The sequence below is a fragment of the Microbacterium sp. NPDC078814 genome (genome assembly GCF_040702645.1).
In the GTDB taxonomy this organism is placed as follows: domain Bacteria; phylum Actinomycetota; class Actinomycetes; order Actinomycetales; family Microbacteriaceae; genus Microbacterium.
Genome location: NZ_JBFBLT010000011.1, coordinates 1 through 57,671, shown reverse-complemented (window position 1 = coordinate 57,671; position 57,671 = coordinate 1). Strand labels below are relative to the sequence as shown.

The 57,671-nt window shown below is 66.7% G+C and carries 48 protein-coding genes (1 of these 48 running past the window's edge); 10 read left to right on the top strand and 38 right to left on the bottom strand.

Annotation, left to right across the window (positions count from 1 at the left end):
• Nucleotides 1-380, top strand: partial view of an FAD:protein FMN transferase gene (locus AB0300_RS16830; RefSeq protein WP_105950110.1) — the 3' end only. Its footprint begins 418 nt before the window's first position; the window shows 380 of its 798 coding nt (coding positions 419-798); the start codon falls outside the window, past its left edge; the stop codon is at nt 378-380.
• Here the strand turns inward: AB0300_RS16830 and AB0300_RS16825 are convergent.
• From AB0300_RS16825 to AB0300_RS16815, 3 genes are all read right to left on the bottom strand, one after another.
• Complete coding sequence (locus AB0300_RS16825) at nt 352-1,335, bottom strand: HAMP domain-containing sensor histidine kinase (RefSeq protein ID WP_105950111.1); 984 nt, start codon at nt 1,333-1,335, stop codon at nt 352-354. The two genes, AB0300_RS16830 and AB0300_RS16825, sit on opposite strands and share 29 nt — an antisense overlap.
• A complete protein-coding gene (locus tag AB0300_RS16820; protein WP_105950112.1) occupies nt 1,332-2,006 on the bottom strand; it encodes a response regulator transcription factor in 675 nt (224 codons plus the stop codon). The genes AB0300_RS16825 and AB0300_RS16820 overlap by 4 nt, the downstream gene beginning before the upstream one ends.
• Before the next feature lie 100 nt (nt 2,007-2,106).
• Nucleotides 2,107-3,357, bottom strand: a complete 1,251-nt coding sequence (locus AB0300_RS16815; protein ID WP_199787652.1) for a sodium:proton exchanger — start codon at nt 3,355-3,357, stop codon at nt 2,107-2,109.
• 1,300 nt (nt 3,358-4,657) lie between these two features.
• On the opposite strand from AB0300_RS16815, the gene AB0300_RS16810 reads away from it, so the two are divergent.
• From AB0300_RS16810 to AB0300_RS16795, 4 genes are all read left to right on the top strand, one after another.
• Nucleotides 4,658-4,975 (top strand): hypothetical protein, encoded by a 318-nt coding sequence (locus AB0300_RS16810; RefSeq protein WP_105950114.1) that lies wholly within the window; start codon nt 4,658-4,660, stop codon nt 4,973-4,975.
• Nucleotides 4,976-4,988: 13 nt separating this feature from the next.
• Nucleotides 4,989-5,909 carry a hypothetical protein gene (locus AB0300_RS16805; RefSeq protein ID WP_105950115.1) on the top strand — a complete coding sequence of 307 codons (921 nt, stop codon included), beginning with the start codon at nt 4,989-4,991 and terminating at the stop codon, nt 5,907-5,909.
• Nucleotides 5,910-5,983: 74 nt separating this feature from the next.
• The gene (locus AB0300_RS16800) at nt 5,984-6,976 is read left to right on the top strand and encodes a tyrosine-type recombinase/integrase (protein ID WP_105950116.1); all 993 of its coding nucleotides are present in this window, start codon (nt 5,984-5,986) and stop codon (nt 6,974-6,976) included.
• On the top strand, nt 6,973-8,919 hold the full coding sequence (locus AB0300_RS16795) for a hypothetical protein (RefSeq protein WP_105950117.1): 1,947 nt from the start codon (nt 6,973-6,975) through the stop codon (nt 8,917-8,919). Before AB0300_RS16800 ends, AB0300_RS16795 begins: the two co-directional genes overlap by 4 nt.
• Before the next feature lie 554 nt (nt 8,920-9,473).
• Here the strand turns inward: AB0300_RS16795 and AB0300_RS16790 are convergent.
• From AB0300_RS16790 to AB0300_RS16690, 21 genes are all read right to left on the bottom strand, one after another.
• The gene (locus AB0300_RS16790) at nt 9,474-13,436 is read right to left on the bottom strand and encodes a hypothetical protein (RefSeq protein ID WP_366216527.1); all 3,963 of its coding nucleotides are present in this window, start codon (nt 13,434-13,436) and stop codon (nt 9,474-9,476) included.
• 19 nt (nt 13,437-13,455) lie between these two features.
• A complete protein-coding gene (locus AB0300_RS16785; protein WP_366216526.1) occupies nt 13,456-14,547 on the bottom strand; it encodes a BsuBI/PstI family type II restriction endonuclease in 1,092 nt (363 codons plus the stop codon).
• Complete coding sequence (locus AB0300_RS16780) at nt 14,544-16,295, bottom strand: Eco57I restriction-modification methylase domain-containing protein (RefSeq protein WP_366216525.1); 1,752 nt, start codon at nt 16,293-16,295, stop codon at nt 14,544-14,546. Before AB0300_RS16780 ends, AB0300_RS16785 begins: the two co-directional genes overlap by 4 nt.
• Before the next feature lie 117 nt (nt 16,296-16,412).
• On the bottom strand, nt 16,413-17,699 hold the full coding sequence (locus AB0300_RS16775; RefSeq protein ID WP_366216524.1) for an ATP-binding protein: 1,287 nt from the start codon (nt 17,697-17,699) through the stop codon (nt 16,413-16,415).
• Nucleotides 17,700-17,922: 223 nt separating this feature from the next.
• Nucleotides 17,923-18,201, bottom strand: a complete 279-nt coding sequence (locus AB0300_RS16770) for a site-specific integrase (RefSeq protein WP_366216523.1) — start codon at nt 18,199-18,201, stop codon at nt 17,923-17,925.
• On the bottom strand, nt 18,140-18,583 hold the full coding sequence (locus tag AB0300_RS16765; RefSeq protein WP_366216534.1) for a hypothetical protein: 444 nt from the start codon (nt 18,581-18,583) through the stop codon (nt 18,140-18,142). The genes AB0300_RS16770 and AB0300_RS16765 overlap by 62 nt, the downstream gene beginning before the upstream one ends.
• A 272-nt stretch (nt 18,584-18,855) precedes the next feature.
• Nucleotides 18,856-20,121, bottom strand: coding sequence for an RES domain-containing protein (locus AB0300_RS16760; RefSeq protein ID WP_366216522.1), 1,266 nt, complete (start codon nt 20,119-20,121; stop codon nt 18,856-18,858).
• A 20-nt stretch (nt 20,122-20,141) separates the two neighbouring features.
• Nucleotides 20,142-21,380, bottom strand: coding sequence for an RES domain-containing protein (locus tag AB0300_RS16755; RefSeq protein WP_366216521.1), 1,239 nt, complete (start codon nt 21,378-21,380; stop codon nt 20,142-20,144).
• 276 nt (nt 21,381-21,656) lie between these two features.
• Complete coding sequence (locus AB0300_RS16750) at nt 21,657-22,010, bottom strand: hypothetical protein (RefSeq protein WP_366216520.1); 354 nt, start codon at nt 22,008-22,010, stop codon at nt 21,657-21,659.
• Between the two features lie 166 nt (nt 22,011-22,176).
• Nucleotides 22,177-25,707 (bottom strand): MobF family relaxase, encoded by a 3,531-nt coding sequence (gene mobF / locus AB0300_RS16745; RefSeq protein WP_366216519.1) that lies wholly within the window; start codon nt 25,705-25,707, stop codon nt 22,177-22,179.
• Nucleotides 25,708-26,208: 501 nt separating this feature from the next.
• The gene (locus AB0300_RS16740) at nt 26,209-26,964 is read right to left on the bottom strand and encodes an SDR family NAD(P)-dependent oxidoreductase (protein ID WP_366216533.1); all 756 of its coding nucleotides are present in this window, start codon (nt 26,962-26,964) and stop codon (nt 26,209-26,211) included.
• An 87-nt stretch (nt 26,965-27,051) separates the two neighbouring features.
• Nucleotides 27,052-27,963 carry an EamA family transporter gene (locus tag AB0300_RS16735; protein WP_366216518.1) on the bottom strand — a complete coding sequence of 304 codons (912 nt, stop codon included), beginning with the start codon at nt 27,961-27,963 and terminating at the stop codon, nt 27,052-27,054.
• Nucleotides 27,964-27,965: 2 nt separating this feature from the next.
• On the bottom strand, nt 27,966-29,009 hold the full coding sequence (locus AB0300_RS16730; protein ID WP_366216517.1) for a type II glyceraldehyde-3-phosphate dehydrogenase: 1,044 nt from the start codon (nt 29,007-29,009) through the stop codon (nt 27,966-27,968).
• Between the two features lie 45 nt (nt 29,010-29,054).
• Nucleotides 29,055-30,701 (bottom strand): AarF/ABC1/UbiB kinase family protein, encoded by a 1,647-nt coding sequence (locus tag AB0300_RS16725; RefSeq protein ID WP_366216516.1) that lies wholly within the window; start codon nt 30,699-30,701, stop codon nt 29,055-29,057.
• A 70-nt stretch (nt 30,702-30,771) separates the two neighbouring features.
• Nucleotides 30,772-33,174, bottom strand: coding sequence for a phosphoketolase family protein (locus AB0300_RS16720; protein ID WP_366216515.1), 2,403 nt, complete (start codon nt 33,172-33,174; stop codon nt 30,772-30,774).
• Nucleotides 33,171-33,464 carry a heavy-metal-associated domain-containing protein gene (locus tag AB0300_RS16715; protein ID WP_366216514.1) on the bottom strand — a complete coding sequence of 98 codons (294 nt, stop codon included), beginning with the start codon at nt 33,462-33,464 and terminating at the stop codon, nt 33,171-33,173. Before AB0300_RS16715 ends, AB0300_RS16720 begins: the two co-directional genes overlap by 4 nt.
• A 52-nt stretch (nt 33,465-33,516) precedes the next feature.
• The gene (locus tag AB0300_RS16710; protein ID WP_366216513.1) at nt 33,517-35,976 is read right to left on the bottom strand and encodes a heavy metal translocating P-type ATPase; all 2,460 of its coding nucleotides are present in this window, start codon (nt 35,974-35,976) and stop codon (nt 33,517-33,519) included.
• A 27-nt stretch (nt 35,977-36,003) separates the two neighbouring features.
• Complete coding sequence (locus AB0300_RS16705) at nt 36,004-37,500, bottom strand: multicopper oxidase family protein (RefSeq protein WP_366216512.1); 1,497 nt, start codon at nt 37,498-37,500, stop codon at nt 36,004-36,006.
• A 207-nt stretch (nt 37,501-37,707) separates the two neighbouring features.
• A complete protein-coding gene (locus AB0300_RS16700) occupies nt 37,708-38,322 on the bottom strand; it encodes a DUF305 domain-containing protein (RefSeq protein WP_366216511.1) in 615 nt (204 codons plus the stop codon).
• A 98-nt stretch (nt 38,323-38,420) separates the two neighbouring features.
• On the bottom strand, nt 38,421-38,840 hold the full coding sequence (locus AB0300_RS16695; RefSeq protein ID WP_366216510.1) for a DUF6153 family protein: 420 nt from the start codon (nt 38,838-38,840) through the stop codon (nt 38,421-38,423).
• A gap of 199 nt (nt 38,841-39,039) precedes the next feature.
• Entirely contained in the window at nt 39,040-40,005 is a 966-nt protein-coding gene (locus AB0300_RS16690) for a cation diffusion facilitator family transporter (RefSeq protein WP_366216509.1), read from the bottom strand.
• A gap of 100 nt (nt 40,006-40,105) precedes the next feature.
• On the opposite strand from AB0300_RS16690, the gene AB0300_RS16685 reads away from it, so the two are divergent.
• Nucleotides 40,106-40,720 (top strand): TetR/AcrR family transcriptional regulator C-terminal domain-containing protein, encoded by a 615-nt coding sequence (locus tag AB0300_RS16685; RefSeq protein WP_366216508.1) that lies wholly within the window; start codon nt 40,106-40,108, stop codon nt 40,718-40,720.
• 12 nt (nt 40,721-40,732) lie between these two features.
• Here the strand turns inward: AB0300_RS16685 and AB0300_RS16680 are convergent, their stop codons facing one another.
• The 4 genes from AB0300_RS16680 to AB0300_RS16665 form a co-directional block, all read right to left on the bottom strand.
• Entirely contained in the window at nt 40,733-41,044 is a 312-nt protein-coding gene (locus AB0300_RS16680) for a metal-sensitive transcriptional regulator (protein WP_366216507.1), read from the bottom strand.
• A 14-nt stretch (nt 41,045-41,058) separates the two neighbouring features.
• Nucleotides 41,059-43,119, bottom strand: coding sequence for a heavy metal translocating P-type ATPase (locus AB0300_RS16675; protein WP_366216532.1), 2,061 nt, complete (start codon nt 43,117-43,119; stop codon nt 41,059-41,061).
• Between the two features lie 565 nt (nt 43,120-43,684).
• A complete protein-coding gene (locus AB0300_RS16670; RefSeq protein ID WP_366216506.1) occupies nt 43,685-44,416 on the bottom strand; it encodes an NAD(P)H-binding protein in 732 nt (243 codons plus the stop codon).
• A gap of 50 nt (nt 44,417-44,466) precedes the next feature.
• Entirely contained in the window at nt 44,467-45,513 is a 1,047-nt protein-coding gene (locus tag AB0300_RS16665; protein WP_366216505.1) for a LysR family transcriptional regulator, read from the bottom strand.
• Between AB0300_RS16665 and AB0300_RS16660 the strand changes: the two genes are divergently transcribed.
• Together AB0300_RS16660 and AB0300_RS16655 are read left to right on the top strand one after the other, a co-directional pair.
• Nucleotides 45,512-46,588 (top strand): putative sulfate exporter family transporter, encoded by a 1,077-nt coding sequence (locus AB0300_RS16660; RefSeq protein ID WP_366216504.1) that lies wholly within the window; start codon nt 45,512-45,514, stop codon nt 46,586-46,588. The genes AB0300_RS16665 and AB0300_RS16660 overlap by 2 nt on opposite strands.
• A 31-nt stretch (nt 46,589-46,619) precedes the next feature.
• Nucleotides 46,620-47,507, top strand: a complete 888-nt coding sequence (locus AB0300_RS16655) for a fructose bisphosphate aldolase (RefSeq protein ID WP_366216503.1) — start codon at nt 46,620-46,622, stop codon at nt 47,505-47,507.
• Between the two features lie 75 nt (nt 47,508-47,582).
• Here AB0300_RS16655 and AB0300_RS16650 read toward each other — a convergent pair whose 3' ends face one another.
• The 10 genes from AB0300_RS16650 to AB0300_RS16605 form a co-directional block, all read right to left on the bottom strand.
• On the bottom strand, nt 47,583-47,903 hold the full coding sequence (locus tag AB0300_RS16650; RefSeq protein WP_366216502.1) for a metalloregulator ArsR/SmtB family transcription factor: 321 nt from the start codon (nt 47,901-47,903) through the stop codon (nt 47,583-47,585).
• 66 nt (nt 47,904-47,969) lie between these two features.
• Complete coding sequence (locus AB0300_RS16645) at nt 47,970-48,281, bottom strand: metal-sensitive transcriptional regulator (RefSeq protein WP_366216501.1); 312 nt, start codon at nt 48,279-48,281, stop codon at nt 47,970-47,972.
• Nucleotides 48,282-48,503: 222 nt separating this feature from the next.
• Nucleotides 48,504-48,830: a ferredoxin gene (fdxA, locus tag AB0300_RS16640; RefSeq protein ID WP_366216500.1), complete on the bottom strand. Its 327-nt coding sequence runs from the start codon at nt 48,828-48,830 to the stop codon at nt 48,504-48,506.
• On the bottom strand, nt 48,827-50,083 hold the full coding sequence (locus AB0300_RS16635) for an MFS transporter (RefSeq protein ID WP_366216499.1): 1,257 nt from the start codon (nt 50,081-50,083) through the stop codon (nt 48,827-48,829). Before AB0300_RS16635 ends, fdxA begins: the two co-directional genes overlap by 4 nt.
• Entirely contained in the window at nt 50,084-51,229 is a 1,146-nt protein-coding gene (locus tag AB0300_RS16630; protein WP_366216498.1) for an NAD(P)/FAD-dependent oxidoreductase, read from the bottom strand. It lies immediately after the preceding gene.
• Nucleotides 51,230-51,291: 62 nt separating this feature from the next.
• Nucleotides 51,292-51,636: a metal-sensitive transcriptional regulator gene (locus AB0300_RS16625; RefSeq protein WP_366216497.1), complete on the bottom strand. Its 345-nt coding sequence runs from the start codon at nt 51,634-51,636 to the stop codon at nt 51,292-51,294.
• A 69-nt stretch (nt 51,637-51,705) separates the two neighbouring features.
• A complete protein-coding gene (locus AB0300_RS16620; RefSeq protein WP_366216496.1) occupies nt 51,706-51,981 on the bottom strand; it encodes a YHS domain-containing protein in 276 nt (91 codons plus the stop codon).
• Between the two features lie 44 nt (nt 51,982-52,025).
• A complete protein-coding gene (locus AB0300_RS16615; RefSeq protein WP_366216495.1) occupies nt 52,026-54,314 on the bottom strand; it encodes a heavy metal translocating P-type ATPase in 2,289 nt (762 codons plus the stop codon).
• A gap of 47 nt (nt 54,315-54,361) precedes the next feature.
• Complete coding sequence (locus tag AB0300_RS16610; RefSeq protein WP_366216494.1) at nt 54,362-55,303, bottom strand: heavy-metal-associated domain-containing protein; 942 nt, start codon at nt 55,301-55,303, stop codon at nt 54,362-54,364.
• The gene (locus tag AB0300_RS16605) at nt 55,300-55,512 is read right to left on the bottom strand and encodes a heavy metal-associated domain-containing protein (RefSeq protein WP_366216493.1); all 213 of its coding nucleotides are present in this window, start codon (nt 55,510-55,512) and stop codon (nt 55,300-55,302) included. Before AB0300_RS16605 ends, AB0300_RS16610 begins: the two co-directional genes overlap by 4 nt.
• A 121-nt stretch (nt 55,513-55,633) precedes the next feature.
• Between AB0300_RS16605 and AB0300_RS16600 the strand changes: the two genes are divergently transcribed.
• Entirely contained in the window at nt 55,634-56,128 is a 495-nt protein-coding gene (locus AB0300_RS16600) for a DUF305 domain-containing protein (protein ID WP_366216492.1), read from the top strand.
• 72 nt (nt 56,129-56,200) lie between these two features.
• Nucleotides 56,201-57,049 carry an AraC family transcriptional regulator gene (locus AB0300_RS16595; RefSeq protein WP_366216491.1) on the top strand — a complete coding sequence of 283 codons (849 nt, stop codon included), beginning with the start codon at nt 56,201-56,203 and terminating at the stop codon, nt 57,047-57,049.
• Nucleotides 57,050-57,671: the final 622 nt, after the last annotated feature.

Here is a 57,671-nt window from a genome sequence, read left to right as displayed (position 1 = left end):
TGTTCACCGCACAGGGCTCGGACTGGGTCTGGGACGTGGGAATCGCAGACCCGTGTCGCCCCGGGAGCGTTGTCGCGACGATGCAGGTGACGAATGGTGCTGTGGCCACGTCCGGTCCCGCCGAACGTGGCAGGCACATCATTGATCCACGCACCGGTCACCGCGCGCACGGCATCGCCTCCGTCACCGTCGTCGCCGACACTCTCGCTCACGCAGACGTCTGGGCTACGGCCGCCATCGCCGCAGGCTCCTCCGACACCACCTGGATCGCCGCCTCCCGCACGAGGACCGGGCTGCTCGTCACGGATACTGGAGCCACCACACGGTGGATCGGGTCGACGCCCGTCGAGGTCACCTCGGCGTCGTCGTGGGCAGCGTAAGAAGGAACACTGTCCTTCCCGGGGACGTCGATTCGACGACAACGCTCCCTCCGGCGCGCTGTGCGACATCCCGCACCAGCGAGAGCCCGATCCCGAATCCGCGTCCACGGCCGCTGTCGGGAGAGCGAGCGAACCTCTCGAACACCTGAGCGGGGTCGATACCGGAGATCCCAGCCCCGTGGTCGGTCACACGTATCTCCACCCCGCTCGCCGACCGCCGTGCTGAGAGCTCGACCGAGCCGCCTGCCGGTGAGTGCGCGACCGCGTTATCCAGGAGTGCGACCAGAGCCCGCACGAGGGTCACCGGCAGCACCGGCACGACAGCGTCCACGACGTCGACGTCGATCCTCACAGCCGTGTCGTCCGCCAGGGAGCGGATCGCGGCTGTGGCGCCGCGAGCGGCGTCGGCGAGGACCGCTGATTCTCCGGCGAACGACTGTCCTTCTGCGGCGAGGAGCATGTCGGAGAGGACGTCGCGCATGCGATCCGCGTCTTCTCGCAGCTCGCGCGCCGTCGCGGTCACGTCCTCGCCGCGGTCCAGACGGCGCTGCAGGATCTGGATACGGCTCGTCAACGCCGTCAACGGCGTACGGAGCTCATGGCTCGCATCCGCGACGAACTGTCGTTGCCGCCGCAGAGCATCGCTCAACGGGAGTGCTGCTCGCCGCGCGGCGATACTCGCAACCACGGCCAGCAACAGCACCCCCACCGCACCGAGCAGGACCACGGCGGGCACGAGAACACTGATGTCGACGACGAAATCGTCCCCACCCGCACCCGGGAACCACCCGCCCTCGTGCCTCTCGCCCTCACGGCGCGACGACGACAGCACCACCGCGAGAAGAATCAGCACACCTCCGAGGACGATCACCCCGGACGAGACGCCCACCCAGACCGCGACGACCCGAGCCGCCCGCCGCACCTTCTCCGCATCCGGGTCTCTCTGCGCACTCATGACGGGTTCCCCGCACGATACCCGCGCGCTCTGACCGTCTCGATCATCTCCGGAGTCGTCTTCTTCCGCACATAGTGCACATACGTGTCCACGGAGCTCGCGGAATCACCGGCAGGGAACACCGCCCGGAGGATCTCCTCTCGACTGAACACATGGTCCGGACTCCCGCTGAGCACCTCCAGCAACGCGCTCTCCGTCGCCGTGAGCGTGATCCGGTACCCCGACGGGTCAAAGACCGCCTGTGCTGTCGGGGCGAAACTCCACTCACCGAGCTCGCGCCGCGCCCCACCCGACTGGAAAGCCCGCTGCAATGCGCGCAACCGCGCCAGGAGTTCCTCGTAGTCGAACGGCTTGACGAGATAGTCGTTCGCCCCACCGTCGAGCCCCGTGACCTTGTCGTCCACCGCGCCCAGGGCAGTCAGCATGAGCACCGGGGTCGTGATGTGCGCCGTGCGCACCGCGCGAACAAGATCGACACCGTCCATCCCCGGCAGCCGCCGGTCCACCACCATCAGGTCATACCGGGTACCCAGCGCCAAACGCAGGGCGACCTCGCCGTCGGACGCATGATCGACCCGATACGTCTCCGACAACACCTCGACCGTCATCGCCGCGATCAGTGGATCGTCCTCGACATACAGCACAGACGCGAGCTTCGAGGATCCCACCATGAGGTGATACTGCCACGCGCCACGGGCATCACGCTATGACTCACGACAAGCGCACAACGGAATCGAGCATCTCACTCACACAGCAGATGCCGTGCTCACGTCACTGCCAGGCAGCCGTCGGAGTCTCGCTGAGACGTTCCCGAGTAGGGGTGCGGCGGAACGGTGCCGTGAGAGTGGGCAGGATGTGTGCGCGGTGCGCGATGAGCATCCCCACGGCGATCAGCACCTGGATTGCTGAGAGGATGTAGCGGCCGGTGGTGTCGGTGACGAAGAACTGCACAGCGAAGATCGCTGCGAGGGCGACGGCCGAGCGCCAGTGGAAGCGCAGCGCGATGATGATCGCGACGCCCATGAGGGTCTGTGTGCCGGTGAGGACAAACTCTTCGATCTGGCGGGAGTCGAGTGGCAGGTCGCCTCCTCCGCCTCCGAAGAAGTGCGCGATGGGGAGGGATCCGACGAGCAGGCTCCACTGGTTGACCTTCGAGGCGATGAGGGTGCCGATGGCGGCGGCGCCCATGCCGCGCAGCGCGAAGAGCACGGCGATGATGAACTCGGGAGCCTCGGAGGCGAGTGGGGCGAGCCACTGGACGAGGAAGTAGCTGTCGATGCCGAGCGACGTCCCCGAATCCACGAGCGCGGTAGCGAACGGTTCGGCGCAGGCGAGGATGATCGCGGCCGACACGACGAACATCGAGATGACGGTGACGCGGCGGGCACGCGTCGGCATTCCGGCGATGTCGGCTGCCGCTCCGACGAACTCCTCTTCGCCGTCGTCTTCGACCCGGCTCGCGCGCCATAGGTACAGCACGAATCCGGTGATCAGGACGAGGCCGAACCAGATCGGGATGTTGCCCAGCAGCGGGATCGCGAATGCCAGCACCGCGAGGATGCCGAGGAATCCGACGTCGAGGCGCGCAGTCACGGGAAGGCCCAGACTCGACACCCGGCGCGTGTCGCCACGGCCAAGACCTCGATTGGCGACGATGAGGGCGACGATCACGACCAGCGGCCAGCCGAAGCCGAGCAGCAGCCGGTTGGACCCGGTCATGTTCGCGGCGGCGTACTGGGCGTAGTCGGGGTCCGAACCCGAGCGGAACGCGTAGTACAGGTCGACGGCGTACTCGGGGAGCACGGCGATCAGGGCGAGGATCGCAATCGCGAGGGCGCCGGAGATGTCCTTCTGCGCGGCTTCGGCGGCCCAGGCGAGCAGGAAGCTCGCAGCGACCACCGCGGCACCGAACACGAACAGGTCGACTACGGGGTTCGGGTGGAATGCGAGGATGCGGAACACAACGGCCGGGGCGGCAATCGTCAGGCACAACAGGATGCGGGAGATGAGGGCGCGAGGCATCGCGCTCTCCTTTCGGTCGGGCGCGACCGAAGAGACGACACAGCGGAGCTTCGGCCACACAGAGAGGCCGAAGGTCTCGCTCATCCCGGATCGGGACGGGGCACCGGACGATCTCCGTGAACGTCAGTATGTCGATGCACCCTCAGGCGCTACGGCCCGGAGCTACTCCCCTTCGATACCCCCAGTCTTCCGGCCGGCGAGCTTCGAACATGGCCGAGAGAACGGATTCGGAGCTTTTCGGGAGACCTGAAGCGGAATCGTAAGGCCGAAGCTAAGACACTTCTTATCTTTTCGCTGCGCCGAAAGCATGAGCGAGCGTTTCTCAAGCGCCACAGCCGGCGGCGCAGCCACTCAGAGCAACGGATGGCAGCATGACATGGCCTCGCCCAGACTAGCGATTCGGGGTGCGGGGTCGCCCACGGCAATGACGCCGAGACCCGAATGATAATGCTGGCACTTGACGTTCTCGCGTCTGGTAGACAACCATCCTGCAGCCCGACCACTGCTGGATGCGATCAGGCCAGGATTGCGAAGCGTGCACGAAATTCAGCATGTGGGACCGCTCGGGTGCGGCCGGGGTTATGTTCGGCGCGCTTCTCGAATAAGTCGGAGCAACTTCTGAGTACGAGCACGTTCAAGTCGTCCGTTTCGGAGTCGCAGCAATTGACGGCCGAGCCATCGCGCGAGCACGAACTCTGCCCGATCTGCCGCGTGCAATCGAGGAAGGGTGCGATGCGCTGCGACGAATCGTTCGCATTCTTCGAACCTTTCGTTCCACGCGCGATCCAGGGGATCCCACTCGAAAGCGGGTGAGACGTCGAGTCGAGCGCGCTGGTACGCGTTCAGGCCGCCTTCGAAGCGACGCTGATACCGAGCCCACTCGCCGAGATGGCGTTCCTCGTCCATGAGGGTCGTCCTCGCGCGAGTGTTCTCGCGTGGCGCGCGACCGTGGTGTCGCCAGTGATCTTCGTAGGCATGGAGAGAACGGATCCAGGTCGCTGCGCGGCGCTGAGGTACGACTTGGTCGTCAAGAACCAACGTCACCGCCGCGGCGAACCGGTCGGCGACGGGATCGACGGGCCCCTCCGCCCGTCGTAGTTGTTCAGCTTCTTGGTGGAGTTCTGCAGGGGTCGACGCGCGCACAGGGTCCTTTCATGGGCGAGACGGCTCGCCCAATGGACCTATGCGCGGTGTGCACCCGTCGTCAGACCGCGCCGAGCACACGCGTCGCTGTCGCTGAGTCGGCGGAGTCGCCCTAGACGGCTTCGTAGGGTTGCTGACATTTAAAGGAGGCGTCATCGTGCAGATCGACGACGAGCCGCAGGTCCGGGTGCTCGACGAGATGGACGGCGTCTTCGTCGTGACCACAGATGATGGAGTCGAGTACTGCCTCGACATGAACAACCGACAGGTCACCCGCACGGTAGAAGTGCGCACAGGGGTCCGTACGGTGCTCGACCCAGAATCCGCCGCGCTGGTCGCTGTCGCGACGTGCCGAGTCGGCGTTCCGATGGTGCTCCTCATCGACCGAGACGTCCCCGGAGTGTTGTTCACTCGCCGCACGTCCGCCACGGTGTTGAGCATCAACCAGGTGTCACGAACACCACTCCCGCAGTAGGAACAGCTGGACCATGGCCGATACCAAGGTCGACGATGAGGCCGACGACGGAGCCTTCGCGCCGAAGAAGGCGGCACGGTACTGGACGACGCTGGGGCCGGTCGTGACGGCTGCGGTGAACAAGACGGCGAGTCGGACGGGTCGGGAGGCGCGTTCGCTGTATCCGGTCGCGACGGCGTTCGTGCTGTGGGCGTGGCAGACCAAAGGCCTGGAACTCGACGTCGCACAGATGTTCCGGCGTCGACTGGTCGAAGAGTACGTCCACCGAGGGATGGAATCGTTCACGCGCGGGAGCCGGGCCACGTATCGCTCCGTCCTCCTCACCATCGTCGACACCGTGACCCCACCCTCAGAGGCCCCCTTCCCTATTCCTCGGTCTGATCCCACTCCGCCATACAACTCAGCTGAGATCGCTGCCCTCCGGAGCTGGGCCGGCGCCCAGGGGTCGACTGTCCGCCGTCGTGACGCGGCCGCCCTCCTCGCGATGGGGTTCGGAGCAGGCCTCGCGACCCGTGAACTTCTGTCGGTGCGCACCGGGGACATCGACGTGCGCGGGGACGACGTTCATATCCTGGTATGGTCGGGGCGACCACGGCTCGTCCCGGTTCTCCCTGCATGGCAACCCGCACTCCGAGAAGCGATAGAAGAGCTGGGCGACGACCAGTGGGTATTCCGTATTGGACGCACGGGGGTGCGGTCGGCTCAGGTCACCGACTTTTTACATCGGGGGCACAAGACAGAGCTGGATGTTAGGCCGGCGCGGATGCGGACGACTTGGTTGCTCACCCATCTGCAGGCCCGGACACCTCCGGGGGAACTCCTTCGTATCGCAGGGCTCGAGCACCTTGCGGCGCTGGATAGGATTCGACGGTTCCTTCCGTCGCGGGCACCACTTCCGCCATCGAAGTCCGACTTCGAGCGCTCTCGGGACTAGGCCGGTGCGCTGTGCTGCGGGAAGTGCGACACGCCGTACGCACGCTTTGGCGACTGGCCGCGTACACGGTGGTCATGAACCCAAACCACCGACTCAGCGACAACCTCGACGAGACCGCAGCACTACTCGCATCCCACCCGCAGCTGCCCGAGCTGGCCGCGCCCATCATCGTCAAGTACCGGCCCAACAGCGCCGCCCTGGCTGGCGCCTGGACGGCCACACGCTCCTTCACCGTCGAGACCGCAGCCGCGATGCTGCCGCACTCGTTCGATGTGGCTCGCCGGCTGATGACGATGTCCGCGTCGTTCCACATGTGGGTGTGGGCGCGGACGGGTACAGAGCTGACGATCCGTCGGGTCTACACGCAGAGCAACATCGACCGGTTTCTCGAGACGGTCCATAAGAACCGATCCGCGGGTCACCGGTGGGGCGTATCCCGTCAGCTGGTGAAGATCGGTCGCGAGCTCGCCGACGCCGACCTCATCGCCATCACGGCACCGCACGGCAAGGTCCGCTCCCCGTTCACGACGAAGCAGATCGCGTCGATGCACAGCTGGGCGAACTCGCTCACCACCGTGAAGAAGCGCCAGAACGCTCAGGCGCTCCTCGGACTGGCCGGCGGCGCTGGACTGACCGCGGCCGAGATCGTCAACGTCCGCGTCGCCGACATCCACCGCGACGGCGACGTCGTCTTCGTCGATGTCGTCGGCAAGCGTGCCCGACGCGTACCTGTGCGACACGCCTGGGCTCGGGTGCTGCTTCGCAGCATCGACGGCCGGGCCGACGCCGACCAGCGTCTGTTTCGTGGACCGCGGATCGCCGAGTACCCGCCCCGCATCATCCAGTCCTTCCTCACTGACCACCCCGCGCCCGTCCGTCCCACCCCGGCAGCGCTTCGTGCGGCGTGGTTGCTGCACCACATCAACAACAACGTGCCGCTGCCCGTGCTCCGTGAAGTGGCCGGGTTCGAGCACTACTCGACCCTCGTTCGGTACTACGAGCACGCGAACGTGCTGGATGTCGCTGACTTCACTGCTCAGCTCGTCGGAGCGGAGGTCGCACGATGACCTCCGTCGACATCGACTACTACCGCGCCTTCGACGACAACGACGACTGCGGCATCACCGAGCGCGAGGTCCTCGGTCGCGGCCGCGACCTCCAGCAGTTCGACGACTCCACTGTGGCCTTGGCGGAAACCCGCGTCCGGCAGTCCGGCATCCTCGAGCAACTCGACCGTTGGGCCGCTGAAGATGCCAAACGCGACGGTATGGGCGGACGACCCGCGATGATCTCCTACCGCGCCCTGCTCACCGCCCTCCTTCTTCTTGCTCAGGAAGGGGCCCCGCTCCACATCCGGCGTGCCGCGTACGTTCTTCAGCACAGGCTCTCCACGAAGTCCAGCGACCTCCTCGACCTGCCCGAGACGCCCACGAGCTTTGCTACCCATGTCGCCACAACGAAGCGCTGGTACACGAACACGATTCGCGCGTTCCACCGAATGAAGACCCTGATGGACCCCTACCCGCAGGAGCTCTACACTGCCAAGACCCACACTCAGATCCAGGAGATCCTTCGCAATCACGACGCAGAGCGCGCGGAGAAGTACAAGGCGCGCCTGGACGAGTACACCCGCCTTTTTATCCGCATGACGTTCATGCTCCAGCCGCGAGAAGTGCGTCGGGCTTCGAAGCAGATGGATCTCTCCTTCGACCAGACCTACATCGGCACACCCACCACCAAGGGGTACAGCCGCAAGCATCTCGCGAGCAAGGTCAAGGCTGAAAAGGGAGCCGATTTCGGCGAGGTCTCCCCTGGCCCCGTGGACGCCTTCGCCGGGTGGCACGTCAAGAGCGGCAAAGCTGAGCGCGTCGACAACCAGAAGGGCGAGGTCGACCAGACCGCACCTGAACGCGGGAAGTCGGGAGACTACGACTGGGGATGGGTGGCGAACCTGGCCGTTCGCGTCGACGCCGAGCAGCCCAGCTCAAAGCGGTTCCCGAGTCTCGTGGTCGCCGCGTCCCTCAGCATCCCGAACATGGAGGTCGCCGAAGAAGCTGCGCACCTCCTCGAAGCCGCAGCGATGCTCGACCTCGCCCCTGGTGTCGCCGACGCTGACAAGCAGTACTGGGCCAACGCCAAGCCCTTCCGACTCCTGAAGCCGGCATTGAAAACCGGCTTCACTCCGTCCACGGACTACCGATCCGACCGCGTCGGCGTCAAGGGTGGCCAGCACGGCGCCTTGTTCGTCGAAGGCGACGCGTACTGCCCGAGCACGCCGAAGCCCCTCCTGAACGCCACTCCGGATCGTCTCGGCGACGTGATCGACGTCGCAACGCATCGAGCCCGAATCGAAGAGCGGAAGGCCTTCCAGCTGCACGTCAAAGACAAGGCGAAGACGCCTGACGGAAAAGTGATGCTGCGCTGCCCGGCCCTCGGCCCCAGTCCGACGGTCACCTGCCCACTCCGCGAGATGATGCTCAGCGCGGCTAAGAAGGCCCGCCCCGAGGTCGAGCCCGAGACCCTGGAAGAAGAGTTCCTCGACACCATCTGCAAGAAGCACTCGGCCGCGTTCGACCTCACTGAGATGCAGGCCCCGCAGCAGGCCTTCGCCTACGGCACCGAAGAGTGGGAGACCTTCCACGACCACGCCCGCAACACCGTCGAGTCCGGAAACCATCAGCTCAAGGCATCAGGCGACGCAGACATCGAAACCGCCGGTCGCCGCCGCGTCCGCGGAATCGCCGCCGCACAGATCCTCGTCACACTCCTCATCGCGGCCCACAACATCCGGAAGATCGCAGCCTTCTTCAGCGACCGAGAGATCGAACGAGCGCGCACGACTCCACGTGTCCACACCATCCGCCGCCGCGACCGCGTCTGGGCCAATCGCTACACGAAGACCACAGGCAACGGCGACCTCAGTATCCCCCGAGGCGGTCGAGCATCGTCGCTGACGAACACACCGCCCGGCCAACCGAGCGAGCTCGCGCTGACACCAATGCGCACCTGAACGGCTCCGTACACTGACGACGCCCGCTGGCGGCACGCCCGGCACGCTCCCCGCTACACCAGGACAATCGAACGCGCCCGAAAACCGGGCGCGTTCGTGTTTTCGTCCCCAGAATCGTGCGGACTCGACCATATGAACTCGAATCCGATCTCGCAGACGCAGAAAAGGGAAGGGCACCTGCTCGAAGCAGGTGCCCTTCCCTTTTCTCTAGCTGTTCTGCAATCAGTATTGCCAACAGCCCAATGGTCGGGCTGACAGGATTTGAACCTGCGACCCCTTGACCCCCAGGTACCCGGATCGGCCTGCTCCCTTGATTTTCCGGGCCTCTCTGCTCCGCAGCAGGCCCGTTTTCACGTCATGCGTTGCATGGTTTGCATGCATCAGGTCCCGGCCAGGTCCCGGCGCTTGGTAGACGCCCAGAACTCCATCCAGGGTTTACGCGGGGTTTACCGAGGTGCTAACGGCTACTCAACAGGTGTGCTCGTCGGCATCTCACGCGTTGGTCTCTGGCCCGCGCGACCGGCCAGAGCCGTGCTGCCCGATCGCGTACGAGTTCACAGCTGGATCGCGGGCGCATGTTTCAGATTCGCCTCCAGCTTCGTCCCGTGCCTCAGAGTGAATCCTTCTTTCGCTCCGGTGTGCGTGATCCCCGCCAAGCGGGCGAGCACAGCTCGATGGTCATCGTCGACGTCAAAGCGTACGACGCCACTTCCTCCGAGAGCGAGCCGCCGGCACTCCCCGCCCATCGGGTGCAGGAGCGCCCTCAGTTCGGTGGTTGACAGCCCTTCGCTCTGAGTAGCCGCGAGTTGTATGAGCGCGCGGCGTGAAGCGCCGGACTGGCGCAGCGCGTCAATCCGCGCGAAGTCAAGTTGTTTGCCTTGCCGGGCGAGCGCACTGGCGACAGCAGTCCCGTCTGCTGCGGTTGCTCCCGTGAGCAGTTCCACGAGCTTCGCTGTCAACGCGTCACGTGTATCCGCCGACAGCTTGCTGCTGGTCAACATGGACGCGAGGTGACGGGGCGGCATGATGGTTGCGTCTGCGAAATCGGCGAAGCTCTGGGACGCCTGGATGGCGCTCTCAAGGTTGCGCCAGTCCGAGAGCAGGTCGGCAGAGAACGTGTCTGGGGCGTCGGCCAGTAGCCCCTCGCTGAGGAGAAGTCCTACGAGCTCACCGTCTTGTGCTTGAACGTGCGTGATGGGGAGCACGCCGGGCTCTAGCGATTTCACGAGCGCGACGCGCGTCGAAGGGTCAGGAAGCGAGTCTCTCGCGGCAAGGATCGTGGCGGCCAGCGCTGACCTTGCCGCTTGAGCGACCTCTGCGGTGGTCGTGATCTGAGCGCGCTCGGCAAGGAACTCGCCGAGCGCGGCGTCGAGTTCGTGCTCGTTCACGTAGCGCTCGACGTTCTCGAAAGTCTCGTCTGTTCTCCTGAACTTGACGAGCGCCGACCACGCTGACGGGTCAACGCTCTCGAGATCTGGAACGGTGCAGGCATCCGCGGTCGCCGAGACGAACTCATCGAGCCAGTCGCTTCCCAATGAGGTTGCGATGTCGTTGAGGACAGGGGTGAACTGGGACGGCTCCTTGATCGGCGTCGCTGGCGGGTCGAGCTTCCCGAGAGCGTCGAGGTAGTCGGGAAGATGTTTACGCACGTGCTCGTAGATCTGCGGGCTTTCTGCCCGTGAGCGCAAGGCATCGAGCGGGACTTCTTCGGCTCCGCCGATCGCTTGCAGGTTGGGTGCAGTTACCGGATAGATACTCAGCGCCGTCGCTGCGGTGATGGCAGTGTCGTTGAGCGGGGTGAGATCAGCGATCGTTGCGCCGGCCTGTTCGAAGACGGCCATCACGATGGCTGCGCGCTCCGGGTTCTGTGGAGCGATAACGGTTGGGAGCTGCGGGTAGTTGGCAGCAAGGAACGGTCCAACTTCGGGGTCGAGATCGTCGCGCTCGCCCGAGCGGACGGCGCTTAGGACGGCGTCCACCAACTGGAGTCGAGAGGCAGGGGCGAGCGCTACTTCCGAAATGGTGAAGTGGAGCGCGTCCTGCCAGTCGGGCGCCATCATCGAGGTGAGTGCGGTGGCCTGGTCACTGGTTGCCCGTTGCAGGAATCGGCTCAGGAAGCTCCGTTCTGCCTCGCCCCATCTTGCGGCCAGATGGTCCGCGACCCGCTTTGCCGCCTGAGGACGGTGCAGGAGGAGGTAGGCGACGATGTCGAGGTTGTAGATGCTCGGGTCGTCGAATAGGTCTGCATCGTCTTCATCCGCTTGCTGTTCTGCGAGGACTTGAACAACGTCTTGTTCGTTCAGCTCGTACTCAATGATGGGTGTGCCTGGTTCGATGGCTCTGGAGATGAATTCGGTGGCGTTGAGCCCGACGACCTTGCCGTAGAACGTCGATGCGTACCTCGCGAAGTGCCGCGGAAGATAACCGTGTGCGATCAGGCCGGCTGCAAGTCCACTCGGCGCATGCTCCTGGACAAGATCAGCAAAGTTGAGATGGGTGGAGGCACCGGCCTTCGGAGCTGCTGGAGCTTCACTCGCTAGATGGTCCGTTACCTGTTTCGGAGTTTCTCTTCCTACGGCGTCGACGGTGAGGTCGGGCCGTGAGTGCAGTTCGGCCCAGGTGTGGTGTCTCAGGAATCTGATCTCTGCCTCGGTGGATGCGATCTGGTCGCTGAGCTCATCCAAGTCAGCTGTGCGCCATGAGGCAGGATCGATCGGCATGTCCAGAAGTTGCGCGAGCAAGTGCCGACCGACCGTCGCTGTCTTCGTCTGGCGCTGACCGTAGTTTCGGTCCGGCTTGGTGGAGAAAGTCAGGATGAGTAGCTGCCCGTCGGCGATCTGTTGCCAGCCTGTCAGGTTCGCCAGGTTGTCGTCTGACAGAGGACCGCTGAACTGGACCCGTTCGGGAGTGATTCCTTGCGCGAGTTCGAAGAGTTCGGAGCGTCGCGCGTCGAGCGCGGTTGCCACCCGTCCTAGCCGCAGGTCGAGAGTGGCTCCGGTCTCCAGCTGGGTTCGCAACCGGGTGAGCTCCGCGGTGAGGGTTTCCAGGTTCTCTTCGACGAGAGTGAGCCATCGGCTGTTGAGGTCGTCTAGTGGGCTGGTCTTGAGTCGGATCTTCTCGTAGGCATCGGGGCTCGTTGCGCGTAGAAGCACCAGAGAGAGGATGATGTCGTGATTGATGTCGGGCATCGGTGCCCGGGCAGAGGTCACCAGTCGGTCCAAGTGGACTTCGAATTCGTTGCGGATCGACAGGAGGGTCCGCATGTCCGCCACGTGCCGTGCGGCGAGCCGGATGAGCGATGGTGAGATCCCAGGAGCGCCCTCATTGTGCGCGAGGTGCGGCTGCATGATCTCCATCAGGAGATCGCGAGCGTTGTCGGCGGTGACGAACGGGACGATGGGGATGATCACGTCGAAGTACTTGGCCCGGTTGGCCTTGTCGATCTCGAGGACGGGGGTCGTATCGACGGTGACCGTGTCGCTCGGTTCTCCCTCGCTCGTTGTCTTCTTTGCCCCGATGCGGCCAAGGACGCTGTCTCGGATTGCGTAGATGAAGATGACTCGTCGGCGGATCTGACGTGAGCTGTTGAGGAGAGTGTTGAGTGCGCGCAGCGTGTCGAAGACCACGGCGTCGTCGAATCGGTCGACGTCCTCGATGAGAACGATGCTGGCCTTGCTGACCTGGAAGAAGTACATGATCTCGTCGAGATACTGGTCGAAGTAGCTCGACGAGGTCGGCGTCAGGCTGACAGTGACTGCTCCGGCCTTCAGGCCTGCCTGGAGCGCGTACCTGCCCGCGAGCACCCACCACGCCGCGGTGGTGCCGAGCACAACCGCAGCGGCCGTGATACCCCAGAACCAGAGTACGGACCAGCCGACTTCTTCGATGCGCTGCGTGATGTCCGGTTGCCACCCTGCGAGAAGAGCTATCACCCATACGGCTCCGACGGTAGCCGCGGCGGTGAAGGCGACGAATAGCCCCGTGCCCCAGCTGGGCGTCGAGGCGCGGGGGAATCGAGATCGGGGTGTTCTGCCCGGCGGTAGGCGGTATAAGAGCTGCTTGACGAGCTCTTTCTGAATCTGGTTGCTCTTCTCGCGCTCGGCCGGGTTCTGTATCTGAGCAGGAGGAATCAGGTCGGGATCAAGTGTCGAGAGCGAAAGCTCAACAATGCGCCGACGTCGCCACCAAGTACGTCCGAGTGCGCGGAGAACGCTGGATTTCCCCGATCCATACGAGCCAGTGAGAGCGACGCTGCGAGTGTCTGGGTGGCGCAGCGCTCGTTCAAGCAGGTCCAAGTAGACCTGGTGGTATTCACGTTGGAAGTCGGGCGCGAGAGCTTTGAGTGGGATGGTGTTGCCGGGCCTTGCAGGTCGGCGGGGCCGGATCTGTTGCCGCTCGACGCGTCGGGCCGTGAGCGCGACCAATCTGCGCCTTAACCAGCCGCCGCGGGCCACGGCTCCAGGCGCGGCCTCCTTGCCGTCGCCATCCGCCGTTACCGCTGACTGCTCCTCAAGCATGTCAACCTCCTGACGATCCTCACGAATCACCAGTGTGATTGTCTGCGATCGCGTACCACGCGAGTTCGAGGCCCGGTTCGTCGGCGAAGTACGCGTAGCTGCCTTCGGCGAGGTCCTTCAATCGCTTCCTGGCGGCGGGATCGTTGCGTGAGCTGAACGCGGTGAGGAACCGGCACTGCTTGGGGTCGATGCCTTGTAGGAGCGCCCATTCGAGGAAGTCGCGCTTGCGTGCTTCGTTGATCTCGCCGTCGGTGTTGACCGCCTCGATGAACCAGAAGTCGACCGTCTTGTCTCCAACGTCGGCAATCAGCGCGTCGGGAAGAAGGTTGGAGACGTTGATGGTGACGCCGAGGTATGAGAGGAGTTTGGCGTCTGCCGTGAAGATCTTGTCGCCCGGTTCGCTGACGGAGACCACGTAGGGGTTGCGCAGCCGTGCCGGTGCCCAGTTCTCGATCACTCCTTTGAGGATCAGGGAGGCACGCCCGACTTCGAGTGTGCGGGTTCCGGCGTTGTTCGGGAGCGCGACCGTGACAGCGTGACTCGCTTGCTCTCCTTCGATCGCGAACCGTACCCGGAGCTTCGCCGCCGGCGACAGGTGTGTCTCCCGCCATCCAGCAGCGGCGACCTCCACGTTGGCGTCGCTCAGTCCGGGCGCGAAGAGTTCCGCGAAGTGCGGCTCCATCACCCAGCGTCCTGCGCCCGAGGTCTTCGGGAGATCAAGGCGCTCACGGAGCGCGCCATGCTCTCGCCACTTCCGGAACGTCTCGTCTCGCAGCGTCTCACGAGAGTTGTCCGCGTATCCGGGCGTGTCGGGAACACCCCAGGACTGCAGGAGACCAGAGAGAGCCTTCGCTCCCTTCGCTGCTTCGCCGCGCCATGCGAGCCGGTCCTCGTCGCTGTCCTGTTCACGCATGACCTCAGACATCCAGGTCACCATCGACGGGCGCGCCCAGAACAAAGTGTGAGGATCGTCGGCAACCGCATCGACATAGATCAGTGCGGCAACGGCAGCGCCGGCAAGCGGGCTGGACATCACGGCGTCGAACGCTGTGCGCGGAAAGACAACAAGGAGACGCTTGGTGGCCTCTTCGGCCGTGATGACTGGTCTCATCTCGCCGGCTGCCCCGGAAGGCCGTACGTTCGCGCGACGGCGCGCTCGAGCTCCTCACGCGGCAAGCTCTCCCAGGCCTTCAGTGTCTGGGCGTCGGGCAGCGTGATCGATTCGAGCTCGTACGCGGACAGCGCGACCGATCCGGAGATGCATCGGACCAACTTGTCGAGGGCGTCTGTCGAGAGGATTCGGGTCAGGAGACGTCGGCTTAGGAGTTGCTCATCGCCGGCCGGCTTGATGATGTTGACGTGGTTCTCGACGACGACGCCTCCCGAGGAACGGGCCAAGTCGTCCTCGGTGAGTTCGGCCACCACCAGTCGCCTCTGCTGCTCGGGTGCCGTGGTGCGTTGCACCAGCACGACAGGCGTGGTTGTGAGCATGACGTGGCGGTCTCGCTCCGAATGCAGCGCCAGGTACCGGGTTGCGGCTCGGCTGGCATCGCGATGTACAGACCCGCCGTCGATGTCAGCGGCCCACACGATCTGGTGACGCCCGTTCGCGGGCCGTGCGAAGAGATCGTCCTTACGCCGGTTCCATACCAGCGGTCCCGTGCTGACCTTCCACCCTGCACTTGAGAGGGTGTTGGGCAGTATCGCGGCGGCGGCGGCCACAGGAGCCAGGTCCGAGCGCCGAGGCAGGATCCACGGGTTGCCGCCCGTCGGTGAGGCAATCGTCGCCACGTCCTCCACGGCCGAACCGATCGCTCGCACGGTGACTTTGCGCACACGACGACGGGTAAGCGTCGCCAGACACGTCTCCTGCAACACGGACGTGAACACTCCGGACCGGTCGGCAACGAACGCCAAGCTCTCCAACCGGAGCTGTGACGTCAGATGTGCGCGAAGGGGCTCGAAGTAGCGGCCAGCCGTGAACGACGTCGGGACGAGAGCGGACAGGACACCGTCAGAGTCCAACGACTCAGCTCCGGCAGCCATGAACATCCCGTAGAGGTTGGCGTGCCCATACAGCGACTTCGCGAAACGCGCGCGGTCCGCGTCGCTCAAACGCACGCGCCCATAAGGCGGATTCATCAGCACCGCCCGCGCCGGCACGCGATCCGGCGCCAGTCCATCACCGACGTGCGCGAGGGCGGGCAGCGGCCTGCGGTGAGCTTCAGAGATACGGGCGAGTGTCGGAAGCATCTCCGCCGCGAGCACGACGTTCGCCACCCACACCGCGGCCGGATCGGAATCGATGCCTTCGATCAGCGAAGGAAGCCGGTTCAGAACCAGACGCGGATCGATTGCGGCGCTCGCGGCGAGGTGCTCTCTCAGCGCTGGCAGCAGCAGCGCACCCGCACCGCAAGCCGGGTCGCGCACGAGCCCCGGCAGCTGCATCACGGGCTGCTTCATCCCCAGCGCGACCTTCGTCATGGACCAGAGCTCACCCGCCAGCTCGTGCGGGGTGTAGTGGCGCCCGTGTCGAGCTCGTGTCTCCGACGCGAGCGACTCGACATACGCGGCGCCCACCTGTTCGGCGGTGAGAAGCGCCCAGTCCGGCTCAAGCGGCGGGGTCTCCCCCAGCACGAGCGGGGGCGTGACATCGACCGCAAAGTGAACGTCCGTCCACTCGTCTGCAAGCCCTGCTCGTGTCGCTCGAACAGACCACCATGCGGGGATCGCTGCTAGCACGGCGGCCGCGACCGGCGTCAACTCAGCAGCCGGATCTGCTGACCCAACCATCGCCCGGGACCCGCGAGGACCCAACGGTCGCGCGAGAAGCTGGGTGATGTTGGCGGGGATGCTCACGATCCCAGAGTATCCAGGGGCCTCCGACACTGCCGTACGGCGCACCGGGCCGGACCACTCCTCTTCAGCATGGTCGCGAGCGTGATCGGATGCTTGCGGTGTGCTCGGAACTTGTCACTACGGCTGTTCTGGCCCGAAGACTTCGACTTGGATGCCCTGCAGGAGTTCCCGGGTCACGCCCCTCCAGTTGAATCGCTGCAGGAGGTCCAGCGCGGCGTCGACGGCGAGTTCCCTCGGACTGGTAAGCCCCTCTTCCGGTGACAGGAGGATCTCGTAGTCCCAGGTGTCGTCGTTATACATGTAGGTACTGTGGAGACCAGAGCGGTTCCGATGCGCAGTCACCAGCACGAAACCGCGGATGTTTCGGAGTGCCAGCTTGACGCTCATGGGCTCGCTACTGAACTGGGCCCGCTGGAGGCGGCCGGCGAACTCGATGACCTCGGTGAAGTGGAGCAGAGGCAGCCAGATCGGGAGATAGCCGTTGATCGGCTGCCGGTCGTCGAGGAAACCGTCGGCATCGGGACCATAGTCTTCGATGGCGCGGGAGTCGAGGAACTGGCCGCTCTCGAAGAACTGCCAAGTCTCTGGATGCATGCTGCTGTTGTGCTCGCCGGCCCAGTCCCGCCCGGACGTCGGGTACTGCACCCACGGGAACGGCCAGCCGCGTCGACGAACGGTGGCAGTTTGCACCGCCGAGAGCAGATCAGGGAACGGGATCCGGCGCGCATCGAACGACTCGGGGCGGATCGTCGTGACCAGCTGCGGCAACGTCGCATCCAGGTGGAAGCCGCTGCTCAGGGCACGTTGCGCCTGAGCCTCGAACTCATCGCGGGCCCCGGTGGCCTCCGCCTGCCCGAGTCTGACGCCTGCCCGCTGCGCCGTCTCGAGGAACCGCGCAAGTTGCTTCTCGGTCGCCAGCGCGATCACTTCCCGCAGTTCGTTCTGGGTCATGGAGATGGAACTCTCTGGCTTCGCCAGCGAGCGTGTGTAGAGCTGCTTTGCGACGATTCGCTGCGGGTAGTCCTTCTTACTGAGGGTTGGGATCTCGGAAAACTCGGCGACTTCGATGATCGCGACGGCACGGTCGTTCGGCAGCCGGCCGCGACCGAGCTGGATGCGAACGGGCGGATCAGCGTAGGCGTTGATCTGATCCGTCACGTCGTCGAAGGAGAGCCACTGTCCAAGCTGTTCGTCGCTGAGCCCGGTTCCGTCGGCGTCGACGCCGTCCTCGCTGAGACCGATGATGACGTGGCCGCCGTCCCGTTGGTTCGAGAGCGCGAGGACAGCGCGCGCGACGGTCGCGAGGAAAGCCCGGTCGGTACGATCGCCGGCAGCTTTGAACTCAACTCCGCGCTGTTCATACCCAACTTCGATGATCGCGGCGAGCTGTTCGTCGTCGAGCATGCTCCTCCTCACCGGAACGCCACACGACGCTGCCGCCGTCTGAACCTCAGCGTATCGACGAAACGATTGCCGGACGTCAGCTCAACAGAAGGCTCCTCCTAGGTAACGACGTACAGCCGGGCGCCCCACGAAAGGTCAAATCCTCCGCGCGGTCCACGATCACCCATCCCGAGAGACTTCGAGGACGGACACCGCACCGGAAGTCGGCAGGTTTCTCAGCTGCTCAGCTCGCTCTCCCAAAGGCCTGCTCGAGGAAGTCGGCAGTGGCGGGGTTCACGGTTTCGTTGCGCCGGATGTAGTGCTCGCGGGTGATCGCGGGGTCGCTGTGGCCGAGGAGCTCGGAGGCGAGCTGGAGTCCTCCGACATCGTTGATCGCGGTGGCCGCGGTACGGCGGAACCGGTGCGGGGTGACGTCTTCGATACCGGCCTGGTCCATGACGTCACGGAGCTGGCGTCGGACGTTGTTGGTCGTGTGGGGTGTTCCGACGCGCGTGGCGAACAAAAGCGTCTCCGGGTCGACGAATCGAAGGCTGCGGAGCCGTGCGCGCAGGCAGCACGAGCGTGCGCATATTCCGCTCGTACAGTTGCCGTGTGGTGCGGGAGAGGCGGTCTTCGAGGTCCATGTCCTCGAGCCAGTAGTCGACCAGGGCGGTGAATGCGCTGTCGGCGCTCATCCCGGTGAACCCGGGGTGAAACAGCGAACGCTCGGCGAGCTTCTTCTTCAGCGCGCGCTCCGCCGCGGGCCTCGTGGCGGCGGTGGATTGGACCTCTCGGCTCTTCCCGTCCCAGTCGCGATAGCGGGTGCGCGCCGCGTATCGGCCGCTGGGCTGGCGTCGGATAGAGATCGTGCCGTACGTGCCGATTGGGGTGCGGGGTCTAGCCAAGAGCGGACCACTCCCCCACAGCACGGACGAAGCCAACTTCTATCGATGCAGCCGGGATGGTCGCTTGAGGAGAGCCTGGATTGCGCATCCTCCCAGTCTGTCTGTAAGCCTCCCACCGCTCGGCGGGAGGCCTACACATCGCTCGTTGCGTACATCCGGAGGGATTCGACCCCCATCTTCCGCTAAGCAGCCTCGTCCGGCGCACCAGCATTTCCGTCGGTTGCATGCGACACATTGGGGTGGCCCGCGGGGAACTAGCCCACACCGCTGAGCTAGTTCCTCTCGTCCACGCTCCAGGGCCAGGCCTTCGTAACGCTGATTTCCCGCCTCACGCGAAACCGGCGAACTGTCTTCGGGTCGATGTGGAACAGCGAGGTCTTCTGCCCGTGGTCGGTCTGTCGAATGAACCCCTCGAACCGGGAGGATTTCTCCGCCGGTGATTCGAACCACATGCGGTCCCCGTAGAACAAGACAATGTTCTTCCCACCCTCGCGCACGCGTGAGGGGTACATGATCCCGTCGAGCGATTGCTTGGGCCAGTACCGGAACGCGTCGGTGATCAGTTGCGTCGGGGCGTAATCAACAGGGTGGTTCCCGTCAAGAATGACCGGACGCGTGATGCGCTCTCGGTACACGCTGAGAGCGTTGAGGCGCTCGTCGATATCGTCCTGGACCGTGTCGTCGAAGGCGCTCCGCGGTTCCGGCACTGTTGTGAGGTCGAGCACACGGAGAGGCTTCTGAACGATGAAACGGCCGACAACGGCTTCGTCGTAAGGGCTGTGCGAAGCAACTTCGGCGCAGGCGGTCTCTTGGTCGAGCGCGACGTAGAACATAGGGACGCCTTGCGCGTTCATGCGTCCAGCACTCGCACGTTCTCGTGGTGCGGGACCGAGTTGTCGGGCTGGTGACTCGCGAGCGATGCGCTCGAACTCGTGAGCGTCCCGCTCGGAGCGCGCGCGGTACAACTTCGTACCTCGGCGGAGAGTGCGAATGAGGCCTGCGCGCTCTTCAGCCAAGAAGAGCAACGACTCAATGAACGCGTGGTTTCGTTCTGGCGCTGACTTGGGGCTGTCTCCACGAGGGCGGAGCAGGAGCCGTGACTCGTGCTTTACGCGTTCCTCGAACGTGTCCCACTCGGACTCGATGCCCTCTTCGCGGTCCATACCGAACGGCTCGAACCAGTCGAGTTCCTCCTGGATCAGCGCCGTCGCGAGGCCGACGGTGAGATCGAGCGCTTCGGGTTCGATCGCGTCCGCAAGGAGAGCCATCACTACGTCTTCGGTCGTCAGGGGATCGAGTATCTGCGTACCGTCAGATATCCAGCCTTCGTGGTCGTACGAGGTCTGGGCCACCTCTTCCACGACGCGTGCCACCCATTCGAGATTCACGACTCGGCCGCTCGGTGTGAGGTCGTCCGTCAGGCAGATTATGCAGTCGCCGTCTTCCGCGAACTCCTCAACCCGCCGGAGAAGATGCCTGTCGCTGATATGCGCGAGGCACATTGCGTCGTCGGTAGATAAGACCGGGTCAAACTCCATGTCAATCATCATGCCGAGCGTCAGGGGTTGGTGCGCGCAGCCGAGACGGTTCGGGTGACTTCGTATCGGGTGACCGAAGCGGCGTCGACGGTAAACACTGGTCGATCCTCGAACTCGTCAGGCATGGGAGAGGTTGGCTTGGACGGGGCGCCGAAGCGGTAGAACTCCCTCCCCACTTCCTCTATCCACTCCCAGTCCTCGAAGAACAGTGCGATGTTCTTGCCCCCGGCGCCCGCCACTGAGCTGTACGCGATGCCGTGAATACGTGGAGCCGTCCACCAGCGGAACGCCTCTGTAAGAAGTTGAGACGGCAGGTACTCCATCGCCTGGCTATCGTCTGCCGCGAACGCGTCCGTCATCCTGTCGCGGTAGAACTCGAAGTCACGCAGGCGACCCGCGCCGGATGTGTACTCCTCATCAAACAGGCTCATCGGCTCAGGTATCGCGGTCAGGTCAAGAACACGAAGTGGTTGCTCCACGGTGAAGGTGGCGACGACACACTCGTCGTACGGACTATGGGATGCCACCTCTTCGCATGCTGTCTCCGGGGTCAGGGCCGTGTAGAACATCGGCATGCCAGCGGCGCTCAGACGCGCTGCCGACGCAGCATGCGCTGGAGGAGGCCCCATCTCCGCCTTCGGTGCCGCCCGCACTCGGCGTTCGAGGTCGCGCACGTCGCGGCCCGTCCGCGCGCGGTACAGGAGGGTTCCTGGCGATAACCGTCGAACAAACGTGTCGTTGGCCGAGACGAAGTCCACCATCGAGCGCGCGAGGACGTAGCTCTCTTCAGGCGGGGTCACGGCGCGCTCACCGACGGGAGGAAGAAGCAGGCGCGACTGATGCTTCACCCGGTACTCAAAGTCACGCCAGGAGAAGTACGTCCCGGCTTCGGCATCCTCGTCGTAGGCCTCATACCAGGGCCGGTCGAAGCGCACGAGCTCGACTACCTTCGCTGAGATATCAAGTCGAAAGTCGTCGTCAACCGCGGCGACGAGAACCGACTCCACAATCTCCGCGAACGTGACCTCCGGCATGAACTGCTCTTCGTCAGGGATGAAACCCCAGTGATCGAACTTCCTCTGGACTGCTGCGAGTGTGGTCCGAGCCACCACGTGAAGACTCACGACTTGACGCCCGCTCTGCCCACACAGCACGCAAAGACCAAGCACGACGGAGGACGCAAGCGCCCCACGGAGATGCTCGTCTGTCGGGTGCTCAGCGCACATCGACTCGGTGCTCTCGGCTACATAGTCCTCCATACGTTCATCGTGCCGGATGCAGCAGCGCGGCGTCGGCCAGATGCTGTCAGATGCTGTGTGGCCTTTGCTGGAGATGTGGGATACCAGGTGCCCGAGCGCGACCGACCTGAGAGCAGGGGTATCCACGAGGGGTTCGCTCCCCCGCGTCGATGGAGAACGTGAGTCCGGTTCGACCTGGCTACCAAGCTGCGGCAGCGGCTGCGCTGTTGAGAACGCGTCCCTCTAGCCTGCCGAGCATCAACGCTCGCGACTCATGCCCTCGATGCTCCGCGCGAGCTACGCGGCCACTGCGTCCGCGGAGGATCGTTGGAGATCACGCTTCGCGCGGTGTTCATGGACGAGTGCCCTCGCCAGAAGCAGCAGGCTGATCGGGCCGAAGAGAAGGAACTTCAGCGCGTTCCACAGACACAGGACGAAGACGATGTAGAGCCCCTGCGACCAACCTCCGTTGATGAGCGTGATGCTTGCCGTAGCGATGAGCAGGTAGACGAGACCGAGCCCCATCGCGGGGACACCCCACTTGAGGCCGCGGCGGGTACGGAGCTTGTCGAGCAAGATGTTCGTGGGCATCCATCGGCGCAGGAAGGCGCAGGTGCGGACGCTGAGGGTCCAGAGGGTGCGGATGATCATCAGGGGTCCTCGCTTTCAGGCCAACACGGTTGGTGCGGCGTGGTCCTGAGCTTTGAGGTCCCCGAGGGGTCTGCGTCGCCCGCCGGAACGGGGTCGGCCAACGATTGTCCTGCCGCTGCGCCCAGGTTACGCTCGTCGGCCGTCGAGCGGAAGGGAACGCAGACCGTCAGCGGGCGTCCCGGGAGAAACCCCGGTGGAGGGACTGCTCTGCAGCGTCGGGCTGTGCGTCTCGCGCGTCGCGGAGAGCCGCGAGTGCAGTGCGGGCGCGCTCGTAGTCCACGCGTTGCGCGTCGGCATCCGGGACAGGGCCGAGTGTGTCTTGGCCGGTGACCGCGTACCGGTCACGGTATGCGGCGACGACCGTCAACTGCTGGAGGACGTCATCCGGCAGCGGGCGGACGCTGGACGGAAGCGTGCGCGTCGCCCAGGAGCCGCTCTCCCCCGCGGCCCGGCGAGCGAGCGCGACCGCACGCTGCGTGATGAGCTCCTCGCGCTCGGCGAGCGCTCGTGCCATCTCGGCGTCCATGTCTCCACCCGCTTTAGGGATGATGCCGGCGATGAGATGGCGACGCCGAACCGCCGGAGAGAACCGGCTCGTGACCTTCTGCATCCGGTAGCGCAGAAGCGAGCCGAGATCGTCGACGTCCCCAAAGTTCCCGGCCAAGACAACTCGGGGCAACAAGGAGTCGACATCGTGCCCCTCGGCGTCGAGGCGCCGCAGCTCGGCGCTGAGGATGCCGTACGCGTCGGTGGCGACGAGCTCATCGATGATGGTCTCGTCGAGTCCGCCTGCGCGGAGGAGCCCGAGCCACCGGTCGTGTTGCGCGGATTGTGCGATGGTCTCGTACTCGGCGGCAAGCTGTCGGATCGATGCCCATTCGTCCTGCTCCGCGGTGATTGTCTCGCGGGCGGACAGTTCGGCGCCGGTGTGCTGGAGGATCCCGTACAGGATGGACCGTGCGGTGTTCTGCAGGTCGTCGCGGTGCTGGTGTTCCTCGAGGTGGTGCTGGTCGGTAACGACATAGGCCGTGTTCGCTTCGCGCCCTCGGGTCATGGCGACGTAGAGCGCCTCGCGGGTCATCTCGGGGCTGGCGACGACCGCGTGAGCGGTGTCGACGGTCGCGCCCTGTGCGCGGTGCGCTGTGATCGCGTAGCCGAGATCGATGTGCTCTGCGACGTAGGTCGCGGGCAGGGTGATCGTGCTGCGCCAGCGGGACGTCTCACGCCGGACGGTGAGCGACCCGTCATCGTGCGCCCCTGTGACGTGCCACCGGTCGTTGTTCTTCACCCATCCGCGGCCGAGGGCGAGGCGGCGGTCGTTCTGTCTGGTGATCACGACATCACCGGCGGAGGCGCGGGTGCCGTCGTGCAGGCGGACTCCCCCGTCGGTGACGAGTCCGGCGAGGATCCGGTCCGATCGTGCCCGTTCGTTGAGGTCAGTGACCGTTTCGATGGTCTCGGCGATCAGCACTGACACCTTCCCGGCAGTCTGATCCTGCATCCATGCCTGGTAGGCGGCGTCGAGCATCTGGTCATGGTCCCCGCCCGCGACTCGCCCATGGTCCATGTACGTGTCGATCACGGCGGCGTCACCCAGACGCAGCTGGAGCGAGGCGTGCTTCTCCCAGTCGTGGCGGAACCTGCGCACGTCGACGAGCTCCGGTGCATCATCTCGATCTCGGACGAGCATCCCGAACGCGCCGCCCGCGTCCACGGCCTGCAGCTGAGCGTGATCGCCAACCAGCAGCACCTTCGCCCCAGCCTCGGCGGCGTGCGCGGTGATGCGGTCCAGCGCGAAGGTGCCGGCCAGCGACGCCTCGTCGATGATCACGAGTTGCCCGGCGCGCAGATCCCATCGGCCCCGGTCGTGCTCGTACAACCACTTCGCCGTGTTCTCCGTCTGCACGTCGAGCTCTTCACCCAGGACCGCCGCTGCCGCCGCCGACGGGGCAAGCCCCACCACCGCCCCCTTGCCGTACCGCGCTTCCCAGGCTCGCCGCAACGCGCGCATCGTGGTGGTCTTGCCCGCGCCTGCCGGTCCGACGAGCACATCCAGCACCCGTCCCGAGACGGCGATCTTCCCGATCGCATCCTGCTGATCCGCACCAAGCGGGCGCTCCCCGTGCCCGTGCGGGCGAGCAGCCCGAGCTATCAGGTCCAGATCGACCGTCGGCGCATCACGGCGGCCGGCCGCTTCCCGCAGCCGATCCTCAGCCGCGAAGACCGCTTCGGACGAGTACACGGTGGAGGCTTTGGGGCGGAAGACGCTCGAGCCATCGGGACGCTGGAACACAGATGGGCTGCTCGCAAGTGCAGGCGGGGTCAATCGCAGCGACTGGGCCTCAGCGGCATCAACGATCAGCCCCACAACCGCATCCCGGTCAGTAGCCGACGCGAACCGGTAGCGCATCGTCTGCCGCACGGCCTCGGCATGCAGGTTCCACCTTCGCCACGTCGACCGGCGTTCCGCAACCTGTTGCACCACCACCGATGCCAGCTGCTCTACGTTCTGCAGCGGGATGTCGTCCGCACGCAGCAGCGCCTCGCCAGACCCGGTCGTGGTCAGTTCACGCGCCCAGGTCACCGCGTCACGGCCGAGCACGTCGGACGCGCGGGCACGCCACCGCTCGGTCAGTTCCCGCAATGAGCGCAGTTCTTTGGGCGGGCGCGTCTCGAGCGTGGCCTGCTGACGGATCTGCCACAGCAGCGCGCGCGACGGTTGACGCCCGTGCTTGGCCACATACTCGTCGGCCAGCCGCTCCTTGACCCGCTCGATGTCCCTCGTTCGAGAGGAGAACTCGTCCATCAGCTCTTGCGGAACACCAGCGATCTCCCACCGGTCCATTCGGCCGGCACCACGTCCGCGGGCCTCCCACGAGATCGACAACAAACGCGAGAGATGATCCGAGAGGACCGCGTTGTAGAGCTCCGACAAGCCCGTGACGGCAGAGTGCAGCGCACGCGAATCCAGAGTGCGCCACTTTCCGTCATGCACCCCTTGCACCCGGTTGGCGACGACGACGTGGGTGTGCAGCTGCGGGTCCGAGGCGCGTGAGTCGTAGTGGTCGTACGCAGCAGCGACCACACCGCGAACCTCGACCTGAGCGACCGCGCCACGAGGGCCCTCCGTGCCGACCCTCGTCATCGCCACATCTCGCTCGAGCAGATCCAGAACATCCTTGATCGCGCGGTGGTGAGCGGCAGCGATGAGCGATTGCATGCCCGCGTCAGAGACGGCCCAGAGCGTGGACACCGATTTCGGGACAGAGAACGTCAAGTCGAATCCGGCCACCGGAACCCGAAGTGGCTTGGCCGCTTCCTCCGTCTTGATCGACGCGATTCGGCTATGGCGCTCGACCTCTTCAAGCTCGTTCGGAAGCAGAGCAACTCGACGCTCAACGCGCTGACCAACGCTCACGAACTGACGATACGGGCGCCCCAATTGCTCGCCCGTATCAGGATGCTGTCCGTGCCCCATCACACGCCGAAGTTGCAGCTCGGAAACATCGTCTCCTTCGACGACGGACGCGAGGCCGACTATGCCACCTCCTATCCACGTGCCAGGCGGCGTGCCGGACTCTGTGTAATACCGCGTCAGGGCCAATACCGCGTCCCGTTCCCCGTCTCCAACTACGACGGAGTTCAGCAAGTATCGGTATCCCTGCCCGGCGCTCATCACACGGATCGAAATGGTCACACCACACAGGTGATGCCGCTGTGCAGGAGTGGACGGCCTCCACTACCGACAGCTACTCTTCACGGCGAGAAGATACAACTGAAGCAATGAGAAGGCATCAGGCGGAGAGTGGCGCTCGTCTGTCGATCGGCGACCAACTCATGTCGTCACTGCTGCGCCACGCTCTGCGCTCGGGGTCTGTCCGATGAACGGTGTGTGGGGTCCGGCGGTTTCGTTATGGGTGGTTCTCTCGAACCGTCTGGCGAAGGTGATCGCGAACGTTCAGCGCGGGCTTCCACCTCAGCTGAGCACGCTTCCCGGCGTGCAGCGTCTGACCACGACACTCGGGATACGGCACGTCGTCGGCAGTCGGCCCATCCCGCTCCCGCACGCCTGAAGCCCGCTTTCAACACGCGGTGCGGGCCAGGTGGCGAGCGGATCGGCGATTCGCGCGACATGTCAGCGACTGTTCGGGAGGTGCTCCTCGAGTGTGCCGTGGTGGATGAGGGTCGGAGGGGGTGCTCAGATGGCGGACCATCCGCCGTCGCTGGGAAGCACGACGCCGGAGATATTGGTCGAGTCTTCGCTGAGCAGCCAGGTGATCGCGGCGGCGAGTTCCTCGGCGGCAGCGATCGGTGGGACGTTGACCTGCATGAACGGTCCGAGCCGTTCGCCGGCGAACTGCGACCGGAAGGGCGCCTCGATGTTGGTGGCCACCCCGCCGGGAGCGACGGCGTTGCAGCGGATGCCGTTGGGTGTGTAGAAGAACGCGGTGCTCTTCGTGAATCCGATGACGGCGTGTTTGGAGGTCGTGTAGGCGGTGCCGGCGGCAGAACCGCGCAGACCCGCCTCGGACGTCACGTTGACGATCGAGCCGTGACCGGCGGTGATCATGCCGGGAAGCACCGCCCGGGTCATCCGCATGATCGCGGTGACGTTGACGTCCATGACGTGCTGCCAGACGTCGTCGACGATTTCGGCGGGTGGCAGGAACCCGTCCATGATGCCGGCGACGTTGGCCAACGCGTCCACGTGCCCGTCCGCGGCCGCGAGCACCGCGTCGACGGTGTCCTGGGAGGAGACGTCGCCGGCCACCGTCACGACGTCGAGGCCGCCCAGTTGGGTGGTCAGCTCCTGCAGCCGGTTGGCGCTGATGTCGGTGGCGACAACGCGGGCGCCTTCGTGGGCGAGGCGGACGGCGGTGGCCCGGCCGATGCCGGACCCGGCGCCGGTGACGACCGCGGTTTTACCCGTGAATCGTGCGGGGGTGGGTTCCATTGCCATGATGTTCTCCTTCGTTATTGATGGGTGCTGTTTGCTGGGCCGCACGCCCCCCGAGACGGCGGGGAATGGTGCGGCGCGTGGTCAGAGACGAGCTGATGTGGCGGCCGGGGTCACCGGTCGTTGTCGTCGAATGGCGACAACGTTCACGACGAGGGCGGTGAGCACCACGGCGACGCCGACCCAGCCCAGCAGCGTCTGGGTTTCGCCGAGAACGAAAACGGACAGCACGATCCCGAACACCGGGACCAGCAGCGTCCACGTGGTGAGCTGATCGAGCCGCGCACGTTTGGTTTCCGAGATCCAGGCGACCGTGGACAGGGCGGTGCCGATCACCGCCATATAGAGCAAGGCCAGTACTAATCCGGTGTTCCAGTGGATGAGCGGGGGGCCCTCGACGAGGAACGCTGCCACCGCGAGGACCGCACCGCCGATGAGGAACTGCCACGCGGCCAGGGTCAGCGGGGGCACATCGATGATCCTCGCCAGCAGCGTCCCCGCGGTCGTGGCGATCGCCGCGACCAACGCCAGCGCAGCCCCGGAGCCGAACCCGGACGGCAGCGCGACCAGCACCAGCCCGACGGCGCCCAGCAGCATCGCCGCCACCGTCAGCGTTCTCGGCTTCTCCCCGAACAGCCACCATGCCGGGAGCAGGATGAGCAGAGGCTGCGCGTTGGCGAGGACGGTCGCGGCGCCCGTGGACATGCCCGACAGCCCCGCGAACATCGCCCAATACGCCACCGCGACATTCAGCACGCCCATCACGACCACCAGCAGCCAGGTGCGGCGTCCCCGCGGCCGGGGCGCGTGCCGCACCCCGGCAATGGCGACCAGCACGACCGCGGCGATGAGGACACGTAACGTCGCCGCCCACAGGGGCGGGGCGTCGCGGAGGGCGACGCTGATCGTCAGGTAGCAGGAACCCCCGGCGAACGTGATCCCGATCATCCGCCACGGCCGGGGTGCGGGCCGGCCCTCGGCTCCGATCCGGGTCATCATCAAGGGTAGGGTGGTGAGAGGAAGTCATCGCGCATTCCGAGGGTGCTGTCGGTGATCTGCATCGACGTCGCCGCGTCAGGTGCCGTCTGGGTGAGGGCGCGGATCGCGTCGATGGTCTCCGGGACGACGATGGCTTCGTTGTAGACCTGGTAGGTGAGGAACGCCTCATCGCCCTGCACGGTGACGAGGTCCTCCCACACGGCCACTTCCCACATGTCCCCGCGAGGGCGTCCTAGGTCGCGCATCAACTCGACCGTGGAGTTCAACGCCACCAGGCCGTCGGACATCCGGATGAACGCGACCCGGGGTGCTGCACGGAGAGCGTCCAGGACGTCGTCGCGGGTTGCGGCGCGGGTCAGCTGGAGGGTCCAGTAATGGTTGTGGGTCTGGGTGTGGGCGCCCTTCGCCGCGATCGTCACCACATCCAACCCGGGGAGTACCGTCTGCGCGTCCGGGCCCTGGTGGGAGGGGATCTTCCCCTCGGGCACCATCGTGTTCATGATCCCGCCCAGGTGCGATTCCCACGGGTCGGTGGCGCGGCGGATCAGCACCCCGCGGGCACGCAGCAGCAGACCCGCGTCGGTGAGGGCGCCCAGTACCCGGACGATGCTGGTCGTGTTGCAGGACACCACCCGGGTCATGTCACGGCCCAGCGCGGTGGCGTAGTTGGCCTGCGCGACGAAGGAGTGCCCGGTGGTGCTGTGCGACTCACCGCCCTGGAAGATCACCTTCACCCCCGCGGCCGTGTACCGGGGAAGGTTGCCGGCAGCGATGTGCTTCGGGGTGCAGTCGATCACGACGTCGGACTGCGCCAGCAGATCCTCGAAGGTCCCTACCGGTTGCAGCCCGTCGGACCGCATCGCGGTGAGGGCGTCGTCGGTGGCCGCGTAGACGGGGATTCGGCCGCCGAGCGATTTGATCCGCCAGTCGGTGGCGATGTCGGCGACACCGACCAGCTCCATGTCAGGCTGGAGCAGCACCGCGTCGGCGACCCGTTTGCCGATCACCCCGTACCCGTTGACGCTGACTCGTGTTGTGCTCATGATCGTGTCCTTCTCTTCTCTGTGTGTTGATGGGGGTGGAGGCGGTCATCGTCGTCGCCGCATGGTCCAGAGCAGGTAGCCGCCGAGGGCGCTGATCATGCCGGCGCCGGCGCCGATCATCACGCCTTCCCGTGACCGCCATTTCGGGTTGTTGCTGACAAGCTCACCGATGCCGTTGACCAAAGCGGCGGCGATCAACCCCGCGATCAGGCGGTTGCCGATCCGCTCGGTCCGCCGCACGAGCGGTTCCAGTTCCGCGGCCCGCAGGTGCACCTCGAAACCGTTGCTGTCCAGCAGCTGCCGCACCCGACGCAACGTGGCGGGCAGCTCGAGCAGCAGCGCCCCGGCATCCGCGGACGCCTGCGCCCACCGTTTCGCCAACGCCGGGAGGGAAAGCTGCCGTTGCACCAGCCGTTCGGAGAACGGGGTGAGAGCCTGCAGCATGTCGAACTGCGGGTCCAGGTGTGCCGCCAGCCCCTCCGTCATCATCAGGACCTTGAACAGCAGCGCGGTCTGCTGCGGCAGCTGCAGATGATGGTGCCGCAGCAGCGTGAGCAGCTGACCGAGCAGGTGCGAGATGCTGATCTCGGACAGCGGCCGGCCACGGTACTGCGCCAGCAGGGTGCCCAGCGAGCCGCGCAGCTCGTCACGGTCGACGGCGGGTTTGGTGACCGACAGGGCGAGCACCGCGGTGGTGAACGCGTCCAGGTCGCCCTGGGTGAAGGTGAGCAGCACCTGCGCGAGCTGATCGGTGACCTCTTCGTCGAGCTGCCCGACCATACCGAAGTCGATCAGCGCGATCGCCCCATCCGGGTGAATGAACATGTTCCCCGGGTGCGGGTCGGCGTGGAAGAACCGGTGCTCGAACACCATGGTCAACACCGTGTTCGCGCCACGCTGCGCCAGCGCGGGCCGGTCGATGCCGGCCGCGTCGAGGGCGGCCAGATCATCCACCCTCACCCCGCTCACCCGCTCCACGGTCAGCACCCGGGACGTGGTGGTGTCCCAGAACACCCGCGGCACCGCAACATCCGGGGAATCGGCGAAGTTCGCAGCGAATCGTTCCGCGTTGCGGCCCTCGTGGAGATAGTCCAGTTCCGCGCGCAACGAGCGGGCGAACTCCGCGACGATACCGGGCAGGTTGTACTGGTGGGCGGTCTCCCAGCGTGTGTCGGCACGCGCGGCGAGGCTCTCCAGGATCTCCAGGTCTTCGTTGATCTGGGCGACCGCGCCGGGACGGCGGACTTTCACCACCACCGGTGTGCCGTCGTGGAGGGTGGCGGCGTACGCCTGCCCGATCGACGCGGCGGCCAGCGGCTGCGGGTCGAACTGGGCGAACACCTCTTCCGGGTCGGCGCCGAGCTCCTCACGGATCACCGCCCTGATCGGCTCCCACTGTTCCGCGGGGGCGGCATCCTGCAACGTGGCGAGCTCGACCAGGTAGGGGGCGGGCAGCAGATCCCGCCGGGTGGACAGCAGCTGCCCGAGCTTGATGAACGTGGGCCCGAGTTCCTCCAACGCGAGCCGCACATGCTCCGGGTTCGTGTACGGCTCGTCTCGGCGCGCATGCCCGAGCACACCCTTGTTGAACGGAACCCAGCCCCCCATCCCCAGCAGCCCCAGACCCACACCCAGACCGTGCCGCTCGAGGATCGCAGCGATGCGCCGATACCGGCCCCGATGCGCGCTCATCTGTCCACCCCTCCGACCCACAAGCCGCACAGCCCCGCACGGTGACCGCTGCGCCGTGTCGTTGTCGTGCTCATCGAGGCTCCCCGACCGGCGGTACGGCTGATGCGTCTGCCGACCAGGTCCAGTCGCGGATCTCGGGGAGGTCCTCGCCGTGCTCGCGGATGTAGATGCGGTGCCGGATCAGCGCGTTGCGCAGCTCCTCCCGCACATGCGCGGCGACATCCCGCAGTCGAGGCACCTGGTCGATGACATCGATCGCCAGGTGGTAGCGGTCGATCTCGTTGAGCACGCACATGTCGAACGGGGTGGTTGTGGTGCCCTCCTCCTGGTACCCGTGCACGTGCATGTTGCCGTGGTTGGCGCGCCGGTAGGTGAGCCGGTGGATCAGCGTCGGGTAGCCGTGATAGGCGAACACCACGGGGGCGTGGGTGGTGAACAGGGCGTCGAAGTCCTCCGCGGACAGGCCGTGCGGGTGCGCCCGCTGGTCCTTGAGTCGCATCAGGTCCACGACGTTCACGACCCGGATGCGCAGGTCCGGGAAGTGGGATTTGAGGATCATCACCGCGGCGAGGGTCTCCTGGGTGGGGACGTCGCCGGCGCAGGCCATCACAACGTCCGGCTCGGCGCCGTCATCGCTGCTGGCCCATTCCCAGATCCCGATGCCCTTGGTGCAGTGCTCGATCGCCTGCTCCATCGTCAGAAACTGCAGCTGGGGCTGTTTGCCGGCGACGATCACGTTCACGTACTGGCGGCTGCGCAGGCAATGGTCGGCGACCGAGAGGAGGGTGTTCGCGTCCGGGGGCAGATACACCCGGATCACGTCCGGTTTCTTGTTCACGACATGGTCGATGAAGCCGGGGTCCTGGTGGGAGAAGCCGTTGTTGTCCTGCCGCCACACGTGCGAGGTGAGCAGGTAGTTCAGCGACGCGACCGGGCGCCGCCACGGGATCTCGTTCGTGGTCGTCAACCATTTGGCGTGCTGGTTGAACATCGAGTCGACGATGTGGATGAACGCCTCGTAGCAGGAGAAGAACCCGTGCCGGCCGGTGAGCAGGTAGCCCTCGAGCCAGCCCTGCAGGGTGTGTTCGGAGAGGATCTCCATCACCCGCCCGTCGACGGCCAGATGATCATCCCCGTCGATCGTCGCCGCGTTCCAGGCTCGGTCGGTGGCCTCCAGAACGGCGTCGAGCCGGTTGGAGTTGTTCTCGTCCGGGGCGAAGACCCGGAAATTGTCCATATTGGCGAGCATCACGTCGCGCAGCAGCCCGCCGAGCACCCGGGTGGACTCGGCGGTCGCGGTCCCCGGGGTGAGGACCGGGACGGCGTGGTCGCGGAAGTCGGGCATCCGCAGCGCCTGCAGCAGGCTGCCGCCGTTGCTGTGCGGGTTGGTGCTCATCCGCCGCTCCCCGGCCGGGTGCAGCGTCGCGATCGGCTCGATGGGGGCACCGGTCGTGTCGAAGAGTTCCTCGGGCCGGTAGCTGCGCAGCCACGTCTCCAGGATCTGGCGGTGCTCAGGGTTCTCCCGGGCCTGGGTGAACGGCACCTGGTGAGAGCGCCAGTTCCCCTCGACCTTCTTCCCGTCGACCTCTTTCGGCCCGGTCCATCCCTTCGGGGAACGCAGCACGATCATCGGCCACAGCGGCCGCGTCGTGTCACCCTCGCGGGCCCGGTCCTTGATCCGCCGGATCTCATCCAGGCACCCGTCGAGGGCGCGGGCGAACTCCTGATGCATGACGGCGGGGTCATCGCCCTCGACATAGACGGGGGTGTGCCCGTACCCGCGCAGCAGATGGTCGAGTTCCTCCGGGCTGATCCGCGCCAGCACCGTGGGGTTGGCGATCTTGTAACCGTTCAGGTGCAGGATCGGCAGCACCGTGCCGTCCCGGGCCGGGTCGACGAACTTGTTGGACTGCCAACTCGCCGCCAGCGGGCCGGTCTCCGCCTCCCCGTCGCCCACGACAGTGGCGACGATCAGATCCGGGTTATCGAACGCCGCCCCATACGCGTGCGAGAGGGAGTAGCCCAGCTCGCCTCCCTCGTGGATGGAGCCGGGGGTCTCCGGGGCGACGTGGCTGGGGATGCCGCCGGGGAAGGAGAACTGCCGGAACAGACGACGCATCCCCGCCTCATCCTGGGTGATGTCCGGGTAGGTCTCGGTGTAGCTGCCCTCCAGCCAGGACGCGGCGACCGGACCGGGACCACCGTGGCCGGGGCCCATGACATAGATCATGTCGAGGTCGCGCTGCATGATCGCCCGGTTCAGGTGCGCGTAGATGAAGTTCAGCCCCGGGGTGGTGCCCCAGTGCCCCAGCAGGCGCGGTTTGATGTGCTCAGGCTGCAGCGGCTCGCGCAGCAGCGGGTTATCCAGCAGATAGATCTGCCCGATCGACAGATAGTTCGCGGCCCGCCACCAGGCGTTGATCCGTTCCAGTTCGGCCGGGGTGAGCAGGTCCGGCGCCGACGGCTCGTTCACGATTCCCCACCCGTTGCGGGGGTCGGCACCCGGGTCGCGTCGATCGCCGGATCGCACACATGCGCGGGCACCGGCTGTCCGGCGCAATGCGCGTCGCAGTCACGCATCCACTCGCGAAGATGCGCTTGCGAGGTCAGCTCGATGTCGTAGGTGACGGTCGCGGATCGCGCCACCGGGTCAGCGTCGACGGCGACGATCCCGGGATGACGGGAAAGAGTCGATTCGATGAGGGCCTTCGAGGATGCCCACTGGGGGCCGGCGACCTCCAGAACGATGGTGCGCGTGTCCATGGGTGACTTTCTCCTTCTTCTTGACGGGTGGGGTGGTCTGGGTGATCGGCGGTCAGTCCCGTGCCGTCTGCGCGCGGGCAGCGGACGCGGGGGCGGGCGCGGGGGCGGGCGCCGCCGGTGGTGCGGCGGGGGCGGGCAGGTGCAGTCGCTTGAGCAGGAGGGCGTTGACGGCGACGATGACGGAGGAGCCCGACATCGTGATCGCCGCGATCTCGGGGCTGAGCATGATCCCGAACGCGGGGTAGAACACGCCGGCGGCGATCGGCAGGGCGAGCGCGTTGTAGCCGATCGCCCACCCCAGGTTCTGCCGCATCTTCCGCAGCGTGCCCTTCCCGATCCGCAACGCGATGGGTACATCCAGCGGGTCGGAGCGCATCAGTACGACGTCGGCGGTTTCGATCGCAACGTCCGTGCCGGCGCCGATCGCGATGCCGAGGTCGGCTTGGGCCAGTGCGGGCGCGTCATTGACCCCGTCTCCGACCATCGCGACCTTCTTCCCCGCCCGCTGCAGGTCGGTGATCTTCGCGCTCTTGTCCTCGGGCAGCACGTCGGCGATGACCGTGTCGATACCCAGCAGCGACGCGATGCGCTGCGCAGTCGGCTGGTTGTCGCCGGTGAGCATGACCACTTCGATGCCCGCCTCGTGCAGGGCGGTGATCGCGGCCGGGGCGGTGTCACGCGGGGCGTCGGCGAGGGCGATCACCCCGGAGACGTCCCCGTCGACGGCGAACATGATCACGGTGCGTCCGCTCTCGGCAAGAGATGCCCGGAGGGCCTCGACGGGGGTGATGTCGATGCCCTGCCGGGTCAGGAGGCGGGCGCTGCCGAGCACCACCTGACGGCCGTCGACGGTGGCGATCGCGCCCTGACCGGTGACGTTGCGGAACGCGGACGCGGTGCGGCGGGGGATGCTCCGCGCGTCGGCGTAGGCGACGATCGCCTTGGCCAGCGGATGCTCGGACTCCCGCTCGGCCGCGGCCGCCAGGGACAGCAGCTCCAGATCCCCCACCCCGACCGGCAGATAATCGGTGACCTCCGGCTCACCCTTGGTGAGGGTGCCGGTCTTGTCCAGGACGACGGTGTCGATGCGGGCCGCGCTCTCGATCCCGGCGGCGTTCTTGAACAGCACACCCCGGGCCGCGCCCAGCCCGGTGCCGACCATGATCGCCGTCGGGGTGGCAAGGCCCAACGCATCCGGGCAGGTGATCACCACCACGGTGATCGCGAACAGGATCGCGGTCGGCACCGGTGCCCCGATCAGCGACCACACCAGGAAGGTCAGGCTCCCACCGATCAGGGCGACCAAGACAAGCCAGAACGCGGCCCGGTCCGCGAGCCGCTGACCGGGTGCTTTGGAGTTCTGTGCCTCCTGCACCAGCTGGACGATCTGCGCCAAGGCGGTGTCGGCACCGACCTTGGTCGCACGCACCCGCAGACTGCCGACCGTGTTCACGGTCGCGCCGATCACCGCAGACCCGGGGGTCTTCTGCACCGGCATGCTCTCCCCCGTCACCATCGACTCATCGATCTCCGACTCGCCGTCCTCGACCTGCCCGTCGGTGGGGACCTTCGCGCCCGGGCGCACCAGGACCAGATCGCCGGGGACCACCGCGGAGGTGGGAACCTCCTGCTCCTCCCCGTCGCGGATCACGACGGCGCGGGGCGGGGCGAGCTCCAGCAGACGGCGGATCGCATCGTTCGCGCCGCCGCGGGCACGCATCTCCACCCAGTGGCCCAGCAGCACGAACGTGGCCAGCACGGTGGCCGCTTCATAGAACACCTCACCGCCGCCGGTGAGGGTGACCACGAGGCTGTACAGCCACCCCGCCCCGACACCGACCGCGACCAGCACCATCATGTCCAGGGTGCGGGCGCGCAACGCGCGGAAGGCGCCGTCGAAGAAGATCCACGCGGAGTAGAAGATGACCGGCAGCGACAGGATCAACGCAAACACGTCGTCGCGCAACCCGAACGGTGCCGGCACCGCGAACCCGAACACCTCGCGGCCGATCGGTGACCACAGGGTGATCGCCACCGAAAGGACCGCAGCCACCAGGAACCGGTTGCGCATGTCACGGATCATCGACGCCATCGACGCCCCGGCATGACCCCCGCCGTGGCCCATGACATCCCGGCTGGTCCGTGCCGGCGCCGGATGCTCACCCGCAGGACCGGCATGCGCGGGGGCCAGTGCGGGCCCTGCCGCGGCCTGTGCTGGGGCGGCACCGGGGTCTGCGTGCGGCTCGTGCACCACGGCGGTGTCGATCGCGGGATCGCAGATGTGCTGCGGCACCGACTGGCCGTCGCAGTGATACCCGCACTCGATGATCCATTCCCGCAGGTGCGCCTGCGAGGTCACCTCCGGGTCGTACGTGACCGTCGCGGTCTGCGCCACCGGGTTGGCCTCCACAGACACCACCCCGAAATGGCGGCGCAAGGTGGCCTCCACGATCGATTTGGAGGACGCCCACTGGACCCCGACGACCTCCAGCACCACTGTTCGCGATGGCATGCGCGCGTCCTCTCCGTACCCGATCCGTTACGTGTTCTGGTAGCCGAGGACGGTCATCATCCCGGTCTCGGCGTGGTAGATGTTGTGGCAGTGCGCCGCCCACAGCCCCGGATTGTCCGCGTCGAACTCCACCGTCACGCTCTCCCCGGGCAGGACGATGGAGGTGTCCTTGCGGGGGCCCGACCCGGAATGCTGGTAGGTATGGCCGTGCAGATGGAACGGGTGCCACATCTGGCTGGTGTTCTCGATCCGCAACCGCACCCGCTCGCCGTGCTGCACCCCCAACGCCCCGGTGAGCGGGTTGTCCGGGTCGAACCGGTGCCCGTTGATCGCCCAGTCGTAAGCCATCATCGACCCCGACAGCGTCGCCCTGAGCTCCCGGTCCACCGACCGTGCGGCCAGTGCCACGCGGGGGTCTGCGGTCAGGGAACCCGCTGTCAGCACCGCCCGGCCCAGCTCGGGAACGCTCGCCGTGGGGGCAGGGGCATCCCCCGACCCGGTGCGCACCAGGGCGAAAGCGGTGGCGTCCTTGCCTTCTGCGGACGCGACCAGCGGGAACACCCCGTCACCAAGGGTGACCACCGCGTCGTAGCGTTCCCCCATGCCCAGCAGGATCGCGTCGGAGTCCACCGGTGCCACCGGGAACCCGTCGGTGTGGGTGACGGTGAGACGGTGCCCGCCGAGAGCGACCCGGAACGCGGTGTCACCGCCCGCGTTGATGATCCGAAGCCGCACCCGCCGCCCGGGCGAGCTGGTGAACGTCTCCGGGTCGGCGGGCGGGCGCCCATTGATCAGGAACAGCGGGTAGGCCACATCGCCGGCGTCCCCGCCGAGCAGATCCGATCGGGCGCCCATCATCATGTGCCCGCCCGAGCCGCTCATCATCCCGGCCATGCCCTCGCTCAGCTCCTCCAGCACCTCGTCGGGGGTCCCGCTGACCCCGTCGAGCCAGTCGTCGAGGATGATCACCCATTCGTCGTCGTAGGCGAGGGGCTCGTGCGGGTCCTCGACGATGAGCGCGCCGTACAGGCCGCGGTCCAGCTGCGCGCCGACGTGCGGATGGAACCAATAGGTGCCGGGATGCTCGGCGATGAACTCGTACACGAAATCCTCGCCGGGCCCGACCGGGGATTGGGTCACCCCGGGCACACCATCCATGTCGTTACGCAACGCGAGACCGTGCCAATGCACGCTGGTGTCCGTCGGCAACCGGTTGGTCACGGTCGCGTGCAGGGTGTCGCCCGCCGACATCCGGATCGTCGAGGCCGGCACCGGGCCGAAACTCCACGTGTCGGCGGTGGTGCCGGCCAGGTCGATCTGGGTCGGCGCCGCCCGGAGGGTGACGGTGGTGACCCGGCCAGTCCCGCCGCGCGCGCGTTCCGCGGCCCGGATCGGGGCGCTGGTCGGGGTGAGGAAGCGTGGCGGGGTGGTGCAGGAGGCCAGCACGGCCGCGGCGAACAATCCGGTGCCCAGGGCGAGGAAGCCGCGCCGGGTCACGGTGGCGGCTGGGATCGATGAACTCATCCGCCTGCCCCCTCCCCTCCGGAGGCGTGCCGGGCCCTCACCCGGTCGGGCTGGTGAAAAGAAGTGCGAGAGAGCATGCCCACGGGAGTATCCGATCCGGTGTCAGCAGCGGTAAGAGAAGAGAGCCTGGACCCGAGCCCGGGGAGCGCCGAGCTCGGGGGGTGCGTGCTGCGGCCCCGTCACGGTCGCAGCACACACCCCGTGTTGCTACAGGGTGGCGAGGATCGCCTGCATGGTCGTGATCTCGGCGCTCTGCCCGTCGATGACCTGCTGGGCAAGTTCCAGGGCGTCCTCGTTCTGCCCGTTGTCGAGCTGGGACTGCGCCATCGTGATCGCACCCTGATGGTGCATGATCATCCCGTCGAGGAACAGCCGGGTCGCCTCGGTCCCGGTCGCGGATTCCAGTGCGGTCATGTCTTCGTCGGACATCATCCCGTCACCGTGGTCCATCCCGCTCATACCGTCCACGGCGGACTCGTCGTAGGGGGCGCCCCACTCCTCCAGCCAACCCTTCATCGTCTCGATCTCCGGGCCTTGGGCGGCTTTGATCTGCTCGGCAAGGGTGACGACCTGCGGGTCGATGTCGTCTTTGCCGAGGATCATGTCAGCCATCTCGATAGCCTGCTGGTGGTGCGGGATCATCATGGTGGCGAACATCTCGTCCGCCGCGTTGAACTGCGCCGACGTCGACGACGGGGAAGAGCTGGACCCGTGATCCATTCCCGGCATGGTGTCGGGCATGGTCTGGTTCGGGGTGCAGCCGGCGAGCAGGGCGGTGGCGATCAGCGCGGCCGAAGCCAACGCGAGAGTACGGATACGCATAGGTGCGTCCTTATCTATGGGTCGAATGAAGGTAGGACTCGGTGCTCGCCCAGGGAGGGCGAGAAGGTATCCCGAGCGGGGCCGGGATCACACACGAATCAGGTTCGACTGATAGACAGCGACGTCAACGAGGGGGGTCGAGGGGCGGGCAGGATGCCGTCGGCGGGAAGCACCGACCGGACGACCTCTCCGGCGGTGCTCCACGGCCGATCCACTAGCGTCACGGCAACGGGGAGGGGGATACCGCTGGGCAGGGCGAGCACGCAGCTCATCGAAGCCATCGAATGCTCGGGAAACGCCGCGCAGCAGTCACAGGGGACCTCGACGTCCACGGGCATGACCTCGGCATCGCTGCCGGCTCCTACCTCACCCGTAACGGTGGCCATCGCCTCGCCGGTCACCGCCGCAACGACGTCATGGCGGGAAGTCACCGGGGAGGTGTCCGCCGGGTGCTCCCCGCCCATGCTGCCGTTCAGGCTGAGGACATGCATGGCGAGGAGCCCGACGATCAGCAGCACCGACAGACTGTCGGCGACCAGGCGACGGCTCCCTGAGAGACGTGACGTCAGAAACGTCCGCACTGCCCCCATCACCGTCCTCCTCATCCCGGGAGATCCACCCGCAGCCTCGAGCGGCTACGGCGGCAAGACACCACGACTCTACCCTATGGGGGTATCCGTATCGAGGGGATTCTCGAGACCCGGGCGCCGCGGCCGCTCAGGCGTGCGGGAGCTGCTCCCGGTCCGGGTAGCCGGCGGGTTCGAGCTGGAAGGTGGAATGCTCGACGCTGACAGCGAAGTGGCTGCCCACGCATTCGCGCAGCTCGTCCAGGTGCTGGGTCACATGCCCGTCGGCGAAGCAGGACGGATCGACCTCCACATGGGCGGTAAGGACGGGAAGTCCGGTGCCGACCTCGGTGACGTGCAGATCATGCACGTCACGCACGTGCGGGCTTTCCCTCATGTGGGTGCGCAGCTGATCCATGTCCAGTCCCCGCGGGCTGGTCTCCATCAGCACCCGGATGGCGCTGCGGAGGATGGTGACCGCACGCGGGAGGATCAGCGCCGCGATCCCCAGGCCGACGATGGTGTCGATCGTCGTCCACCCGGTGGTGGCGATCACGATCGCGCTGACGATGACACCCACCGAGCCGAGGGCGTCGTTGATCACCTCGAGGAACGCGGCCCGGAGATTCAGGTTGGAGTTTCGCCCTCCCGCCAGGACCAGCAAGGCGACCGCGTTGCCGGCCAGCCCGAGGATGCCGAACACCAGCAGCCCGGTCGAGGGGATCTCGGCCGGTTCGAAGATCCGCGAGATGCCCTCGGTGATCGCGTAGACGCCGACACTGAACAGCACCAGCGCCTGCGCGGCCGCGGAAAGGATCTCCGCGCGCCGGAACCCCCAGGTTCGCGTGCTGGTGGCCGACTTCGCCATCAGCGTCGACGCGACCAAAGCCATCAGCAGCCCGACGGTGTCGGTGGCCATGTGGGCGGCATCGACCAGCAGCGCCAGGCTCCCGGTGAAGATCGCCCCGACGATCTCCGCGACCAGGATCGTCGCCGTGATCCCGAACGCGACCGCCAAGCGGGTCCGGTTCGCGCTCCCAGCATGAGAATGATCATGCCCGCCATGTCCTGCCGCCCCGTGCGGCGCCCCGTGCTGGTGTCCGTGTGACGCGCCCATCCGCGCCTCCCCTCATCTTGGTCAACGACCAACTAACTTGGTCAGCGACCAACGTACTACACTTTTGGTCAGTGACCAACACGGCGAGGGAGAGCGGGAGATGGCGGGCACGAAGCGGATGACGCGACGCGATGTTGTGCACGCGGCGCTGCACGCCCTAGACGAGGGCGGGGTGGATGCCGTGACGCTGCGGGGTGTGGCCCGCGCGTTGGGGGTGCACCTGAACTCGGTGTCGCTGCAGGTGGGGACCAAGGCGAGGCTGCTGGATCTGATGGCCGACGCGATCCTCGGCGAACTGAACCTCGAGGATCTGCCCGCGGACCCCATCGAGCGGGTCAAAGAGATCTTCCGCCGTTACCGCACCGTGCTACTCGCCCACCGGGACGGCGCGCACCTGGTGTCCGGGACGCGGGTGTTCGAACTGAACACGCTGGCGTTAGGTGAGGCGGTCATCTCCGGTCTGATCGCCGCGCACGTGCACGACCAGCTCGCGGTGCGCACCTTCTGGGGACTGAACTACTTCGTCGTCGGTCTCGTGCACGAAGAGCAGGTCTCCCAGGACGCCGGCGGCCGCCGCTTCGACAGCGACGTGTCCCCCACCGACTACCCCGCCCTCGCGGCCGTCCGGGACTTCCTGCTGGATGACCCGTTCGAAGCGCGGCTGGAGTTCGGGCTGGACGCCCTGCTGCACCGCGCGAAGCACCAGGACGACTGACCGTCCGCCCGGTCAGGACCGGACGAGGCGGGCGATCGCGTCGCTGGCTTCCTTGATCTTGATCTCCGCGTCGGCGCCGTCCATCCGGGCCGCGTCCAGCACACAGTGCTTGAGGTGGTCATCCAGCAGGCCCACGGCCACGGCTTGTAGCGCGTTGGTGAGCGCGCTGATCTGGGTGAGGATGTCGATGCAGTACTGCTCCTCATCGACCATCCGGGAGATCCCCCGCGCCTGCCCTTCGATCCGGCGCAGCCGCTGCAGGTACTTGCTCTTATCGGTGATGTAGCCGTGCGTGTGCGCGGCCACCAGTGTCGTGTCGGTCATCGTGGTCTCTCGTTTCAGCGGTCCAGGACGGCCCGGGTACTTGCTTCGGGGGTGAGGTCGATGCGGCGCAGCAGCTGCGCGTTCAACGCGACCACGACCGTGGATAGCGACATCAGGATCGCACCGACCGACATCGGCAGCACGAACCCGATCGGGGCGAGGACCCCGGCCGCCAACGGTACGGAGATCAGGTTGTACCCGGCCGCCCACCACAGATTCTGCTTCATCTTCCGGTACGCGGCACGCGACAGCTCGATCACCGACAGCACCGAGCGCGGGTCGGAGCTGGCGAGGATGACGCCGGCGGAGGCGATCGCGACGTCCGTGCCGGCGCCGATCGCGATCCCCACGTCAGCTTGGGCCAGCGCGGGCGCATCGTTGACGCCGTCGCCGACCATCGCGACCTTCTTGCCCTCCTTCTGCAGCTCTTCCACCTTCGCGGACTTGTCCTCCGGCCGGACCCCGGCGAAGACCCGGTCGATGCCCAGCTCCGCCCCGACCGCGTCGGCGACCGCCTGCGCATCCCCGGTGATCATCACCACCTCGACACCCAGCTTGTGCAGGGCTTCGACGGCTTCCCGGGACTCCGGGCGGATCTCATCGGCGAGCTTGAGGCCCCCGATCACAGAACCGTCCTGGACAACGTGGAGGATGATCGCGCCCTCCTCGCGCCACTGATCGGCGTGGTCGATCTCGGATCCGCCGACTTCTTCCAGCAGCTTCGGACCACCCACCCGCACCTCGCGTCCATCAACGGTCGCGGTCACCCCGACGGCGGGAGACGAGGTGAACCCGGAAGCCTTCGGCAGGGCGAGGCTCTTCTCCTGCGCGGCACGCACGATCGCCTTCGCCAGGGGGTGCTCACTGTCCGCCTCCGCGGCCGCGGCGATCGCGAGGACCTGATCGGCGTCAAGATCACCGACCGGCTGCACCAGCGACACCGTCGGTTCCCCCTTGGTCAGGGTGCCGGTCTTGTCGAACAGCACCGCGTCGACGGTGCGCATGCTCTCCAACGCGAGCCGGTCCTTGACCAGCACACCGCCTCGCGCGGCGCGTTCAGTCGCGATCGAGACCACCAGGGGGATGGCCAGGCCCAGCGCGTGCGGGCAGGCGATCACCAGCACCGTGATGCTGCGCACCACCGCCGCGTCCGGGTCACCCACCAGCGTCCACACCACCGCGGTGATCGCAGCGGCGATCAGGGCGAACCAGAACAGCAGCGCCGCCGCGCGATCCGCGATCCGCTGTGCGCGGGAGGAAGAGTTCTGCGCCTCCGTCACCAGCCGCTGGATCCCTGCCAGGGCGGTGTCGTCGCCGGTCGCGGTGACCTTCACCCGCAGGCTGGAATCCGTCGCGACCGTTCCCGCGGTCACCGTGTCGCCGACGCCGCGTCCCACAGTGCGGGACTCACCCGTCACCATGGACTCGTCCATGGAGGCGCTGCCGTCGACGATCTTCCCGTCCGCGGGGACGCTGCCGCCCGGGCGGACGAGGACGACATCCCCGACACGCAGATCGGCGGGGGCGACCTTCACGATCTGGTCCCCCTCGACCCGCTCGGCCTCATCCGGCAGCAGGGCGGCCAGCGAATCCAGCGCGGACGTGGTCTGCGCCAGCGACCGCATCTCGATCCAGTGGCCCAGCAGCATGATCACGATCAGCAGCGCCAGCTCCCACCAGAACTCCAGCTCGTGATCCAGCAGCCCGAGCGTCGCCCCCCAAGAGGCGAAGAACGCCACCGTGATGGCCAGACCGATCAGCAGCATCATCCCGGGCTTACGGGACCTGAGCTCACTCACCGCACCGGTCAGGAACGGCCACCCACCCCACACGTACATGACGGTGCCCAGCACCGGGGCGATCCACCGCGCCCACCCCGGCACCTCGTACCCGAAGATCATCGCGAACATCGGAGAGAACAGCACCACCGGGACCGCGATGATCAGATTGATCCAGAACAGCCGGCGGAACTGACCCACATGGTCACCGTGGCCGGCGTGACCACCATGGCCGCCGTGCCCGTCATGACCCGCGCCGTGTCCGGCAGCCTGGTGGGCGGAGTGATCCGCCTGCATGTCATGACCGGAGCCGGTCATCGACATGTCGTGACCCGCGTGCATGTCATGACCCTCGTGGCCCGCGTGGCCTTCGCGAGGGAGGTCGGTGACAGGGTGTGCGTCGTGGTCCTGAGGATTCGCCATGCCACTAGGGTATACCCCGTTAGGGTATGTGCGGTAGGTCGCTGCCGCAGCAGCGGGAGACATCACGGGTGGGAGCACTCCCGAACCCGTCGTGTCGGCAACGCCCCGCGGGCGTACCCGAGGGCCGCGCGGCGATCGTGTGTGATCCGCTCTACCCGCTCACGCCGTCCCGAGCGACCATGCGTGCGCAGACGGGGCCTCGGCACGTTCCGGATCGGCGGCGGCGATATTGCCAGGGTCGCCGCGAAAGAGCCCCAGATGTTCGTCGGGATCCCGAACAACGCGTTGCTGGTGGGGTCGATCCTGATCGCCTCGAGCCAGGTGCGGCCCCACCGCAGCCGGAAGCGTCGCTCCAGAAGGAGGATGATCCCGACGCCGGCCAGGTTCCGGAGGATCTCGTGCAATTCCTCGCTCGGCTGATCCCGCACAATCGGCGCCGTCATCGAGAAGGTGACGGGCTATCGCCCGGCCCGTCACCGTCGGTGCGTCGTCTAGGCTGCTGGTCCAGGACGACGGTGCGGCGGCTCCATAGATCGTCTTCGATGATCGTGATCATGGAGGCCGCGACGTCGGCCCGGCTGATCGAGGGTGAACCGGGCATCCGCGCGACGTCGTCGAGGTCGCGGGCGCGCACCCGGCCGGTGGCCTCCCCGTTGGTGAGCGCGACGGGATACACGAGCGTCCAGTTCAACCCGCTGGTTCGCAGCGCGGCTTCGGCTTCCGCTTTTTCGTCGTGCACCTTCTTGCCGGGCATGTAGGTGAGGCGCACCAGCAGGGAGGACCGTCTCAAGGTGTCACCCACTCCCCAGGAGGACAGCATGATCAGCCGGTCGGAACCGGTGATCGCCGCGCCGGCGATGAGGGCATCGACGGCGTCGATCAGCAGGCCGTTGGGACGGGTTTTCAACCCCATGCCGAGAGTGCTCGCCGTCGCGTCCACGCCCGCCAACGCGGCCGTGACGTCCTCGCGCGAGCGGGCGTCGCCCTCGACCACCTCGGTTCCGGGAACCAGATCGGCGCGCGAGCCGTCGCGAACCAGCGTTCGCACGTCGTGGCCGCGCCCGACGGCCAGAGCGGTCAGAAGTCGCCCGGTGGCGCCTGTTGAGCCGAGAACGAGTAGCTTCACTATCTGCTTCTTTCTGTGGTGCGGGGTGGTGTTCGAGCACTGCACGGGCGTCGGCTGCTTTCCCTCGGTGGCGGGCCGCTCTGACGTGCGCCCGTTCAGTTGAGGTGCGGCGGAGAGGCGATCGTCGTGTCTCCGCGCGCGATATCGAGCAGCCTCCGTGCCGTCTGGGACGTCCGGGTCGGGTGTGGCTTGTGAAGGGCGGTGAGCTGCCGGTACAGGGGTGGCCCGTCGACGAGGACGGTGACCAGCCGGCCGAGCACGAGGTCGTCGCGTACAGTCAGGCGGCTGAGGACGCCGGGGGCGATTCCGGCAGCGATCGCAGACCGCACCGCGGCCGCTGTCCCTAACTCGATGACTGGTCGTGCGGTCAGGGGTGGGTGTTGGGCGGCGAGGATGTCGGTGAACGCGTCGCGGGTACCGCTGCCGCTCTCGCGCATCACTAGCGGTGTCGCGGCGAGCTCGTCAAGGCGCAGCGGCCTGGTGCGGCGCGCCCAGGGGTGAGTTGGGGCGACGATGACGACGAGTTCATCCGTGCGGATGGGCTGTGCGGTGAGGTCGTGTGGCAGGCGCGGGGTTTCTACGAACCCGAGCTCGCACGCGCCCGAACGCACGAGCTCCGCGACGCCAGTGCTGTTCGCCACCGTGAGGTCGACAGCGGTGGGGGTTAGCCCGGCAGAGTCTTCGGTGCGGCGCAGGTGCACGAGCCACCCGGGGAGCAGGCTCTCCGCGATGGTCTGGCTGGCCGCGACGGTCAATGGGGTGACGGTGGAGGCTCCGAGTGAGCGGATGCCGGCCTCGAGCCGGTCGGCCGCGTCCAGCACCTCTTCTGCCCAGCTCAGGATCAGGGTGCCTGTGGGTGTCGGCACGGAGCCGGCCGGGCTGCGGATCAGCAGAGGGGCACCCACCGAGGCTTCAAGGGTTTTCATCCGTGCGGACAGCGCCTGCTGGGTGCGTCCGAGCTGGTGCGCGGCGGCGGCGATGCTGCCGCGCCGGACCACTTCGCGCAGCACCCGCAACGCGTCCAGGTCCGGCGAATGCGGGTGCGGCACGGTCTCCTCCTCGGGGTACAAGTCTACGTTGTGTCCCCACAGGTCACCGGCGGGTTCTGCCCGCCACCGGCGACCGGCAGGGTGGACGATCATGCCCTACTCCCCCGCTCCCTCGCCGTCGCTTCACGGTCGCGGCGCCCGCAACCTTCCCGGCCTGGGCGTCTCCGTCGGCCTCGCCGTGATCTCGACGGTGATCGGCGGGGTGGTGCCGTTGGTGGGAAGCGCGGTACCGGGCATCGTGCTGGGAGTGCTGCTGGGAATCGTGCGGAAGCCGGGACCACGGCTGACACCGGGGATCACTTTCGCGAGCAAGTTCGTGCTGCAGCTGTCCGTGGTGATCCTGGGGTTGCAGCTGTCCATCGGGGAGGTGGCGCGGGTGGGCCTGGAATCGTTGCCGGTGATGCTCGGCACCCTGGTGGTGTGTCTGGGCGCGGCGTGGCTGTTCGGGCGTCTGCTGGGGGTCATCGGAGACGTGCGCACCCTGATCGGTGTGGGTACCGGGATCTGTGGGGCCTCCGCGGTCGCCGCGGTCGCCCCGGTGATCGGCGCGGTGAGCGCCGACGTCGCCTACGCCGTCTCGACGATCTTCCTGTTCAACGTGGCCGCGGTGATCGTCTTCCCGGTCGTCGGGCATGCGCTCGGGATGAGCCAGCACGCGTTCGGGTTGTTCGCCGGGACCGCCGTCAACGACACCTCCTCCGTCGTCGCGGCGGCATCGACCTACGGTTCGGAAGCGGCGAACGACGCGGTTGTCGTCAAGCTGGTGCGCACACTGATGATCATCCCGATCAGCATCGGTCTGGCCGCGCTCGTCGCACGCACCGGGCCAACCCGCCAGCCCGCGGCCACGGACGAGCAGTCCGTGGCCGGTCCCGCGCCGGCGCGGATGACGCCACGCCGTGCCCTCCGGCTCGTGCCGTGGTTCCTCGTCGGGTTCGTCACGATGGCGCTGATCAACTCCACCGGCCTCATCCCGACCGCCGCCCACCCCGCGTTGAGCGCGCTCTCGACATTCCTGATCGCTGTCGCCCTGTCCGCGATCGGTCTCTCCACCGATATCCGTGCCCTCCGTCGGGCCGGCGCCCGGCCGCTGCTGCTCGGTGCGCTGCTGTGGATTACCGTCAGCGTCACCAGCGTTGCACTCCAGTGGGTGACCGGGACGCTCTAGGAATCCCGTAGGAACAGCAGAGGAGATTATCGTGAGTGACGGGCAGTGGGACCGCATCCGCAACGGGCAGGGCTTCATCGCTGCGCTCGATCAGAGCGGCGGGAGCACCCCCGGCGCTCTCGCGACATATGGGGTGGACCAAGACGCGTACTCGACCCCCGACGAGATGTTCGATCTCGTGCACGCGCTGCGAGTGAGGATCGCCACCTCGCCGGCGTTCGATTCACGAATCCTGGGAGCGATCCTCTTCGAGGGCACGATGCGGCGTGACATCGACGGTGTGCCGGCGGCCACATTCTTGTGGGAAAGGAAGTCGGTGGTCCCGTTCGTCAAGATCGACAAGGGACTCACCGGCACGACAAACGACGTGCAGCTGATGGCCCTCATCCCCGGCCTCGGTGATCTGCTGACCGAGGCCCGCCAGAACTCTGTGTTCGGCACGAAAGCCCGGTCGCTGATCCATGAGGCCAACAAGGACGGCATCAGCACGCTCGTCGAGCAGCAGTTCGAGGTCGGCGAGCAGGTCCTCCGCGGCGGGCTCGTACCCATCATCGAACCCGAAGTGTCCATCGCCAGCAGCTCGAAATCTGATGCCGAAGCGCTGCTCCGGGAACAGTTGCTCACCCGACTTGACACCGTGAGCTCCCCGGTCATCCTCAAGCTCACCCTCCCGGAGACCGCCGGCTACTACCGGTCGCTCATCGACCACCCGAAGGTCGTGCGTGTCCTCGCCCTCTCGGGCGGCTATTCACTCGAGGAATCCGTTCAACGGCTGAGCGAGAACCCCGGGGTGATCGCAAGCTTCTCGCGCGTCCTCACCGATGGGCTGCACGCCGACCAGAGCCCGGAACAGTTCAACACCCGCCTGGACCGCACCATCGGAGTGATCGCCGCCGCGTCCGTCACCACACAGACCTGAACGAAGACCATCCCCGCCGGAACACGGATCATTCAGGTCCCCCGCCCGCACGCAGGGGGCGGAGTGGCACGCGGGTTAGGACGCGGCGTGCTGCGCCTGGAGGACGCCGCTGATCGCGAGGTCCGCGACATGCTCGTTCGCGAGGCGGTAGAAGACACCCGACCCTTGATCATGGGCGAGGACGATCCCCGCCGCGCCCAGCCGGGTGAGCTGGTCCAGGACCGATTCCGAGGATCCGTCCACGACGTCGGCGAGGTGGTTCACGGACATCTCGGTTTCTCGGAGCGCGAGGATGATCTTCATCCGCACCGGATCTGCCAGCTCAGCGAATACCGCGACGGCAGCCTGCAGGTACGGGGTGTCATAATCCACGGCACCATGAGCATCTGAACGCATGCCCCAACGATACCGCCCGCGTACCCCTACCGGGTAGTGGTGTCTTGAAGGGATGGCGCGTGCTGGTCAGGAGCGGACGAGGCGGGTGATCGCGTCGGTGGCTTCTTTGATCTTCACGGCCGCTTCCGCGTCGCCGAGCTTCGCCGCCTCGACGACACAGTGTGTGAGGTGATCATCGAGCAGCCCGATCGCGACCACTTCCAGGGCGCTGGTGAGCGCGCTGATCTGGGTGAGGATGTCGATGCAGTACTTCTCGTCGTCGATCATCTTCGAGATCCCGCGGGCTTGTCCCTCGATCCGCCCCATCCGCTTGAGGTACTTGTCCTTCTCGCTGATGTACCCGTGCGGCTTCGGGGAAATCTCACCAGGAAGTGACATCGCAGGTTCCTTTGCGTTCGGCAGTTCAGACGGCACAGTCATGGCCGAGTCGAGGTCACCATCGGTCGACAGACGCACACGTAGCGACCACACAAGAATACCCGGCGCCACCCGCCCAATGGCTGATGGCAGCGCGTGCCGATGACGATGGCTTCCGGCCAAGAAGCGAACCGGGAGGGGCCAGGCGATCCGCTGCCGGACACGGAGTCAGCCACCGGATAGTCAGCCGCGGTGTGGGTGCGGGGGTAGTGCGGCGATGAGGGGGTGGTCGACGCCGGTGGGGCCGATCTTGGCCGCCCCGCCAGGGGATCCCAGGTCGTGGAAGAACTCGACGTTGGCTGTGTAGTAGTCGGCCCACTCATCCGGCAGGTCGTCTTCGTAGTAGATCGCCTCGACGGGGCAGACGGGTTCGCAGGCGCCGCAGTCCACGCACTCATCCGGGTGGATGTACAGCATCCGGTCGCCTTCGTAGATGCAGTCCACCGGGCACTCGTCGAGGCAGGCGCGGTCTTTCACATCCACGCAGGGCAGGGCAATCACGTACGTCACCGCATCACTCCTTCACGTCGGTCATTGGTCGCCGCCCCCGGCTCCGGCGCCGCAAGGACCGGGTGTGGGCGGTCGGGGACGCGGATGCGTGTGACCGTGGCGATCAGGCACAACACGACGATCACCCCGCCGACCGTGGTCATCGCGCCGCGCAGGGAGATCACCGGGACCAGCAGTCCGGCGATGATCGTGGGCACGCCGAAGGCGAGGTAGGAGACGGTGTAGATGATCGCCATCACCGCGGCGCGTTCGGTCGCGCGGATCTGCGGCATCAGGGTCTGCAGCACCCCCATGAACGCGGTCCCGAAACCGGATCCGACCACGGCAACGGCGACCAGGTAGGCGGGGAGGGCGTGCACCGCCAGCGCGGCCATGCTCAGCGCGGTCCCGATCCCGAGTGCTGCCGTCCCGTACACACTCACCACCCGCGGCGAACGGCGATGCAGCAGTATCGCGGCGACGATGCCTGACACGGCGAACAGGGGCACGGTGATCGCTTGCTGCACGTGCGTTGCCGCGGTGAACTCGGATTTCATCACAGCGGGTCCCAGGGCGAGGAACAGTCCGTTCGTCGCCCACCCGGCGATGATCGCGGGCACCGCGATCAGCAGGCGGTGCCGGACATGGCTCGGAACAGACACCCGTCCCCAGCCGCGGGAGACTCCCGAATCTGGTGTCGGTGACGAGTCGGGAACGGCCCATACCCCCGCGGCGATCAGGATGAACAGGGCGGCGAGGACGCCGAAGACGATGGCGGTGGGGTTGGTCACCGTGTCCAGGACCAGTGCCGCCACGATCGCGCCGACCCCGAGACCGGTCATCGCCGACATCGTGTTCCACAGTGAGGCGGTGTCCGTTGCTCGCGTCGGGGTGAAGTCGACCACCATGGCCGACAGGGCGGGGATCAGCAGGCCGGCGGCGAAGCCTTGCACCGCCCGGGCTGTCAACAGCATGCCGAGGCTCCCGGACTGCCAGAACAGCAGCAGACTGCCCGCAAGCAGCAGGGAACCGACCGTCACCACGGGGCGCCGCCCGACCCGGTCGGACAGGGACCCGGCCACCAGCAGGGCGGTGAGCATCGTGAACGCGTACACCGCGAAGATCCCTGTCGTGGCGACCGGCAGCAGCCGCAGCTGTTCGGCGAGCTGCGGGTAGAACGGGGACGGTGCGCTGGCAGCGACCATCAGCAGCACGGTCGCCGCGACCGCGACCGCGAATCCGTGGCGGCGGGACGGGGTGGGACATGACGGCATTCAGGACACGGCCTGATGCAGCTGCTGCCCCCACTGGTAGATGGTCCCGACCGCGTCGACACCGCTCACCCCGACCACCGTGTCGGCGGGGCCGTGCAGGACCACGAACTCGTCGGAGTCCGCGCGGCGGGTTTCGGGGTGCCCGGTGTAGCCGGCGCCGGCGATCATCTGCCCGTAGATCATGCCCATGTAGGGGCTGCGCGGCAGGTACGGTCCCGGGTCCTCCCCCACCCCGAGGGTGTGCAGCAGCATCTGTGCGGCGTGGGTTCCTTGCGCGGCCCCGTCGTCCCAGTGGTCGATCCGCCAGGTGCCGAGCTCCTCGTCATGGTGGATCGCCACCCCACCGGCCGCGAACACGTCCGGCACGCCCTGGGCGCGCAGACGGTCGTCCACGTCCACCCCGTCCGGCCAGGGCGACGGGGCGGCGGGTGTGGTGCCGAGGGCGACGATCAGCAGGTCCACGCGGACGGTGGTGCCGTCATCGAGGGTGAGGACGGTCGCGGCCGCGTCGGAGTGGACCTCCCGGATGGTGCGGCCGAAGAAGGTGGACACCCGGGAGTGGTGCTCGGCGGCGAGGTGTTCGGCGACGGGCCGCCCGAACGCCGCGATCCCGGGGATCGTGCTGCGGGCGATCAGGGTGATCTGGTGCCCTTGGGCCAGTAACGCGGACGCGGTCTCAGCCGCGGTGAAACCGGCACCGTAGATCGCGATCCGTGCTGATTCTCCCCGCGCCAGGATGGCCGCACGGATGCGGACCGCGTCCTCCAGCGCATGCAGGTTGATCACACTGCCGGATCGTGTGGCCTGCGCCACGCCCGGGGCGTCCAGGGTGCGCGGCCGGCTGCCGGTGGCGATGATCAGCGAGTCATAGCCGACCGTGGCGCCGGAGGCGAGGTGCACCTTCCGGGTGTCCGGGTCGATCAGCTCTGCCGTGTCGGGGAGGAAAGGGACATCCGGCATCGGCAGCCGGACGAACTCCGGGGTGGTCATCCCGTAGGCGACACCTTTGATCAGCATCCGTGTGTACGGGGTCTCGCCGGTGTGGCCGATCAGGGTGGTGGTGATGTTCTCGTGCCCGGCGAGGGTGCGGGCGGCGGCGGTGCCGGCGGCCCCGGCGCCCAGGATCACGGTGTGGTGTGCGCTCATTGGCGGCTTCTCCAGTGTTCGGGTGAGGGTGGCGGTGTCCGGCGCCGGTCCGTGAGGGTGGGTCAGGAGCGCACCAGTCGGGCGATCGCCTCGGATGCTTCGGCGATCTTGAGGTCGCTGACCGGCTCACCGGTGGCCGCGGCGTCCAGGACGCAGTGCCGCAGATGGTCGTCCAGAAGGCCCAGCGCGACGCCTTCCAGCGCCTTGGTGAGGGCGGAGATCTGGGTGAGGATGTCGATGCAGTACCGCTCGTCGTCGATCATCCGCTCCACCCCGCGCACCTGGCCTTCGAGGCGGCGCAGCCGGTTGCGGTAGGTGGTCTTGTCGGTGATGTAACCGTGGCCTGTCGGGTGGTGCGGGGTGGTCGGGCAGACCTCGGCGAGGGGCGCTGCGGTGGGGGCGTTCATGTCGCTTGTTCCGTTTCGGGCGGGCGGGGTCCACAGTCCGTGACGGGCCGTGGACCCCGCATCCGGGGGTTACGCCATGTTGGCGGCGTACTTGGCGGGGTCCGAGTCGAACGCGGGGCCGCACCCGGCGCAGCAGAAGTAGTACCGCTCGCCCTCGAAGTCGCGGAACAGCCCGGCGGCCTCGGCGGCCTTCTTGCTGACCGGGCTGCCGACCATCACCGGGCAGGTGGTCATGTCGTCGGCGCCGGCGAGGAGGTTCTCGTGCCCGGTTCCTGCCGCGGCAGGGTTGGGGGCGGCGGCGGTGGTGCTGCAACAGCTGGAGGTGGCCCGGAGGTCGTTGGTCATGATGGTGTTTCCCTTCGTGTGTGGTGGGGGGTGGGTTCGTGGCGTTACCGGGCGGCGACGCTCTTGAACCCGCGCAGGCGCAGGCTGTTGCCGACGACGAAGACGCTGGACAGTGCCATCGCCGCGCCCGCGAGCATCGGGTTGAGCATTCCCAGGGCCGCGACGGGGATCGCCGCGACGTTGTAGGCGAACGCCCAGAACAGGTTGGTTTTGATCGTGGACAGGGTCTTGCGGGACAGGCGGATCGCGTCGACCGCGCTGCGCAGGTCACCGCGGACCAGGGTGATGTCGGATGCTTCGATCGCGACGTCCGCACCGGTCCCCATCGCGAGCCCCAGGTCGGCCTGGGCGAGGGCGGGGGCGTCGTTGACGCCGTCACCGATCATCGCGACGACTTTCCCTTCGCCCTGCAGACGGGTCACGACGGCGACCTTGTCCTTGGGGAGGACTTCGGCGATGACCTCGTCGATGCCGACCTCGGCGGCGATCCGGCGGGCCACGGCCTCGTTGTCTCCGGTCAGGAGCACCGGGGTCAGCCCGAGCGCCTTGAACTGGGCGATCGCTTCCGCGCTGGTCGGCTTGACTGTGTCGGCCACGACGAGGATGCCGCGGGCCTGACCGTCCCAGCCGACCGCGACGACGGTCTTGCCTTCGCCTTCGGCGCGGGCCTTGATGGCCGCCAGGTCGCCGCTCAGCCGCTGGGACCATTCGGCGAGCAGTGACTCCCGGCCCACCAGGACCGCGTGCCCGTCGACGATGCCCTGCACACCCTTGCCCTCGACGTTCACGAAGTCCTCCGGTGCCGGCAGGGCACCGATCTCCTGGGTGGCGCCCTTGGCGATCGCCTGCGCGATCGGGTGCTCCGACGCGTCCTCGAGCGCTCCGGCGAGGCGGAGCAGTTCGGCACGGTCGGTGCCGGGCTCGACGATCACGTCGACGAGGGTCATCTTGCCGGTGGTGACGGTGCCGGTCTTGTCCAGCACCACGGTGTCGACCTTGCGGGTCGATTCCAGCACCTCCGGACCCTTGATCAGGACACCCATCTGCGCGCCCCGGCCGGTGCCGACCAGCAGCGCGGTCGGTGTGGCAAGCCCCAGCGCGCAGGGGCAGGCGATGACCAGGACGGCGACCGCGGCGGTGAAGGCGGCGGTGACGGGGAACCCGGCGCCGAGCCAGCCGCCGAGGGCGATGAACGCGATCACGATCACGATCGGCACGAACACCCCGGAGATCCGGTCGGCAAGACGCTGCACCTCGGCCTTGCCGGTCTGGGCGTCCTCGACCAGCTTCGCCATCTGCGCCAGCTGCGTGTCCGACCCCACCCGGGTCGCACGGATCACCAGGCGGCCGCCGACGTTCGTGGTCGCGCCGGTGACCGCGTCACCCTCCGCGACCTCGACGGGCACGGATTCTCCGGTGAGCATGGACGCGTCCACCGCGGAGGTCCCGGAGACCACGACACCGTCGGTGGCGATCTTCTCCCCGGGCCGGACGATGAACTCATCCCCGACCTGCAGGTCCTCGACGGGGATCTTCGTCTCCACCCCGGCACGCAGAACAGAGACCTCTTTGGCGCCGAGCTCGAGCAGGGCGCGCAGTGCGGCGCCGGCCTGCTTCTTGGACCGCTTCTCGAAGTACCGGCCGGCGAGGATGAACATCGTCACCCCGGCACCCACCTCAAGGTAGATGTTCGCCGCCCCATCGGAGGGGGCCAGCGCGAACTCGAACGGGTGCGTCATCCCGGTCACCCCGGCGGTGCCGAAGAACAGGGCATACAGCGACCACAGGAACGCCGCCGACGTGCCCATCGAGATGAGCGTGTCCATCGTCGCGGCACCGTGCCTGAGGTTCGTCCACGCCGCCTTGTGGAACGGCCACGCCGCCCACACGATCACCGGCGCGGCCAGCGCGAGCGACGCCCACTGCCAGTAGGTGAACTGCAGCGCGGGGATCATCGCCATCGCGATCACCGGGACGGTCAAGATGATCGACCCGATCAGCCGGTTCCGCAGCGACCGCAGCTCCGGGTCCGCGTCATCCGCATCCCCGGAGCCCGCGGCGTCCTTCCTGGTCCGCTTGGGGGCGGGCAACGCGGCCGTGTAACCGGTCTTCTCCACCTCGGAGATCAGCAGGGCCGGGTCATACCCCGCCGGGACGGTGACCTTCGCCTTCTCGGTGGCGTAGTTCACGGTCGCGGTGACCCCGTCGAGCTTGTTCAGCTTCTTCTCGATCCGCATCGCGCAGGAGGCGCAGGTCATCCCGCCGATCTCCAGCTCGACACCGGTCGAGGCGCCCGCCTCAGTGCCCACATTCGGGGGTGCTGATGTGCTCATGTGTACTGTTCCTTCGGTTAGCTGATGAGAGGAGGCTGACCGGACGGTCAGTGGCCCTCGTCCGAATGCGATCCGCTGTCGGTGTCCGTGCTGCCGTCGCTATGGGCGGCATCGAGCACGAACTCAGCGGTGTGGACCTGCCCGTCGACCTGGAAGTCCAGGTACAGCAGGTACCGGCCCGCGGTGGGCACTTCCGCGCCGAACATGATCGTCGGGCCTGCGGTCTCGCCCTCCTTCGGGTCCTCGCCCGCGGCGTGCACGTGCAGGTAAGCGAGATCCCCCTCACGGAGAGCGACCAGGTGGCCGAAAGCCCCCAGGTACGGCTCCAGGGCGGTGACCGGGTTGCCGTCACGCTCGACGGTGATCGACAGCTCACTGGACGAACCAGCGACCATGTCCCCCTCGATCGACACCGTGAACCCATCGACCTCCGCCACCCGGGTCGGCTGCGGGATGACCGGGGTGAGATCTCCGGCCACGTCGACGCTGCTCGTCAACGTCAGCGACGGCGCATCCGCGTCCGCGCCGGCCGGCGCGAAGTCCGCGAACATGCGGTAGCTTCCCGCTTCAGCCCACTCCCACGGCGTCGACCAGGTACCCGTCGCCTCGTCCAGCACAGGGTGGACATGGCGGAACTGGCTGCCGTCGGAGCGGGCGACGATCAGATGCAGATCCTTCTCGTGCGTGGTCGTGTAGTCGGTCACCGGGTCGCCGGCGGCGTCCTGGATCTGGAAGCTCAGCTCACTCGCCTCCCCCACCACCGTGGGCGCCTCAAGGGCAGCGAGGACGTACCCGTCGCTGCTCAGGCTGAGACCCTTCAGACTGTCGGTGCTCGTCTCGGTCATCGAGCCATGGCCGCCGGTCTCGCTGCCCTCAGACCAGGCATCGACCGCGCTGGCGGGAACGACGACGCCGGCAACGGCGAACGCAGCCCCGAACGCCACCACCAGGCCAGCGCCATATAGGGCCAGACGTGCGCCGGCGTTCATGCCGCAGGCACCGCCGAGTAGCCAGCCTCCTCCACGGCGGCCAGCACCTGGGCGTCATCGATCGCGTCAACGCCCGTGACGACGAGCTTGCCGGTCTGCGCGCTCACCTGAATGTCCTGGACACCGGCGATCTGGCCGACCTCTTCACGGATCGACATCTCGCAGTGCCCGCAGGTCATGCCCGTCACCTGGTACTCGTTCGTAGCCATCGCTGCTCCTCTTTCGATAATCTGTACCCCTACCGGGTACCTGTAACTTGATCCAACGGTATACCCCGCCTGGGTATTCCGCAAGCGCGGTCAACGCCCCGGAGGATCGAAAGGGATAACGATGTCTGCACACTCGATCGACCACGCCGACACCCGTGAACACGGCGGACGCTCGCGGCCCTACCTCTGGTTCTGGGTCACCATGGTGCTGAGCTTCGCGATCATGTACATCGTGATGTTTTCGATGATCGACGGGTGGGGCGACTTTCGGAACAACGCCAACATGTTCTACATGACGCTGACGATGTGGGCGCCGATGGGCATCTTCATGCTGATATTCATGCGCGGCATGTACAAGAAGAAGATCCTCAACATCGCCTTGCTGGTGATCTTCGCTCTCGTGACCGTCGGCTCGTTCGCCGCGACCCGCACCCAGCTGCTCGTCGACGACCGCCAGTTTGTGGACTCGATGATCCCGCACCACTCCGGCGCGATTCTGATGTGCCGTGAGGCGAGTCTGACCGACCCGGAGCTCATCGCCCTGTGCCAGGACATCATCGGCGCACAGCGCGAGGAGATCCTGAAGATGGAAAAGATCCGCGAACGACTGGACTAGCTGATGTTCCCTCGAGACCGTGGCGTGCCCACCTTCGGCGTTCATGAGGCACGAAAGGTCTGCGGCTAGACCATGACCCTGCACTCGATTCCCCGCGACCGTGCACTCGCAGAATCGCGCCTGCCAGTCGTCGTCAAGCGGATGTCTTTCACAGGCCCTACCGATGCGATCTCATACGAGTGCACAAAGCTCATGCTGGTACTCGAAGGAGAAAGCACGATCACCCATGAGGGCGGGTCATTCACCGTGAGCTCAGGAGACATCGCGGTGCTCCCCCATGGTTCTTGGTTCGCGGGCTCACCCTCTCCGAGTGCACACACCATGACGATGTACATCGACACCGCCTACCTGATACAGCAGGCCAAGTGGCTGGATAACGAAGAATCTCTGATCTGGGAGCTCGCCCACGCGAACGCGCCTTCGTCACGTCGCATTAACGTTCTCATCCGCGAACACCTTGCACGTTCTCTGACGAAGATGATTGACGCACCGATCGCGTCCTCCGCTGACGAACTCATGCAACTCTCCCGACTGAACGGCGTCGTCGCTTTACTGGAGGGGAGCACACGCACCGATGTCACGGAACACGTCCGCAGACGTGAGGTAGAAGCGGCTGTGAGGCTCCTCTTGAGCAACCTGTCTAGACCTTGGACAGTAGAGCAATTGGCGCGAGAGATAGCCCTGTCGACGTCGCAGCTGACCAGACTGTTCAACGCGGAGCTCGGAGTGGCACCAGCGAGATTTCTCAGAGAGGCTCGGGCGGCGAAGATCGCAGATCTCTTACGCATGGACAAGCTGAGCTTGGAGCAGGCCTTCGCGCTGGTGGGGTTGCGGCATCCGAGCCAGGCACACAGGCTTTTTCGAAGCTACTACGGCCTGACGCCGGGCGAATACCGCGCATCGGTCTCATCGCACGAGTGACCGATTGCCCTGAAGTCCAGGTCGCGCCACGGCGGCCAACTCGAAGCCGTCTTTGAGCGAGGACCCCTCTGACAGCCTCATCCCTTCGGCATGCTCGCGCCACCAGCCGATATCGCGGAACGCAGATCACTCGATTCTCAGCCACGACCCGCCGGCTATCGACCACGAAGGACGCAGATCCGTCGCGCAGAGGCGAGTGGCAACTGGGGAAGGGCGCCTAATCGGGTGGGGCGAATAGCCCCACGGAACTGGCGCTGACTCGTCAGCGCCCCGTGGCCGCATCCAGCGCGTCGGTGAGCTGTGTGAGTTCCAGCTTCTCGCCGTCGAGGATGAACGTCGGAGTCCGGACATGCCCAGGTAGCGGCCGTCGTCGAAATCCTGCTTGACACGCTCCTGCGTCGCCGGGACTGCGATCGCTGCGTCGTAGGCGTCCATGCCCAGACCGACGTGCTCGGCGAAGGTGCGGAACAGGTCAGGGTGCGGGACCTGCTGCTCGCCCCATTGCGCCTGCGTCTCGAACAGTCGGTGGCCGCGTCCGTTTGAGTGGTGGTCTTTCGCTTCGTTGCGATGATCAGCTGTCGTTAGTTTAGGCGGCGGTGATCTCGGGGAGTATCACCGCCTC

Coding starts and splice junctions, on each gene's coding strand:
- AB0300_RS16825 (WP_105950111.1), bottom strand. CDS start 1,335: ATGAGTGCGCAGAGAGACCCGGATGCGGAGAAGGTGCGGCGGGCGGCT.
- AB0300_RS16820 (WP_105950112.1), bottom strand. CDS start 2,006: ATGGTGGGATCCTCGAAGCTCGCGTCTGTGCTGTATGTCGAGGACGAT.
- AB0300_RS16815 (WP_199787652.1), bottom strand. CDS start 3,357: ATGCCTCGCGCCCTCATCTCCCGCATCCTGTTGTGCCTGACGATTGCC.
- AB0300_RS16805 (WP_105950115.1), top strand. CDS start 4,989: ATGGCCGATACCAAGGTCGACGATGAGGCCGACGACGGAGCCTTCGCG.
- AB0300_RS16800 (WP_105950116.1), top strand. CDS start 5,984: ATGAACCCAAACCACCGACTCAGCGACAACCTCGACGAGACCGCAGCA.
- AB0300_RS16795 (WP_105950117.1), top strand. CDS start 6,973: ATGACCTCCGTCGACATCGACTACTACCGCGCCTTCGACGACAACGAC.
- AB0300_RS16790 (WP_366216527.1), bottom strand. CDS start 13,436: ATGCTTGAGGAGCAGTCAGCGGTAACGGCGGATGGCGACGGCAAGGAG.
- AB0300_RS16785 (WP_366216526.1), bottom strand. CDS start 14,547: ATGAGACCAGTCATCACGGCCGAAGAGGCCACCAAGCGTCTCCTTGTT.
- AB0300_RS16775 (WP_366216524.1), bottom strand. CDS start 17,699: ATGCTCGACGACGAACAGCTCGCCGCGATCATCGAAGTTGGGTATGAA.
- AB0300_RS16760 (WP_366216522.1), bottom strand. CDS start 20,121: ATGGAGTTTGACCCGGTCTTATCTACCGACGACGCAATGTGCCTCGCG.
- AB0300_RS16755 (WP_366216521.1), bottom strand. CDS start 21,380: ATGGAGGACTATGTAGCCGAGAGCACCGAGTCGATGTGCGCTGAGCAC.
- AB0300_RS16750 (WP_366216520.1), bottom strand. CDS start 22,010: ATGATCATCCGCACCCTCTGGACCCTCAGCGTCCGCACCTGCGCCTTC.
- AB0300_RS16740 (WP_366216533.1), bottom strand. CDS start 26,964: ATGGAACCCACCCCCGCACGATTCACGGGTAAAACCGCGGTCGTCACC.
- AB0300_RS16735 (WP_366216518.1), bottom strand. CDS start 27,963: ATGACCCGGATCGGAGCCGAGGGCCGGCCCGCACCCCGGCCGTGGCGG.
- AB0300_RS16730 (WP_366216517.1), bottom strand. CDS start 29,009: ATGAGCACAACACGAGTCAGCGTCAACGGGTACGGGGTGATCGGCAAA.
- AB0300_RS16725 (WP_366216516.1), bottom strand. CDS start 30,701: ATGAGCGCGCATCGGGGCCGGTATCGGCGCATCGCTGCGATCCTCGAG.
- AB0300_RS16715 (WP_366216514.1), bottom strand. CDS start 33,464: ATGGACACGCGCACCATCGTTCTGGAGGTCGCCGGCCCCCAGTGGGCA.
- AB0300_RS16710 (WP_366216513.1), bottom strand. CDS start 35,976: ATGCCATCGCGAACAGTGGTGCTGGAGGTCGTCGGGGTCCAGTGGGCG.
- AB0300_RS16705 (WP_366216512.1), bottom strand. CDS start 37,500: ATGAGTTCATCGATCCCAGCCGCCACCGTGACCCGGCGCGGCTTCCTC.
- AB0300_RS16700 (WP_366216511.1), bottom strand. CDS start 38,322: ATGCGTATCCGTACTCTCGCGTTGGCTTCGGCCGCGCTGATCGCCACC.
- AB0300_RS16690 (WP_366216509.1), bottom strand. CDS start 40,005: ATGGGCGCGTCACACGGACACCAGCACGGGGCGCCGCACGGGGCGGCA.
- AB0300_RS16685 (WP_366216508.1), top strand. CDS start 40,106: ATGGCGGGCACGAAGCGGATGACGCGACGCGATGTTGTGCACGCGGCG.
- AB0300_RS16680 (WP_366216507.1), bottom strand. CDS start 41,044: ATGACCGACACGACACTGGTGGCCGCGCACACGCACGGCTACATCACC.
- AB0300_RS16675 (WP_366216532.1), bottom strand. CDS start 43,119: ATGCAGGCGGATCACTCCGCCCACCAGGCTGCCGGACACGGCGCGGGT.
- AB0300_RS16660 (WP_366216504.1), top strand. CDS start 45,512: ATGCCCTACTCCCCCGCTCCCTCGCCGTCGCTTCACGGTCGCGGCGCC.
- AB0300_RS16665 (WP_366216505.1), bottom strand. CDS start 45,513: ATGATCGTCCACCCTGCCGGTCGCCGGTGGCGGGCAGAACCCGCCGGT.
- AB0300_RS16650 (WP_366216502.1), bottom strand. CDS start 47,903: ATGCGTTCAGATGCTCATGGTGCCGTGGATTATGACACCCCGTACCTG.
- AB0300_RS16645 (WP_366216501.1), bottom strand. CDS start 48,281: ATGTCACTTCCTGGTGAGATTTCCCCGAAGCCGCACGGGTACATCAGC.
- AB0300_RS16635 (WP_366216499.1), bottom strand. CDS start 50,083: ATGCCGTCATGTCCCACCCCGTCCCGCCGCCACGGATTCGCGGTCGCG.
- AB0300_RS16630 (WP_366216498.1), bottom strand. CDS start 51,229: ATGAGCGCACACCACACCGTGATCCTGGGCGCCGGGGCCGCCGGCACC.
- AB0300_RS16625 (WP_366216497.1), bottom strand. CDS start 51,636: ATGAACGCCCCCACCGCAGCGCCCCTCGCCGAGGTCTGCCCGACCACC.
- AB0300_RS16620 (WP_366216496.1), bottom strand. CDS start 51,981: ATGACCAACGACCTCCGGGCCACCTCCAGCTGTTGCAGCACCACCGCC.
- AB0300_RS16615 (WP_366216495.1), bottom strand. CDS start 54,314: ATGAGCACATCAGCACCCCCGAATGTGGGCACTGAGGCGGGCGCCTCG.
- AB0300_RS16610 (WP_366216494.1), bottom strand. CDS start 55,303: ATGAACGCCGGCGCACGTCTGGCCCTATATGGCGCTGGCCTGGTGGTG.
- AB0300_RS16605 (WP_366216493.1), bottom strand. CDS start 55,512: ATGGCTACGAACGAGTACCAGGTGACGGGCATGACCTGCGGGCACTGC.
- AB0300_RS16600 (WP_366216492.1), top strand. CDS start 55,634: ATGTCTGCACACTCGATCGACCACGCCGACACCCGTGAACACGGCGGA.
- AB0300_RS16595 (WP_366216491.1), top strand. CDS start 56,201: ATGACCCTGCACTCGATTCCCCGCGACCGTGCACTCGCAGAATCGCGC.